Origin of the sequence: Hallella mizrahii, assembly GCF_009695775.1 — a bacterium.
Lineage (GTDB): Bacteria > Bacteroidota > Bacteroidia > Bacteroidales > Bacteroidaceae > Prevotella > Prevotella mizrahii.
The window spans coordinates 115,343-173,013 of sequence record NZ_VUNG01000003.1 but is presented as its reverse complement, the minus strand read 5'-3'; the positions used below and the strand labels follow the sequence as shown (position 1 = coordinate 173,013).

The 57,671-nt window shown below is 52.2% G+C and carries 43 protein-coding genes and 3 tRNA genes (2 of these 46 running past the window's edge); 29 read left to right on the top strand and 17 right to left on the bottom strand.

What is annotated here, in order from left to right; genetic code table 11:
• From FYJ73_RS02625 to FYJ73_RS02590, 8 genes are all read left to right on the top strand, one after another.
• Positions 1 to 872: the 3' portion of a TonB-dependent receptor gene (locus FYJ73_RS02625; protein ID WP_154533162.1), read on the top strand. The gene continues 460 nt to the left of window position 1, outside the view; 872 of the gene's 1,332 nt are visible here — the last part of the coding sequence; the start codon falls outside the window, past its left edge; the stop codon is at positions 870 to 872.
• A gap of 198 nt (positions 873 to 1,070) precedes the next feature.
• The gene (locus FYJ73_RS02620) at positions 1,071 to 2,801 is read left to right on the top strand and encodes a hypothetical protein (RefSeq protein WP_154533161.1); all 1,731 of its coding nucleotides are present in this window, start codon (positions 1,071 to 1,073) and stop codon (positions 2,799 to 2,801) included.
• Between the two features lie 33 nt (positions 2,802 to 2,834).
• Positions 2,835 to 4,235 (top strand): DUF5723 family protein, encoded by a 1,401-nt coding sequence (locus FYJ73_RS02615; protein WP_154533160.1) that lies wholly within the window; start codon positions 2,835 to 2,837, stop codon positions 4,233 to 4,235.
• Between the two features lie 92 nt (positions 4,236 to 4,327).
• Complete coding sequence (gene argS / locus FYJ73_RS02610; protein ID WP_154533159.1) at positions 4,328 to 6,145, top strand: arginine--tRNA ligase; 1,818 nt, start codon at positions 4,328 to 4,330, stop codon at positions 6,143 to 6,145.
• Between the two features lie 47 nt (positions 6,146 to 6,192).
• Positions 6,193 to 6,441 carry a DUF2442 domain-containing protein gene (locus FYJ73_RS02605; RefSeq protein ID WP_154533158.1) on the top strand — a complete coding sequence of 83 codons (249 nt, stop codon included), beginning with the start codon at positions 6,193 to 6,195 and terminating at the stop codon, positions 6,439 to 6,441.
• Positions 6,434 to 6,910 (top strand): ribonuclease H family protein, encoded by a 477-nt coding sequence (locus FYJ73_RS02600; protein WP_154533157.1) that lies wholly within the window; start codon positions 6,434 to 6,436, stop codon positions 6,908 to 6,910. Before FYJ73_RS02605 ends, FYJ73_RS02600 begins: the two co-directional genes overlap by 8 nt.
• Before the next feature lie 320 nt (positions 6,911 to 7,230).
• Complete coding sequence (locus FYJ73_RS02595) at positions 7,231 to 7,578, top strand: DUF1893 domain-containing protein (protein WP_154533156.1); 348 nt, start codon at positions 7,231 to 7,233, stop codon at positions 7,576 to 7,578.
• A gap of 299 nt (positions 7,579 to 7,877) precedes the next feature.
• Positions 7,878 to 8,753, top strand: coding sequence for a PfkB family carbohydrate kinase (locus FYJ73_RS02590; protein WP_154533155.1), 876 nt, complete (start codon positions 7,878 to 7,880; stop codon positions 8,751 to 8,753).
• 582 nt (positions 8,754 to 9,335) lie between these two features.
• On the opposite strand, the gene FYJ73_RS02585 is transcribed toward FYJ73_RS02590, so the two are convergent.
• The 4 genes from FYJ73_RS02585 to pyrE all read right to left on the bottom strand — a co-directional run bounded on the left by FYJ73_RS02585 (position 9,336) and on the right by pyrE (position 12,872).
• The gene (locus tag FYJ73_RS02585; RefSeq protein WP_235899188.1) at positions 9,336 to 9,926 is read right to left on the bottom strand and encodes a hypothetical protein; all 591 of its coding nucleotides are present in this window, start codon (positions 9,924 to 9,926) and stop codon (positions 9,336 to 9,338) included.
• Positions 9,927 to 10,296: 370 nt separating this feature from the next.
• Positions 10,297 to 11,640, bottom strand: coding sequence for an argininosuccinate lyase (argH, locus tag FYJ73_RS02580; protein ID WP_154533154.1), 1,344 nt, complete (start codon positions 11,638 to 11,640; stop codon positions 10,297 to 10,299).
• A gap of 149 nt (positions 11,641 to 11,789) precedes the next feature.
• Positions 11,790 to 12,203, bottom strand: a complete 414-nt coding sequence (locus FYJ73_RS02575) for an SRPBCC family protein (RefSeq protein WP_154533153.1) — start codon at positions 12,201 to 12,203, stop codon at positions 11,790 to 11,792.
• Between the two features lie 36 nt (positions 12,204 to 12,239).
• A complete protein-coding gene (gene pyrE / locus FYJ73_RS02570; RefSeq protein WP_154533152.1) occupies positions 12,240 to 12,872 on the bottom strand; it encodes an orotate phosphoribosyltransferase in 633 nt (210 codons plus the stop codon).
• Between the two features lie 257 nt (positions 12,873 to 13,129).
• Here pyrE and FYJ73_RS02565 point away from each other — a divergent pair, with 257 nt between their 5' ends.
• From FYJ73_RS02565 to FYJ73_RS02485, 17 genes are all read left to right on the top strand, one after another.
• Entirely contained in the window at positions 13,130 to 14,485 is a 1,356-nt protein-coding gene (locus tag FYJ73_RS02565; protein ID WP_154533151.1) for a methionine adenosyltransferase, read from the top strand.
• Between the two features lie 92 nt (positions 14,486 to 14,577).
• Positions 14,578 to 15,603, top strand: coding sequence for a DUF4271 domain-containing protein (locus tag FYJ73_RS02560; protein ID WP_154533150.1), 1,026 nt, complete (start codon positions 14,578 to 14,580; stop codon positions 15,601 to 15,603).
• A gap of 6 nt (positions 15,604 to 15,609) precedes the next feature.
• A complete protein-coding gene (locus tag FYJ73_RS02555; protein ID WP_154533149.1) occupies positions 15,610 to 16,365 on the top strand; it encodes a uroporphyrinogen-III synthase in 756 nt (251 codons plus the stop codon).
• A gap of 8 nt (positions 16,366 to 16,373) precedes the next feature.
• Positions 16,374 to 16,829 (top strand): ribonuclease P protein component, encoded by a 456-nt coding sequence (gene rnpA, locus FYJ73_RS02550; RefSeq protein WP_154533148.1) that lies wholly within the window; start codon positions 16,374 to 16,376, stop codon positions 16,827 to 16,829.
• On the top strand, positions 16,826 to 17,068 hold the full coding sequence (yidD, locus tag FYJ73_RS02545; RefSeq protein ID WP_154533147.1) for a membrane protein insertion efficiency factor YidD: 243 nt from the start codon (positions 16,826 to 16,828) through the stop codon (positions 17,066 to 17,068). The genes rnpA and yidD overlap by 4 nt, the downstream gene beginning before the upstream one ends.
• A 59-nt stretch (positions 17,069 to 17,127) precedes the next feature.
• A complete protein-coding gene (gene tyrS / locus FYJ73_RS02540; protein WP_154533146.1) occupies positions 17,128 to 18,426 on the top strand; it encodes a tyrosine--tRNA ligase in 1,299 nt (432 codons plus the stop codon).
• 172 nt (positions 18,427 to 18,598) lie between these two features.
• Positions 18,599 to 22,489: a two-component regulator propeller domain-containing protein gene (locus tag FYJ73_RS02535; protein ID WP_154533145.1), complete on the top strand. Its 3,891-nt coding sequence runs from the start codon at positions 18,599 to 18,601 to the stop codon at positions 22,487 to 22,489.
• Positions 22,490 to 22,607: 118 nt separating this feature from the next.
• Positions 22,608 to 25,769 (top strand): SusC/RagA family TonB-linked outer membrane protein, encoded by a 3,162-nt coding sequence (locus FYJ73_RS02530; RefSeq protein WP_154533144.1) that lies wholly within the window; start codon positions 22,608 to 22,610, stop codon positions 25,767 to 25,769.
• A 45-nt stretch (positions 25,770 to 25,814) separates the two neighbouring features.
• Positions 25,815 to 27,563 (top strand): RagB/SusD family nutrient uptake outer membrane protein, encoded by a 1,749-nt coding sequence (locus FYJ73_RS02525; protein WP_154533143.1) that lies wholly within the window; start codon positions 25,815 to 25,817, stop codon positions 27,561 to 27,563.
• Between the two features lie 48 nt (positions 27,564 to 27,611).
• Positions 27,612 to 29,012, top strand: coding sequence for a glycan-binding surface protein (locus tag FYJ73_RS02520; protein ID WP_154533142.1), 1,401 nt, complete (start codon positions 27,612 to 27,614; stop codon positions 29,010 to 29,012).
• 19 nt (positions 29,013 to 29,031) lie between these two features.
• On the top strand, positions 29,032 to 31,446 hold the full coding sequence (locus FYJ73_RS02515) for an endo-1,4-beta-xylanase (protein ID WP_154533141.1): 2,415 nt from the start codon (positions 29,032 to 29,034) through the stop codon (positions 31,444 to 31,446).
• 168 nt (positions 31,447 to 31,614) lie between these two features.
• Positions 31,615 to 31,685: transfer RNA gene (locus tag FYJ73_RS02510), tRNA-Gln, on the top strand.
• A gap of 1,045 nt (positions 31,686 to 32,730) precedes the next feature.
• Positions 32,731 to 32,803: transfer RNA gene (locus FYJ73_RS02505), tRNA-Gly, on the top strand.
• Between the two features lie 18 nt (positions 32,804 to 32,821).
• Positions 32,822 to 32,907, top strand: a tRNA-Leu gene (locus tag FYJ73_RS02500).
• A 24-nt stretch (positions 32,908 to 32,931) separates the two neighbouring features.
• Positions 32,932 to 34,611, top strand: a complete 1,680-nt coding sequence (locus FYJ73_RS02495) for a tetratricopeptide repeat protein (RefSeq protein ID WP_154533140.1) — start codon at positions 32,932 to 32,934, stop codon at positions 34,609 to 34,611.
• A 76-nt stretch (positions 34,612 to 34,687) separates the two neighbouring features.
• Entirely contained in the window at positions 34,688 to 35,722 is a 1,035-nt protein-coding gene (locus FYJ73_RS02490) for a DUF4369 domain-containing protein (RefSeq protein ID WP_154533139.1), read from the top strand.
• A 76-nt stretch (positions 35,723 to 35,798) separates the two neighbouring features.
• Positions 35,799 to 37,346 carry a YifB family Mg chelatase-like AAA ATPase gene (locus FYJ73_RS02485; protein WP_154533138.1) on the top strand — a complete coding sequence of 516 codons (1,548 nt, stop codon included), beginning with the start codon at positions 35,799 to 35,801 and terminating at the stop codon, positions 37,344 to 37,346.
• A gap of 10 nt (positions 37,347 to 37,356) precedes the next feature.
• On the opposite strand, the gene FYJ73_RS02480 is transcribed toward FYJ73_RS02485, so the two are convergent.
• Both FYJ73_RS02480 and FYJ73_RS02475 read right to left on the bottom strand, forming a co-directional pair.
• On the bottom strand, positions 37,357 to 38,709 hold the full coding sequence (locus tag FYJ73_RS02480; RefSeq protein WP_154533137.1) for an MATE family efflux transporter: 1,353 nt from the start codon (positions 38,707 to 38,709) through the stop codon (positions 37,357 to 37,359).
• Between the two features lie 79 nt (positions 38,710 to 38,788).
• A complete protein-coding gene (locus tag FYJ73_RS02475; protein WP_154533136.1) occupies positions 38,789 to 39,187 on the bottom strand; it encodes a hypothetical protein in 399 nt (132 codons plus the stop codon).
• A 225-nt stretch (positions 39,188 to 39,412) separates the two neighbouring features.
• Here FYJ73_RS02475 and metG point away from each other — a divergent pair, with 225 nt between their 5' ends.
• The 3 genes from metG to FYJ73_RS02460 all read left to right on the top strand — a co-directional run bounded on the left by metG (position 39,413) and on the right by FYJ73_RS02460 (position 44,774).
• Positions 39,413 to 41,488, top strand: a complete 2,076-nt coding sequence (gene metG / locus FYJ73_RS02470; protein ID WP_154533135.1) for a methionine--tRNA ligase — start codon at positions 39,413 to 39,415, stop codon at positions 41,486 to 41,488.
• Between the two features lie 301 nt (positions 41,489 to 41,789).
• Positions 41,790 to 43,688, top strand: coding sequence for a 2-oxoacid:acceptor oxidoreductase subunit alpha (locus tag FYJ73_RS02465; RefSeq protein WP_154533134.1), 1,899 nt, complete (start codon positions 41,790 to 41,792; stop codon positions 43,686 to 43,688).
• Positions 43,689 to 43,748: 60 nt separating this feature from the next.
• Positions 43,749 to 44,774, top strand: coding sequence for a 2-oxoacid:ferredoxin oxidoreductase subunit beta (locus tag FYJ73_RS02460; protein ID WP_154533133.1), 1,026 nt, complete (start codon positions 43,749 to 43,751; stop codon positions 44,772 to 44,774).
• A gap of 161 nt (positions 44,775 to 44,935) precedes the next feature.
• Here the strand turns inward: FYJ73_RS02460 and FYJ73_RS02455 are convergent, their stop codons facing one another.
• The 8 genes from FYJ73_RS02455 to FYJ73_RS02420 all read right to left on the bottom strand — a co-directional run bounded on the left by FYJ73_RS02455 (position 44,936) and on the right by FYJ73_RS02420 (position 53,953).
• Entirely contained in the window at positions 44,936 to 46,354 is a 1,419-nt protein-coding gene (locus FYJ73_RS02455) for an alanine/glycine:cation symporter family protein (protein WP_154533132.1), read from the bottom strand.
• Positions 46,355 to 46,378: 24 nt separating this feature from the next.
• A complete protein-coding gene (locus FYJ73_RS02450; RefSeq protein ID WP_206081669.1) occupies positions 46,379 to 46,978 on the bottom strand; it encodes an ATPase in 600 nt (199 codons plus the stop codon).
• A 20-nt stretch (positions 46,979 to 46,998) separates the two neighbouring features.
• Positions 46,999 to 47,187 (bottom strand): hypothetical protein, encoded by a 189-nt coding sequence (locus FYJ73_RS02445; RefSeq protein ID WP_154533130.1) that lies wholly within the window; start codon positions 47,185 to 47,187, stop codon positions 46,999 to 47,001.
• A gap of 96 nt (positions 47,188 to 47,283) precedes the next feature.
• Positions 47,284 to 48,015 (bottom strand): amino acid ABC transporter ATP-binding protein, encoded by a 732-nt coding sequence (locus FYJ73_RS02440; RefSeq protein ID WP_154533129.1) that lies wholly within the window; start codon positions 48,013 to 48,015, stop codon positions 47,284 to 47,286.
• Positions 48,005 to 49,489, bottom strand: coding sequence for an ABC transporter substrate-binding protein/permease (locus tag FYJ73_RS02435; protein WP_336509567.1), 1,485 nt, complete (start codon positions 49,487 to 49,489; stop codon positions 48,005 to 48,007). Before FYJ73_RS02435 ends, FYJ73_RS02440 begins: the two co-directional genes overlap by 11 nt.
• Positions 49,490 to 49,559: 70 nt before the next feature.
• Positions 49,560 to 51,293, bottom strand: a complete 1,734-nt coding sequence (locus FYJ73_RS02430) for an AAA family ATPase (protein ID WP_154533128.1) — start codon at positions 51,291 to 51,293, stop codon at positions 49,560 to 49,562.
• A gap of 526 nt (positions 51,294 to 51,819) precedes the next feature.
• Entirely contained in the window at positions 51,820 to 52,431 is a 612-nt protein-coding gene (locus FYJ73_RS02425; protein WP_235899191.1) for a DUF4294 domain-containing protein, read from the bottom strand.
• A gap of 385 nt (positions 52,432 to 52,816) precedes the next feature.
• A complete protein-coding gene (locus FYJ73_RS02420; protein WP_154533127.1) occupies positions 52,817 to 53,953 on the bottom strand; it encodes a glycosyltransferase family 4 protein in 1,137 nt (378 codons plus the stop codon).
• A gap of 147 nt (positions 53,954 to 54,100) precedes the next feature.
• Here FYJ73_RS02420 and FYJ73_RS02415 point away from each other — a divergent pair, with 147 nt between their 5' ends.
• On the top strand, positions 54,101 to 54,871 hold the full coding sequence (locus tag FYJ73_RS02415; RefSeq protein ID WP_206081668.1) for a glycosyltransferase family 2 protein: 771 nt from the start codon (positions 54,101 to 54,103) through the stop codon (positions 54,869 to 54,871).
• 114 nt (positions 54,872 to 54,985) lie between these two features.
• Here the strand turns inward: FYJ73_RS02415 and FYJ73_RS02410 are convergent, their stop codons facing one another.
• The 3 genes from FYJ73_RS02410 to FYJ73_RS02400 all read right to left on the bottom strand — a co-directional run.
• Positions 54,986 to 55,999 (bottom strand): glycosyltransferase family 2 protein, encoded by a 1,014-nt coding sequence (locus FYJ73_RS02410; RefSeq protein WP_154533125.1) that lies wholly within the window; start codon positions 55,997 to 55,999, stop codon positions 54,986 to 54,988.
• 239 nt (positions 56,000 to 56,238) lie between these two features.
• Complete coding sequence (locus FYJ73_RS02405) at positions 56,239 to 57,075, bottom strand: alpha-1,2-fucosyltransferase (protein ID WP_154533124.1); 837 nt, start codon at positions 57,073 to 57,075, stop codon at positions 56,239 to 56,241.
• Between the two features lie 42 nt (positions 57,076 to 57,117).
• Positions 57,118 to 57,671 carry the 3' portion of a lysophospholipid acyltransferase family protein gene (locus FYJ73_RS02400; RefSeq protein WP_154533123.1) on the bottom strand. It continues 421 nt past the right edge of the window, so 554 of the gene's 975 nt are visible here — the last part of the coding sequence; the start codon falls outside the window, past its right edge; the stop codon is at positions 57,118 to 57,120.

Genomic DNA, 57,671 nt, shown 5'->3' with positions numbered 1-57,671 from the left:
TGGCGCAAAACGGCGGACACGTCATCTACACACCCTCTGAGAAGGTCACAGCCTCAAAAGACTACTGGTCCTGGGTGGGACGCGCCGTGCTCAACTATCTCTTCGGCCACAACAACGCTTACATCAGTGCCGCACGAGGTAGACGCCCTGGCGTTCTCTACTACAACAACAGTCCCGAAAAACTCTCTACGCTCAAACCCGAGATCATCTACAGCTATGAAGTAGGACTCAAAGGCCTTGTCTTCGACGGACACCTGCGCTACGACTTGGCTGCCTACTACTACGACTGGTACCACTTCCAGACCAGTCGCTTCGACCAACAGCAAAGCATGTATATCGCCTCGGACGCAGGACGTGCACACTCTCTCGGAATGGAAGCATCACTGGCCTGGTCGCCATGCAGGGAACTGACCCTCTTCGGCAACTACAGCTATATCGACGGCAAGTTCAATGATAAGGATGAAAACGGCAACAAACAGGAATATGCCGGCAATCGCTTCCGACTCACGCCCAAGAACGGATTTACTATTGGAGCTGATGTAGAGATCGATCTGCACAAGAGCGGAAACTTCTATTTCCGGCCTACCTACACCTATAAGTCTAAGATTTATTTCGAAGATGACAACCAACCGGCGGTGACCGCCTATGGCACTTACGACCTGACACAGAAAGGCTACGGACTCTGCAACTTCAATCTCGGATGGCGCTACCAGCCCAAGACGGTGTACTACGAGATTGGCATCTTCGGCAAAAACATCTTCGACGAGAAATATATCGTCGATGCCGGAAACTCCGGCCGCAACATCGGCTTCCCCACTTTCATTGGCGGCACCCGTTCTGTCATCGGCGTACAGGCCAAGATCGGCTTCTAAGAGACTAAGACTTTAGATACTTCATACTACTTTATCAACAAGCCCATCCGCGCAGCATGCTGTGCCGGGTGGGCTTTTGAGTTTCATACACACAAAGAAAGAGAAACAAGAAAAATTAAGTAAAAAAAGACTTTATCCCCTCCGTTTAAGAAAAAATGTGTATCTTTGTGGACTATTTAACAATTCTCCTATTTAACTATGAACATACGTATACCTTTTCTTTGCTCCGCGCTGATTTTGATGCTATCTTCCGGAATGCTTCAAAGTTGTAAAGACAACGATTTCAGTTTCGACAATATCGACGCTACGATAGGATTGGGCAGTGACGAACTAGCATTGCCCGGTGGCAACAGTACAAAAGAAATTGCTCTGGACGATGTGGTGAGCCTGAACAACTCCAACTTCATCTACATTGACGACAACGGCGACTATCAAATAAAAGTGGACGGCGGAAGCCAAGAGACCTCCACCGTATCTATCGCTCCCTTCACATTCAAAACGTCATCTTCTATCAGCAGTACGATTCCAATGATTCAAGGCACATTCCAAGGTAAGTTGGCTGCACTCAATATGTCCTCCACCACTCCCTCCGAGGTAGAGGACCTGAGCAGTGTCGCGTGCGACCAAAATATCAACGTGACGATTAAAGTCCCTAATACCGTGCGGTGTGTGGACGAACTGACATTGTCACTACCCTCCTTCTTACTAATCGACCACGCCACCAACGACGGTGCTAACCTATCGATCAGCAACAACACAATCACTCTTAACAACACTGTAGCAGGTAGCCACACCATGGTTCTACATGTCAAAAGCATCGACTTTAAGACATCGAGCAATCTCGGATCCACCTCCTTCGACAAAAACAATCACCGCGCCAGTCTTACTGCCGACATATATCTGAAAGGTAGACTCAGCAAAAACAATATCATCAACATGGGCAGCCTGTCAAGCATCAGCGGTAACGCCACAGCTGACTTGACAATCACGGCTGCTACCGGCCGCTTCCACCCCGTGTTTACATACGACAACTTCGGCTCTGTACAGCTCAACAACATCCCTGACTTTCTTTCCGACAAGAGCGTGAATATGAATCTCTATGATCCACACATACACCTCAACTTCAACAACTCTCTGCCTATTGCTGCAAAAGTGAGCGGACGGCTGATCGCACGGGACGCACAAGAACACACCATCTCCTCCGTTGACATTTCCACCTTCACCGTACCCACCGGCAACAGCGTCATCGTACTCCACAAACAGAGCGAAGCAGCACCGCAAGGCCAGACCTATGTCACAGTACCCGGACTTGGCAACCTGCTCAAGACCATTCCTGACCATATCGACTTTGTTGACATCAAAGCCGAAGCCGATAACACACAGACCACTGAAGTGAAGCTCGGACACGACTACGCCATGACAGAACAATACTCGTTCTCTACACCGCTTCAACTCGATGCCGATGCCGCCATTGCCTACACAGACTCTATCGACGATCTTAACAAAACCGTCAAAAAGCTTAGCTTCAAGGAGAACACTGTTGGCGATCCGACTTCCATAAACGGTTCTCTGAAATTGGAGGCCGACATCACCAACCGTATGCCAGCCTACCTCACCCTAACTGCATGGGGAACCAATCTGCAAGGCGACTCCATACCACAGTCGCAACTGAGCGTGGTCGTGGACAAGACTGTGGAAGCGGCCTCTGACACACAAACACCTGCTACTACACACTTGACAGTCACTGTCAAACCACAGAGCAACAATGTGCTTCACAGCCTTGAGGGGCTGCAATTCCGCTTCCGGGCCGCAGCCAGCAACGGCAACAACGCCATCGTCGGCAAAACTATCAACGCCAAGAAACAAACCATCACCGTGAAGAACATCAAGCTCACGAAAACCGGAAAACTCATTGGCAACTTCAACTGATCATCATCCTATTAAGAACATAAGACAACAAACATGAAACACCATATTATATCACTTTGCCAGCTACTCCTCATTCTGGCTCTTGCACATACGTCCGCTTTTGCCCAAGGCCTTCGCTCGGCTTATTTCACCGACGGCTATCTCTATCAGCACACTCTCAACCCAGCCATGGGCAACGACCAAAACTATGTGGCCATACCCGCACTGGGCAACATCAATGCCGAGGCCCACGGCAACTTCGGCTACGAGGATATCGTGCGCGACAACCCGCTCTACCCTACCGAAAGCGGCAAGAAGAAAACGTCCTTCATGAACCCTTATCTCAGCGACCCGCTCAAGGGCTTCAACAAAAGTTGGAACCGAGTGGGAGCAGATGCCAACATCACACTGCTCTCCGGCGGCTTCAAGGCATGGGGAGGATACAATACCGTGGAAATCAACGCCAAGTCTTCCTCAAACGTGAAACTGCCCTACGAGCTGTTCCGCTTTGCCGTGGACGCAGGCAACGATACTTACAACATCGGCGACCTCTACGTCAACTCGCAGAACTACGTGGAGATAGCACTCGGTCACAGCCGGGACATCAACCGTCAATGGCGCGTAGGTGCCAAGATGAAACTGCTATTGGGTGTTGCTGACGCAGACATTCAGATGAAAGACGTGACCGCAAACCTCACCGGCGATACGTGGACACTGCACGGCGACGCGCAGGCTCACATGTCGATGAAGGGCTGGAAATACAAAACAGAGGAAAAAGAATACAAAGCACAGGCTGGCTCCTACTCCTATATTAATGATGTCAATGTGGACGGAGCCGGCATCGGTGGCGTGGGACTCGCCGCCGACCTGGGAGCCGTCTTCCGTCCCGACAAATACTGGGAGGTAAGCGCCGCACTGCTCGACCTGGGCTTTATCCACTGGAACAACGACTGCTATGCCACCAACCGCGACAAAGACTTCACCTTTGACGGTTTTCACGACACCGGCATCAAAAGCAGCCAAGGCAACACCGCCGATGACCAGTGGGATAAGTACAGCGACCAAATCGCACAATTCTACAACCTACAGGACGAAGGCGACAAGGGTGGCCGCACCACCATGCTCTCCGCGCGGATGAACATCGGCGTGCGCTATACATTGCCCAGCTATGAGAAGATACACTTCGGACTGCTCAGCGCCACACGCTTCTGCGGTAAGCACACCTGGACAGAAGGCCGCCTCAGCGCCAACTGGGAACCACTCAACTGGCTCGACGGTGGCGTGAACCTGACCGCCAATACGTTCTCCACCAACATGGGATGGATCATCAATGTCCACCCAAAAGGCTTCAACGTCTTCTTCGGTATGGACCACCTCATCGGTAAGGTCAGCAAGGAGATGATCCCGCTGAGCAGCAACGCCTCTGTAAGCATGGGCATGAACGTCACCTTCTGAAAATATCCGCCACAACCCACCTTTATCTCTTTGTTTTTTCGTAACTTTGCACATATATTATTATTTTGTCGACAAAATACCGGTATAAACGCATGAATATAGAAAAAGTTATCACTCAGGCCACCATCAAGGCCGTCAAAGAGCTCTACGGACAGGATGTGCCCGAGAAAATGGTGCAACTGCAAAAGACCAAGGAAACTTTCGAGGGCAATCTCACCCTCGTGGTCTTCCCCTTCCTGAAGATTTCACATAAGAAACCTGAGGACACCGCTCAGCAGATCGGTGAGGTGCTCCAGCGCGACTGCGAGGCTGTGGCACGCTTCAACGTGGTCAAGGGTTTCCTCAACCTCGTCGTGGCACCCCAGGCTTGGGTGAGCCTGCTCAACGATATCAATGCCGACGCTAAGTTCGGCGAGAAGCAAGCTACTGCCGACAGCCCCCTCGTGATGGTTGAGTATTCATCGCCCAACACCAACAAGCCGCTCCACCTCGGACACGTGCGCAACAACCTGCTCGGATGGAGCCTCTCTAAGATCATGGAGGCCAACGGCAACAAAGTCATCAAGACCAATATCGTCAACGACCGAGGCATACACATCATGAAGTCGATGCTCGCTTGGATCAAGTGGGGCAACGGCGTCACACCCGAAACGGCACACAAGAAGGGTGACCACCTCATTGGTGACTTCTACGTGCTCTTCGACAAACACTATAAAGAGCAGTGCAACGAACTGAAAGCGAAGTTCATCGCTGAGGGCATGGACGAGGAAAAGGCTGAGGAGAAAGCCAAGAACGAGGCACCGCTCATCGTGGAAGCCCATGAGATGCTCGTCAAATGGGAGGCCGGTGACCCCGAGATCCGCGCACTGTGGCAGAAGATGAACAGCTGGGTCTACGCTGGTTTCGATGAGACCTACAAGGCACTCGGCGTGAGCTTCGACAAGATCTACTATGAGTCAAACACCTATCTCGAGGGTAAGCGCAAGGTGGAGGAAGGCCTTAAGAAGGGACTCTTCTTCCGCAAGCCCGACAACAGCGTGTGGGCTGACCTTACCGACGAAGGCCTCGACCAGAAACTGCTGCTCCGCGCCGACGGTACCAGCGTGTATATGACACAGGACATCGGCACCGCTGAGATGCGCTTCAACGACTACCCCATCGACAAGATGATCTATGTGGTGGGCAACGAGCAGAACTATCACTTCCAAGTACTCTCCATCCTCCTCGACCGTCTCGGCTTCAAGTGGGGCAAGGATCTCGTGCACTTCTCCTATGGTATGGTGGAGCTGCCCAACGGCAAGATGAAGAGCCGCGAAGGTACTGTCGTCGATGCCGACGACCTCATCGCCGAGATGATCGGCGACGCCCGCAAGACCAGCGACGAGCTCGGCAAGTTCAAAGACATGAGTGAAGAAGAGAAAAGCGAGATTGCACGCATCGTAGGTCTCGGCGCACTGAAATACTTCATCCTAAAGGTTGACGCCCGCAAGAACATGCTTTTCAACCCTGCCGAAAGCATCGACTTCAATGGCAACACGGGTCCGTTTATCCAGTACACCTACGCCCGTATCCGCTCAGTGATGCGCAAGGCCCAGGCCGACGGCATTCAGCTGCCCGCCGCCCTGCCCGCCGACGCGCCGCTCAACGACAAGGAGATACAGCTCATCCAAAAGATGGATGCCTTCAAGGTGGCCGTCAAGGACGCTGGCGAAAACTACAACCCCGCCGGCATCGCCAACTACTGCTACGAGCTCACCAAGGACTTCAACCAGTTCTACCACGACTATAGCATTCTCAGCGCCGATACCGACGCTGAGAAGGTGACACGTCTCGTCCTCGCCGACAACGTAGCCAAAGTCATCAAGAACGGCATGGAACTCCTCGGAATAGAAGTGCCGGAAAGAATGTAATAATGAACACCAGGTCACGTCATGCAAAAGTGCCGGTCTCAGTCTTGATGATTAATTCTCAAGGCATCATGATATCGGTATTGGGTAACGACTATTTTCTTTCTTACAATCGCGTACCTTGGATGAAAGATGCTACGATACGCGACGTTCTCAATGTGAGAATGGAAGGAAGGGATGCCATCGCTTGGCCTGACCTGGATGTTGATTTGGAAATAGACAGTCTGAAACATCCCGAGCGCTATCCTTTGGTGATGAAGCGCGGACCCTTTGATTACATAGAACCGAATCATGAGTAACGAGCCAGTCTCTCCTCCCGACTACCGCCACGACACTGTGCTGCCCCTGCCTCCCGAGGTGAGAGCTGACGCGTGGGCTGTGGACGCAGCCTGTCCCGGAAACCCCGGACCGATGGAATATCAGTGCATCGACCTGGCCACAGGGGCGCGGGTCTTCCATTTCGGACCCATACGTGGCACCAACAACATCGGCGAGTTCCTTGCCATCGTACACGCCCTGGCCCTCATGGACCAACAGGGTATCCACGACAAGGCCATCTACTCCGACTCGTACAACGCCATCCTGTGGGTGCGCAACAAACACTGCAAGACCAAACTCCTACGCGACGACTCCACAGCCAAAGCCTACGAACTCGTAGCACGCGCCGAGCGATGGCTCACCACCCACCATGCCACCGTCCCTATCATCAAATGGGAAACCAAGAAATGGGGCGAGATTCCCGCCGACTTCGGCAACAAAAAGAAATAGTATTCTGTACATATAGAATTTCATATCCCTAACGTGGCTTCTTCTTTTTCATAGAAGAAGCCACGTCTTTTCTTTTTAACCCTTGAAAGTAATTACTCCCCTCTCCTTGGAGAGGGGCACGGGGGTGAGGCTACTTCACCTTTGGAGAGGGGAACGAGGGTGAGGCTACTTTGCACTCTTTGCACCTTTTGTGCAGAACGCGAGAAAAAAGATGGGCATTAGGCATACACCTTCACGAAAAAACACTTATCTTTGCCAATGAAGCCATAGAAGTGATTCTTAGGCTAAAAGATAATTCAACAACTAAAGACCCTACGACTATGATGCAAGAATTGATAGACACGCTCAACGATAAGCAGGCCTCTCTCGTCATCCTGCATGAAGGAAAGATCCACTCCTTCGGTGGTCACGGCGTGCGCCACCTATATAATCTGATGAATGAAAAACCCGAACTCTTCCTCGAAGCCAAGCTCGCTGTCAAAGCTGTGGGGCGCTCCGCTGCCAAGATGATGGTAGAAGGCGGCATCACGGAGGTGTGGGCTGAGTATATCAGCCAACAAGCCTACGACCTGCTGCACGATGCCGGCGTGGTGGTGAAATACGACCATAAAGTCGATCACGCCACCTTCCTCGACATCTGGCGCAAACTCGGCGAGGAAGCAGCATGAGGCACAAACAAATACATTCTTCTTTTACACGCTCACCACGCTTCCACAAGAAGGGAGCGTGGGCGACGTTTTATCGGAAACAGAACCTCCAAGAAATCCCCCCTCCGCACCGCTTGGCAATAATACTTTTCTTGAATTACACAAGAAATGCAACTTCTTTTTTTGTTAATATGAATTATTCAGGCTAGGTTAAAAGTTTAAAGGAAATACGTGGTATTGGAGAGGAAACGCAAAGAAAAATGTTTTTTCTTTGCTATTTCACTCGTTTGCAGTATCTTTGCAATATATAAACAACTAATATGACAGATATTTGCTGCATCGGGCATATCACCCGCGATAAGATCATCACCCCGGAGAGCACCGTCTATATGGCCGGTGGCACCTCTTTTTATATGTCTTACGGTATGAGCCGACTGCCAAAGACGGTGAGCTACAAGTTGGTGACAAAAGTGGGGAAAGGTCAGTTTCCGGAGGTAGAGAAGCTGCGTCAGGCAGGCATTGACGTACGTTGCTATGACAGTCGCCATACGGTGTATTTTGAAAACAAGTATGGTGCTAATTCCGACAACCGTACGCAGCGTGTGCTGGCCAAGGCGGATCCATTCACCCTGGAGGAGATGAAGCCGTTGGAGGCGAAGGTGTTTCATCTAGGCAGTTTGTTGGCCGATGACTTTTCGCCTGAGGTAGTGGAGTATCTCTCTACCAAGGGTCAGGTGAGCATCGATGTGCAAGGCTATCTGCGCGAAGTGTCAGGCGAGCAGGTGCGTGCTGTGGACTGGAAGGACAAGGAGCGCATCCTGGCCTGTACTGACATTCTGAAGCTCAACGAGCATGAGATGGAGGTGATCACGCATTCCAGAAATCCACGAACGGTGGCCTTACAGTTGGCAGACATGGGTGTGAAGGAGGTGATCATCACGCTGGGCAGCTATGGCTCGCTGATCTATTGTGAGGGGCGGTTCTATGAGGTGCCGGCCTACAAACCTCAGGTGCTCGTCGACGCGACAGGCTGTGGTGACACCTATTCCACGGGTTATCTGTGGATGCGCTTGCAGGGGGCGAGTTGCGAGGAGGCTGGTCGCTTCGCTGCTGCTATGTGTACGCTCAAACTGGAGCATAGCGGTCCATTTGACAAGACCCTGGCTGATATCCACCGCGTCATGCGTCGGAAGTGATGAGGGCGTAGAAGGTGACGTTAGACTATTGTTTCATGAATTGTTGATAAAACTGACAAAAAACAGCCATTTTCCAGGCGATTTTCTCGACCAAAGGGTTGTTTGCTCTCAATTTCGTGATTTTTGGAAGAATTTCTGTAACAAGCTGATATTCAGACAATTATTATCTTTAGCTATATTTTCTTCATTTTGACTCTATCGAAATCGGAAAGATTCATGGCAAAAACAATGGCTTTTTCTTGTAAAAGTACCGTTTTTGTGCTGTCATCTCAGTAGTTTGACGAAAAATTCTCTAGAGAATTTTCCATCAAAACACTGTTTTCTCATCGAGAAACAACCGAGATGACCAAGAGAAATCACTGATTTCATCCATAAAAGCCACATTTTTATCGTCGAGTAGCTACTTTTTCATTCATCCGAGAACGATACGCATTCATTTTCATCTCATGGTTCTCTCTAGAATGAAGTTTAATCCTGATGCACTTTTGTCAACAAATATACTCAAGCAAATCACAACATTCATCCAACTACCATACGATCTCTTGGCATTCGTAAGGCTTTTGTAGTCGAAGCAGAAGCCGTCTACCTTACGCTGAGTACTCCATAAGCACCAGTGGTAACGGAGGGATAAGGTTTTATCATTTTGCCGCCACTGCCGGAAGCGATAATGCCGCCATTGTTGAGGTCATAGGTTCTGTGGCAATGGGAGCAGGACGCAATACCCGCACTGTTCACCTTGAGCGGATAGCTGCGCAGTGGCAGCGCGTTGGAGTCGAAGCAGTTGGGGCACTCACGGTCGTAGGCGTAGAACGTCTGCGAGGTGGAGAAGCCATATCCCACAATGATCGCGCCGTTCAGACCAAGGATGAGTTGTCCGGCCTGCTGCCGTTGCTTGTCCTTGGCATCGAAGACAACCTGACTGCTGTGGCCCTGATTGTTGGTAAACACGAAATATTGCGCGCCACTCTTTGAAGTGGTGGTGATGGTGACAAAAATACCGGAAAGCGGCGTCATCGCCGCAGCAAGCGTGGCATCGTTGTGGGTCTGATTGTCGAAGTACAGCGCGCAGGGGGCTGTACTGAATTCACTCTCCACATCTCCACAAGCCACGAAGAGAGCAGCAGACAGCAGTCCCGTCATGGCCAGCATAATGATTCCGAATACTTTCTTCATTGCGACTATTCTATATAATATTAATGTGGGGCGGGATTTATTCCCGTCCTAACCCCATTGGCGGTAACCAATAAATGTACCGAAAGGTTAGGGCGTACACAGTGGGTCGTCCCTACACTAACACCCGTGTATATCCTTGAACTGCAATTGCAAGGTTAGGTACCATCATATTGATAGGGTGACAATGTAGGGGCGGAATTTATTCCCGCCCTAACCCTTTTGATGGTGATTAATAAATGTCCGGCCGAGTTAGGACGGCCATAAAGGCCGCCCCTACACTAAAGCCACAGCTTTCCCTAGTTTCTGCACCCAACATGAAACATGTTCCTATCAACATTCAACATTCACCATTGGGCTCACTCAACATTCATCATTCTTCATTCAGCAATCTTCTCTCTGCTTCCTCCACCCTCTCGAAGTGGAAGCCGTCGAGCGTGTTGTCCATGAGTTCCTGGATACGGTCATTGCAGAGATTGCCAATGGAACCCTCATGCGTGTGATGGATGTGGTGGTCGGCCTTGAACGTCCCAGCCTCGATCTCCAACCCCACCTTCTTATAAGCGTCGCGGAACGGCATGCCATTAGCGGCCAGCCGGTTCACCTCCTCCACGGAGAAAATAGGATCATACATCGGGTTGTCGAGGATATGCCGGTTCACCTCTATCTTATTGATGATATAGGCCGCCATGCTCAGGCAGTCCTTCAGCTCGTCGAAGGCAGGCAGGAACACCTCTTTGATGATCTGCAGATCGCGGAAATAGCCCACGGGCAGATTGTTCATGATGAGCATGATCTGCTGCGGCAGGCTTTGTATCTTGTTGCTCTTGGCACGGATGAGCTCAAAGACATCGGGGTTTTTCTTGTGCGGCATGATACTCGATCCCGTGGTACACTCCTTGGGCAGATGCACGAAACCAAAGTTCTGGCAGTTCATCAAGCAAGCGTCGAATGCCATCTTGGCCAGCGTGCCGGCCACCGTAGCAAGGGCGAAGGCCACATTGCGCTCCATCTTTCCACGTCCCATCTGCGCATAGACCACGTTATAGTCCATCGAGTCGAAGCCCAGCAACTCTGTCGTCATCGTGCGGTTCAACGGGAAGGAAGAGCCATAGCCCGCTGCCGAGCCGAGAGGATTGCGGTTGGTCATCTTATAGGCCGCCTGCAGGAAGAGCATGTCGTCGGCAAGGCTCTCAGCATAAGCGCCAAACCACAGGCCAAAGCTCGATGGCATGGCGATCTGCAGATGGGTGTAGCCGGGCATGAGCACGTCCTTGTATTCGTTGCTCTTCTGGATGAGTTCGTCAAACAGACTCTTCACCTCGTCGACGACCTCCATCAGCTCATGGCGCGTGAAAAGCTTTAGGTCGACGAGCACCTGGTCGTTGCGTGAGCGGCCCGAATGGATCTTCTTGCCCAGGTCGCCGAGCTTGCGTGTGAGCATCAGCTCCACCTGGGAGTGCACATCCTCCACGCCATCCTCGATGACAAACTCGCCTTGCTCACACGTGCGGTAGATGTTTTTCAGTTCAGCGAGCAGTTTTGTCAGCTCGTCTTTTTCCAGCAGACCGATGCTCTCAAGCATGGTGATATGTGCCATCGAGCCGAGCACGTCGTACTTGGCGAGGTACATATCCATCTCGCGGTCGCGTCCCACGGTGAACCGCTCTATTTCTTTGTTGACTTCAAATCCTTTCTCCCACAGTTTATTGGCCATAATACGAATTTAGTATGATGAATTTAGAATGATGAATATTGAGTAATGCGAATGATGAACCAGAGTGATGAATGAAGCGTAATGAATGAAGAGTGACGAATCAAAACAATGTTGAGTGATGAATATCAACATTCACCACTCAACATTCATTATTCATACTGTATCATTTGCAGCGCGTCGGCGATCTTCTCGATACCTTCCTGCAACGGTTTTTTCACCATGCCGCTGATAAAGGGGTTGAGATCCGCCTTAATGGTGAGCTTCATCTTGCACGTGGTGTCTGTCACGGGCAGCAGCTGAATCCAGAAGTTGAAGGGCAGCGGACTCTCCTGTGTCTCGAACTTTATTGTCTTCGGTGCCTCACGCTCCACGATGACGAGCTTCACAGTGCCCATCTGCGTGCTGACCGAGATGCTGTCGGTATCAAACGACAAATCCTTGATCTTGTCCTCAGGCAGGCGGTCGCGCACTCGGTCGATATTGCTCAGATCGCTCAGCATCGCATAGACCGATGCCTGTGGATAGCCGATCTGTCGGATCGTGCTTTCTATCTTTGTACTCATATTATATATGTGCGTATAGATAAGGTATGTCTCGACTTATTTCTTCCAATTGGCGGGATCCTTGCGCCACTCATGCAGCGTGGCGATGTCCTCAGCCTTGATATAACCCGTTTCCTCAGCCTTCTCCACGACGTGCTCATAGTCGGTCAGCGTGACGAGCTTCACCTTGGCATCCTCAAACGCCTTTTGGGCAATCGGGAATCCATAGGTGTAGCTGGCTACCATGCCCACCACATCGAAACCGGCCTGGCGCAGAGCGGCAACAGCCTTCAACGAACTGCCGCCCGTGGAGATGAGATCTTCCACGACAACCACTTTGGAGCCCTCGGGCAGCGTGCCTTCGATGAGGTTGCCCATGCCGTGATCCTTGGGTTTCGAACGGACGTAGCAGAAAGGAAGGTTCAGCTCATCGGCCACCAACGCCCCCTGGGCGATGGCTCCCGTAGCCACGCCGGCCACAGCGGTAGCCTCGGAGAAATGCTCCAGCACAGCATGAGCCAACTCCAATTTCACGAAACTGCGCAAGTCGGGATAGGACAGCGTCTTGCGGTTGTCGCAATAGAAAGGCGACTTCCAGCCCGATGCCCATGTAAACGGATCGTTGGGCTGAAGTTTAATGGCTTTGATCTTCAGCAGTTTCTCTGCAAATACTTTCTGTAAGTTATCCATAGTTGATTTTGTTTATGCTTGTAACAGTTGACGCTACAAAGTTAATGAAAAAAAGGCAAAAGGCATACTTGTCACCTTGTTTTTCTTTGTCATTTGGAAAAATATCCGTAACTTTGCACGCGAGTTTTATAATATGTTTCATCAATGTGGAAGAATTTGGCTGCTTGCAACCACACTAAAAAATGCTAAAACTGCAAAATCACCCTCAGATTTTACGGTTACTTGGCGTTATTCCACGCTTAAAAAGTAATGGAAAAATGAGTTATCTATTTTCTTCAGAATCCGTTTCGGAAGGACATCCCGACAAGGTGGCCGACCAGATTTCCGATGCCATCCTCGACCAGTTCCTGGCCTATGACCCTAAGGCTCACTGCGCCGTGGAGTCGTTTGTCACCACCGGACAGGTAGTGATCATGGGCGAGGTGCACTCCAACGCCTACATCGATCTGCAAGCCATGGCGCGCAAAGCCATCAAGCGCATCGGATACAGCAAAGCCGAGTATCAGTTCGACTACAACTCCTGCGGCATCCTCACGGCTATCCATGAGCAGAGCGGCGACATCAACCAGGGCGTCAGCCGCGAGAAAGAGGAAGAGCAGGGCGCCGGCGACCAGGGTATGATGTTTGGCTACGCCTCCAATGAGACCGACAACTACATGCCCGCCACCCTCGACCTGTCGCATCTGATCATGTACACCTTGGCACAGATCCGCAAGGAAGGCAAGGTGATGACCTATCTGCGCCCCGATGCCAAGAGTCAGGTGACCATGGAATACAACGAGCAGAACGAGCCCGTGCGCATCGACACCATTGTGGTCTCGACCCAGCACGACCCGTTTGTCGAGCCCAAGGACGACAGCCGCAAGGCTCAGAAAGAGGCTGACGAGCAGATGCTTGCCAAGATCCGCGAGGATGTCATCAACATCCTCATCCCTCGCGTCAAGGAAGCCGCCGGCGACAAACTGCGCCGACTCTTCGACAACAGTTTGGCCAACGCTGCCGAGACAGAGGCCAACGCCAGCGAACGTGAGCGCAAGCTGATGCACGATGGCATCAAATACTACGTCAACCCGACGGGCAAATTTGTCATCGGCGGTCCTCACGGCGACACCGGACTGACCGGACGCAAGATTATCGTCGACACCTACGGAGGACGCGGCGCACACGGCGGCGGTGCCTTCTCGGGCAAGGATCCCAGCAAGGTAGACCGCAGCGCAGCATACGCCGCCCGCTATATCGCCAAGAACATGGTGGCTGCCGGTGTGGCCGACGAGATGCTTGTGCAGTTGGCATACGCCATCGGTGTGGCTGAGCCCGTGAGCGTCTATGTCAACACCTACGGCCGCAGCCATGTCAGCCTGAGCGACAGTGAGATCGCACGCAAAGTGAAAGACCTCTTCGACCTGCGCCCCAAAGCCATCGAGGACACGCTCAACCTGCGCCAACCGATCTATTTCGAGACTGCTGCCTACGGTCACATGGGACGCCAGTGCCAGAAAGTCAAGAAAACTTTTGAAAGCCTCTATCACGAGAAAAAGACGATGGAGGTGGAACTCTTCACATGGGAAAAGCTCGACCAAGTGGAGCGCATCCGCAAGGCCTTCGGCTTATAATATCGCAGGGGCGGGGACTTCGCCTATGCTCTGCTCCTGCCACTCCACACAAGGACGGTCTCCGGGCCGTCTCTTGTATTTTTGATTAGCAAATGATACAGCAAAGCGATTCTACGGCAGTTGCCACACCCGTGCAAACCAAGCAGCACACTGCCACAAACCACAAGAGTGGCTACCGATCTCCATGGGATATCATCAAGACATTGCCCGCCACGGCAACGCCTTGGCAACAGGACTCGGCCATCAGGGCTAACTATAAGTTTCCACAAGTCGACTGGGCTCACTACCACAATCCACTGCGCACGCCGACCACCAAGCCCACAGGCTTCGGAAAGATGAACCTCAACCGGCCGCTGTACTACAGTCATTCGCTCGTACAGCCCGACTCTATCTATCGTCCGGAGTACGCTACTTACCGTCAGGGAGTGGCGGGAGATCCCGTGCCCTACTCCATCGCCAGCGACAACCTCATCTCTTCGGTGCTCATCGCCTGCTTTGTCTTTGCCCTCATCGCCATCGCCAAGTCCGGAGGTTTCATCCGCCGACAATTCAAGAACTTCTTCTATACACAACGCGAAGGTACCACCGAGATCACTGAGACCAGTAGCGAGCTGCGCTTCCAGCTATTCTTACTGTTGCAGACCTGCCTGCTCTTCTCGTTGGTATTTTTCTTCTATACCGGCAATTATGCCGGTACCTCCTTCACCGTGCCGCAATACCTTACAGTAGGCATCTACACAGGCATACTCCTTCTCTACTTCGGCGTCAAGGCTCTGCTCTACGCTTTTGTGAACTGGATCTTCTTTGATAAGAAAAAAAACGAACAATGGAACAAGAGTATGCTCTTCCTTTCTTCGGTCGAAGGTATCGCTCTTTTCCCGATGGTCATGCTGTCGGTCTACTTCAACTTATCGCTGCAAACAACCATAGTTTACACCTCTGTTGTCGTCATTTTAGTTAAATTGTTGGCCTTCTATAAGTCCTACTTGATATTTTTCCGCAAAACGAGCGTTGTTGTGCAAAGTTTTTTGTACTTTTGTGCACTTGAACTCATGCCACTGGGCTCCCTGTGGGGTGTACTGGTGTTGACGGATAATTATTTAAAAATAAACTTTTAGGACACAATGATTAAGAAGATCATGATTTCCCTGCCTAAACCGGCGGGCGAGAAATCCCCGTATTACGATATCGAGAAAGAATTCGGGGTAGAGATCGTCTTTCGCCCTTTCATCAAAGTAGAAGGGCTCACTGCTAAGGAATTTCGCCAGCAGAAAGTAAGCATTCTTTCACATACGGCCATCGTCTTCACCTCACGGCATGCCATTGACTTCTTTTTCCAATTAGCCAACGAGCTTCGGCTTACCATTCCGGAAGACATGAAATATTTCTGCGTCACCGAGACGATATCTCTCTATATACAGAAATACGTGCAGTATCGCAAGAGAAAGGTGTTCTTTGGAAACACTGGAAAGATCGATGATCTCATCCCCGTGATGATGAAGCACAAACAGGAGAAATATCTCGTGCCGCTGAGCAGCGTACACAACGACGACATCAAGAATATGCTCGATGCCAAGGGACTCAACCACACCGAATGTGTCATGTACCGAACTTTGAGCAATAACTTCACTCCGGAAGAGGTGAAGAACTTCGACTGCGACATGCTGATCTTCTCCACACCTACCGGTGTAAACTATCTTACACAGTCTTTCCCCAACGTCAAGGAAGGCACACTCAAGCTCGGTGCCTTCGGACCTGCCACAGGAAAAGCCATCGAAAAAGCTGGACTACCCGTCTCGCTCATGGCAGGCACCAAGGAATATCCTTCGATGATTGCCGCGCTCAAAGCTTTCCTGAAAAAAGAGAACGGCGAGGACTAATCACACACATGACACAGTTTAGACCGACACTTGGCAAGAGTGAGCGCATCTATCACCGAAAAGACATAGACGCACTCTTCAAGGAGGGCAACAGCCACTCGATGTCTGCCTTTCCGATCCGAGTTGTGTACATGCTGATTCCTACCACAGACAACGACGAACAGCAGGACGAAAGACCGCAACGACCGCAGGCCAAGCTCCTCATCAGCGTGCCCAAGCACTGCTTCAGAAGAGCCGTGAAACGCAACCGCATCAAGCGACTCGTCAGGGAGGCTTACCGCCACAACAAAAGCCTTGTCGCGCAGTGGCCGCTCGCCATCGCTTTCATCTGGATGGACAGAAGGATGCCTGACGCTGCTACGGTCAACAAAAGCGTGGTCAACCTTCTCGCGCGCATTCACGAGAAGATGGCCGGCACCAATAAGGAACAGCCAACTCCCAACTCTTTGAGTAGCAACGAATGAGGAAACTGTTGCATTTCGTCTCACATGGCCTGGCATGGCTGCTGGTGCAGCCAATCGTGTTCTACCAAAAGTTCATCACGCCCTACACGCCTCCTTCGTGCCGCTTCACGCCGACATGTTCGGAATATGCGCGTCAGGCTATCCTTAAGCACGGCCCCGTCAAAGGACTGCTCCTGGCCATCTGGCGCATCCTGCGCTGTAATCCATGGGGAGGCAGCGGCTACGACCCGGTGCCATAATTCCCCTTCCATCTTTTGTTGATGACATCATCGGCTCTATGAGCCCTAAACATATAAAAATGAAAAACTTCGTAGAAGAACTGAAATGGCGCGGCATGCTCGCCCAAATCATGCCGGGCACTGAAGAGTATCTCAATACTCATCTCGTTTCGGCATATCTGGGTACCGACCCTACTGCCGACTCTCTGCATATCGGACACCTTTGCGGCATCATGATGCTGCGTCACCTGCAGCGCTGCGGACACAAGCCTTATCTGCTCGTCGGCGGTGCCACAGGTATGATCGGTGATCCTTCGGGAAAGAGCCAGGAGCGCAACCTCCTCGACCAGGACACGCTCTATCACAATCAGGAAGCCATCAAGAAGCAGGTCAGCAAGTTCCTCGACTTCGACGGTACGGAGCCCAACAAAGCAGAACTGGTCAACAACTACGACTGGATGAAGGACTATAAGTTCCTCGACTTCGTGCGCGACATCGGCAAACACATTACCGTCAACTATATGATGGCTAAGGACAGCGTGCAGAAACGTCTCAACGGCGAGGCTCGCGACGGTCTGTCTTTCACCGAGTTCACCTATCAGTTGCTCCAAGGCTACGACTTCCTCTATCAGTATGAGCACTATGGTGTGCGACTGCAGCTCGGCGGCAACGACCAGTGGGGTAACATGACCACCGGCACAGAGCTCATCCGCCGCACGCTCGGCAACGATGCCGAAGCCTTCTGCCTCACCTGCCCACTCATCACCAAAGCCGACGGAAAGAAGTTCGGCAAGACCGAGAGCGGAAATGTATGGCTTGACCGCAACCGCACCACACCATATGCCTTCTATCAGTTCTGGCTCAACGTCAGCGACGAAGATGCCGAACGCTATATCAAGATCTTCACCGACCTCGATAAGGAGACCGTCGACGCGCTCATCGCCGAGCACCGTCAGGATCCAGGCCGCCGTGTGCTGCAAAAACGACTCGCCGCTGAGGTCACCACGATGGTACACTCCAAAGAGGACCTCGACATGGCCATCGCCGCCAGCAATATTCTCTTCGGTAAGGCCACCAAAGACCAACTCGCTCAGCTCGACGAGGCTACGCTCGTGGACGTCTTCAAGGATGTGCCTCACTACGAACTCGGCAAGGACCAGCTCGGACAAAAAGCCATCGACCTGTTCTGCCAGGACGGTTGGGACATCTTCCCCAGCAAGGGCGAGATGCGAAAGATGGTCAAGGGCAATGGCGTGAGCCTGAACAAGGAGAAACTTACCGCCTTCGACCAGCCCGTCACTGCCGAAGATCTCATCGACGGCAAGTACCTGCTCGTGCAGCGCGGCAAGAAGAACTATTACCTCATCACGGTGAAGTAATTCTCAGGCTGTTTCCGGAATAAGACTCCGGCAATTCCGAACAAAGATATAAACGGCAACCTTCCGTAGGAACGGTTGCCGTTTTTTTATGCTATTCGTGTCGCTTTCTCATAAAAAAGATGTACTTTTGTAGTGAAACTATCCCATCAACCCTACATAACATCTAAATCTCATGCTGAAACGCTACACCTTATTATTATATAGCCTACTGACAGTCTTCCTCGTGCTGGTTGCCGACAACGGCCTGCTCCACACTCCAGCTGAGGGATTGTCGGCCAGTACCACCAACAGCATCATACAGGACAACTACGGCTACATCTGGATCGGAACGGAATATGGCCTCAACCGCTACGACGGCTACCACTTTTCGGTGTATCATGCCGCAAAGTCAGACACGACATCCTTGCCCAGCAACGAGATCACGGCGCTCTTTCTCAGCCGCGACAAGCAGTTGTGGGTGGGATGCAGCAAAGGACTGGCCAGATACGACGCACGGCACAATCGCTTTGTCCGGTATCGTTTTCCCGACACAATACAGCCTCGTGTGGAGTCGATCGTAGAGACGGCCAATGGTCAACTGCTTCTCGGCACAGCAGGATACGGACTCTTTGCCATCGACAAGATTCAGAACAAGGCCATAAGGCTTAAAGCCTTCTCACGAGGGCAAGACGACGAGTTTGCCAGCAAACTCTTCCTTGACCACCAAGGCGTGCTTTGGCGGTGCAGCCACAACAACATGATCAGCCGCTGGACGCTCAACGGACTCCATCCGCGCCGTGTGACCGATTTTCGTAGCGACGTCGGTCCGGTGATGAGCTATATACAGCGACCGCATGGCGTGATGATGATCTGTATGTATGGCATACTCTACTACGACGAGCCCACGGCAAGCCTTTCACACGCCGGTTCTGGCGTTACGATATTCGACAAACAAGTATCTGTGCGCAAAGGCATTGCCGACAGGCAGGGCAATCTCTTTATCGGCAGTTCTGGTCATGGGCTTTTTGTCATCAGAAACGGAAGCTCCAAACTCGAGAGTGTCACCGATGACAATTCTCAGTTCAATCTCTCTGCAGCCAACGTCAATGACATTTACCAAGACCGCGACGGAAATCTATGGGTGAGTTGCTACAAGAAAGGCATCTATCTCATCAGCCACAAAGCCACACCTTTCCGTGCCGTCTCCTTTGCGGATAAGGGCGTACGCTTAGGCAGCAGCGTGTCCTCTATTGCTGCTGATGGTAAGGGTGGCGTCTGGTGTGTCGTACAGAAAGCAGGCATCTACCACTTTTCTGCTGACGGCACTGTCAGTGGCAGAGTCAGCGCACCGGAGAGTCCCAACACACTATGGAGATCTGCTGACGGTCATTACTGGCTCGGCACTGAAAACGCACTGTGGAGCTATGACCCCAATACCGGTGCCCGCTCCTGCAAACTACAGGTGCAGGGCTGGGGAATCAATGCCATCGCTGATGCCGGTCGCGGAATCTTAGCGGTGAGCAACTTCGGAAAAGGACTACTGCTTTACAATCCCACCACAGATCGCCTTCGGCAATATTCAATGGCTCAAAACGCCAAAACTCATCATTCTTTGATCAACGACTGGGTGAGAACAATGCTAAAGGACCATCAAGGTCTCTTATGGATTGGCACAGCAGACGGTCTGGCTTGCATGGATCCAGTGACTGGCTCCTTCTCTGTCTTGGGCTGGCAATGTCAGCTACGGGGAATTCAGGTCTACGCACTTTGTGAGAACCGTCGCAGAGACATCCTCGTGGGTACCACCGAGGGGCTTTTCGTCTACGATCGCCAACACCGGACGACAAGACGAATGCCCGACGACACAGCCCTGCGCAACGTCACCGTCTATGGCATCGTGGAGGATCATAGCGGTGACCTATGGCTGAGCACCACCGACGGCATCTGGCAATATGACCACCGGCGACACCGCTTCATCGGTCACATTCACGGCAATGGTCTCGCCTCGGCAGAGTATATTCCGGGCGCTGCCATACATAGTGACAACGATGACATTTGCTTTGCTACCAGCGACGGACTGACGATGTTCACACCACAGCACGTGCGCCACAACACCATCCGACTCAGAACCGTGTCCGTCACCCGCCTGACTGTCAACGGTGAAGAGCATGCTTTGCCTTTTGGGAAGCTGAAGCTCAACCACAACGAAAACAATCTCTCCTTCGACTTCAGCCTTTTCAACTACACAGACGCTGCCGACATCATCTATCAATATCGCATCAATGACCAACAGCCATGGATGTCGTTGGAAGCAGGAGTGAACCGTCTGACATTGGGCGAAATGAAGCCCGGCACCTATCACATAGAAGCCCGCGCTGTGTACAACGGTCAGATGTCTACGCCCCAAGAGATCATCACCGTGGTCATAAGCCAGCCGTGGTATGCCACGCTTTGGGCTTTTCTTGTCTATGCGCTTGTTGCCGTGGGCATCGTAGTGGCTGTTCTGTACTATGTCGAGCGCAAGCGGACCATAGACCTTGAAGATCAGAAGATGCAGTTTCTCATCAATGCCACACACGACATCCGCTCTCCGCTCACACTCATCCTTGCCCCCTTGGCCAAACTGCGACAGACGTTGAGTGGCACACCGTCGGAAAACGATGTCAACACTATCGACCGCAACGCCAAGAGACTGCTGCTACTCGTCAATCAAATCCTGGATGAGCGGAAGCTTGACAAGAACCAGATGCAACTGCAATACGCCGATACCGACATGGTGGCAGCGATACAGGGTGTCTGTGCCATGTTTCAGTACAACGCCCGTGAAAGGCATATCGCCCTCAACTTTGAGCACGCTGACAAGGAACTGTGGCTCTCCGTCGATCCGCAGAATTTCGAGAAGGTGCTCATCAACCTGCTGTCCAACGCATTTAAATACACACCCGATGGCGGAGAGATCTGCTTCCGTCTCACCCACGACGAGACTTCTGTCGTCGTCAACTTGCTTGACACCGGTTGCGGATTCAGCGGCCAGGAGGCACGTCACGTCTTCGAGCGTTTCTATCAAGGCCGCAACCATCCCGGCAAACACCTGTCCGGCACCGGCATCGGCCTCAACCTCTGCCAGGCTATCGTCAAGATGCACGGCGGCACGATCCTCGCAGCCAACCGGCAGGACGGGCGCAGCGGTGCCTGCATGACCGTCACACTGCCATATATTCAAGGCGCTGCAAAGCCTCAGCATCCGCAAGCCTCTCCACGTCAGCAGGCCAATCGCGGTTGTCGCGTGATGCTTGTCGACGATGATACAGAGCTGACGCAATACATCGCCAACGAGCTTGGCAAATGGTATCGCTTCGACGTCTTTGCCAATGGGCGCGACGCACTGCAGGCGTTGCTGACTGACAAGCATTACGACGTGGTCATCTCCGACATCATCATGCCCGTGATGGATGGAATAGAACTGCTGAAACGCATCAAGGGCAATCCTCAGATCAACGACGTGCCCGTGGTGATGCTCACCTCCAAAGGCGAGACCGTCGACCGTCTGCAAGGTATCTCTTCGGGTGCCGACGCCTATATGGAGAAGCCCTTCAGCATGGAAGAGCTCCATGCTGTCATTGACAATCTCGTCGACAACGTCAGAAGGCTCAAAGGCAAATACTCTGGAACACGTGACCAAGTCGAGAATATCAAGCGCACACCTACCACAGGCAACAATGAGCAACTCATGGACCGTGTCATGCAATCGGTCAATAACCACCTCGCTGATCCGGAATACAGTGTGGAGACACTCACCGCCGACGTAGGCATCAGCCGTGCGCAGCTCCACCGCAAAATGAAGGAGCTGACAGGCATCTCCACTGCCGAGTTTATCCGCAACATCAGAATGCAGCGGGCGGCAGAGTTGATTGAGGAGGGAAAAATCAATATCACACAGATCGCTTATGACTGCGGTTTCAACAGTCAGTCGCATTTCTCCACCGTCTTCCGCAAGCATTTTGGGATCACTCCCAGCCAATATGCCGCTCAGCACACGTCTGAAACAAACAGAAACGAGCATGAAACAAAACTGAACCCATGAAAATCTAAAAACTTTTAACTTTGCGTCCATGGCAATCCACAGCAAACAAATGAAACGCTACATAAAGCTGATCATAGCCTAATACGCTTATAACATCAACCTAAACTATAAAAGGACCATGGAACACAAAAGTTTTCAAGCCATCAAGGCACTCGTTGCCTTGGGGATCATCTCGGCGATCCCAATGGTCGCGTCGGCACAGAACCGCACAGTCCACGGCGTTGTAACAGACGCTGAAGGGCCTGTGATAGGTGCTACCGTGAAAATAAAGGGCACGGGCACGGGTACCGTGACAGACCTCGACGGCAAGTACACACTGTCTGTGCCTGCCGGAGCCACCATCGAAGTATCGTACGTGGGCTACAACACTCAGTATGTCAAGGTAGGCCGAAATGCTGTCTACGACGTCACACTCAGTCAGGATGCCAAGCAACTCAGCGAGGTTGTCGTCGTCGGATATGGCACGATGAAGCGGTCTGACCTGACCGGTGCGGTCACCTCCGTTGGCAGCAAATCGATAGAGAAGTCGATTCCCACCAGCATCGACCAAGTTCTCGCCGGCCGCGCTGCCGGTGTGCAGGTGCAGGCCAACACAGGTACGCCGGGCGGTTCCTCTACAATTCGCATCCGTGGCACCAACTCTCTCAACGCCACCTCACAGCCGATCTTTGTCATCGACGGTGTCATCATCGACGCCTCGGCAGGCGATGAGGGTAACACCAACCCGCTGGCATCCATCAACCCCAACGATATCGTGTCGATGGATATTCTCAAGGACGCTTCGGCAACGGCCATCTATGGATCCCGCGCCTCCAATGGTGTGATCATGATCACCACACGACGCGGACAAGCCGGCGAAGCCACAATCAACTACGACGGCTATGTGGGCTGGCAGACCATGCCCAAAAAGCTCGACGTGATGAATCTCCAGCAATATGCTCAACACTACAATGACATCGCGGCAGCACAAATCAAAGATCCCGTCAGTTCCTTTGTACGTCCTGAGTTGCTCGGCAGCGGCACCGATTGGCAGGACGAACTCTACCGCCATGCTTTGATGACGAGCCACAATCTCAGCATTTCTGGTGGCAACCAAGCCGTTACCTATGCCTTCAGCACAGGTTATCTCGACCAAGACGGTATCGCTATCGGTTCTTCGTTTAAGCGTCAGACCATGCGTGGAAACATCGACGCGCAAATCAAGAAATGGCTGAAAGGCGGCGTCAGTTTCTCGCTCGCCGACAGCAAGCAAAACACGCTGGCCAACAGCTACGGAATCATTCTCACGGCTCTCTCCTCGCAACCCTCTGTAGCCGTAAGGAATCCTGATGGCGGATACGACGGTCCCGACGACCAGTGGATGCCCGACAATCCCGTTGCCCTGGCTGAGATCACGACCAACTACAACAAAAAGCAAAACTTCCGCACCAACGCTTATCTCGAAGCCAAAATCATCAAGGGACTGACGCTGAGGACCGAGCTCTCGACCGACTACAACGACAATAAGTATTATTACTACATGCCCGACTATACCTTCGGCATCAAGAAGAGCGAGACACGCACGTCGAAATGGACAGCCACCAACACCAAATACTGGTCATGGCGCAATATCCTCACCTACGACAACAAATTCGGTCGTCACGCTATCAATGCGATGCTGGGTCAGGAGATGAGCCACAATCACTACGAGACGCAGGTGACGTCGGCCACCGGCTTCCCCTCGAACAGTGCCAAGGACCCGTCGGCAGGCAGCAACGACAGTTCTTCACCTGTAGGCTATCAGGACAACAGCTCGCTGTTCTCTTATTTTGGCCGTGCCTTCTACAGCTACGACGACCGCTATCTGGCTACGTTCACGCTTCGTCGCGACGGTTCCAGCAACTTTGCCGACGGTCACCGTTGGGGCTGGTTCCCCTCGGCTGCACTTGCCTGGCGCGTAAGCAATGAGAAGCTGCTAAAATCGGTCAAGGCGATCGACAACCTCAAGATCAGACTCGGATGGGGCGCCACGGGTAACCAAAACGTTGAGAACTGGGCCTATCTCGCCATGCTCACCACCTACAACACGCCTTGGGGCGTCGGCGTGCTCAATGGCAACAACGCCAATCCCGGCCTGAAATGGGAGACCACACACTCTTACAATGCCGGCTTCGACCTGAGCCTTTTCAACAACCGCGTCAGTATGGTCTTCGACTGGTACTACAAGAAGACCAACGACTTGCTCATGCGTCTCGACCTGCCCGCCTTCCTGGGCTCCGGTGCAGGCAGCAATTATGGTGTGGCCAGCAATCCCTGGGGCAATGTAGGCAGTCTGAGAAACACCGGTATAGAGTTTACCATCAACACGGTGAACGTCAACAGCAAGCACTTCCAGTGGACCAGCAACATCGTCTTCTCGCTCAACCGCAACAAAGTGCTCAGCCTTGACACAGAGACCGGCACGTTGCCACGCTCGTTCCAAACAGGTTCAGAGACCGTCACCGTGACCAATACCAAGGTCGGTGAGCCTATCGGACAGTTCTGGGGATGGAAAGTCATTGGCCGTTTCGACAAGCCCGAGGACTTCTACTACAAGGATGCGCAAGGCAACGTGAAGCCCGTCGCTCTACCCACCGGCACAAGCATCGGCAAGGCCGGCGCATGGCTTGGAGACTATATCTTTGAGGACATCAACGGTGACGGCGTCATTGACAACAACGACGAGACCTTCATTGGCAACCCAGAACCGAAGTTTACCTTTGGCTTTGGCAACACCTTCTCCTATAAGGGCTTTGATCTGACACTGCAGTTCACCGGTTCCTACGGCAACAAAGTGCTCAACTACAACCGACGCTCCCTCGAAGTCACGGGCTCTACGTCGAACCTGCTCACTACCGTGCTCAACTACGCCCGCGTGGAAAAAATAGATCCCAATGGTCCGGACGACTATCGCAATTATCACGTGGCCAACGCCTCATCGACGACAATGCCGCGACTCTACACCAGCAGCTACGCCAACGCCAACAACCGCGTCAGCGACGCGTTCATCGAGGACGGCTCCTACATCCGGCTACAGAACCTCTCGTTCAGCTACACCTTCCCACGGAAATGGATCAGCAAGATCTATCTCACCAATCTGAAGCTGTACATGAACATTCAAAATCTGTTCACCATCTCCAAATACGACGGCTACGATCCCGAGATCGGCTCGCTGTGGGGCGATGCACTGAAGAATGGCGTCGACTACAACCGCTATCCTTCTCCACGTATCTACACCTTTGGCATCAACGTCGCGTTCTGATATGATGATAAGTACGTGTATCATTCCTAATAACTTATGATCAATATGAAAACCACATTATTATATATAGGTATGTTGGCGGCCTCGACGATTGTCCTCGGCTCTTGCTCCGACGATTTTCTCTCTCAGTCCAACAGCCATCAGCTCACGCCGGAAAACTTCTTCGACTCCGACGCTGCCGTAGAGAAAGCCGTATGGCCGCTCTATAGCTATGTTTGGTACGACTTCAACGATAAGTTCTACTATGGCATGGGCGACGGGCGTGCCAATAACATCACGGCCCAGTACTCCAACTACATCTACCCCTATACCAACTTCACCGAGACCTCGCTGTCTCAGGGACTCACCGAGGCCTGGGGATCGCTCTACAGCGTGGTGGCGCAGAGCAACAATGCCATCAACAACATCCGTAACTATTCCACCGCCGCCGTGTCAGAGGCTGCCAAGCAGTCCGCCATTGCCGAGGCGCGCTTCATGCGTGGCACCGCCTACTGGTATATTGCCTCTTTGTGGGGATGCGGCATCATCTACGACAACACCTCCGACATGGTCAACAACTATGTAGTGCCCGCCAACAACCGCACCGACGTGCTGGAGTTTGCCATCCGCGACCTGGAGTATGCCGCCAAATATCTGCCTAAGACACAGACGGGAGCCGGACGCGTGACACGCTATGCCGCCTACGGCATGCTCTCGCGCCTCTACCTCTCCATGGCCGGACTCACTACCGACGGACAGTACAACGGCAGCAACATCAAAGCGGAAACCGACATGAACAGCGGCAAGCACAACGCCTACTATCTCGATCTGGCTAAGAAAGCGGCTCTGAAAGTCGTCAACGAGAGTGGAGCACAGTTGCTTGACAACTATGGCGACCTCTTCGCTGCCTCAACCATCGACAACAACAAAGAGAGCCTCTTCCAGTTGCAGTTCATTCCGGGCACGAGTGTGGGCGGTGCGGCTCAAAGCATGACACGCTTCCTGGCCTGGTCCACGATGGTGGCCGACCAGAATGCCTGGGGCGGAGCCACGTACTGTTCCTATGATCTCTTTGAGGAGTTCAGCGACTACAAGGATCCTACACTCAACACCAAAGTCGACGACAAGATCCGCCGACACTACAGTGTAGCCTCCTACGGCGAGAGCTATCCCGAACTGAGCGCCGACGCCTCCACCCCCTATGTCTATGGCAAGACCGAAAGCCCGTCGTCGCAGGGCGCAAACATCAAGAAGTATGTCATCGGCACTAAGAAGGTCAACGGATTCTCCGAGCCCAACAACAGCGGCATCAACACTTATATGCTGCGTCTGGCCGAAGTCTATCTCAACTATGTCGAAGCCGTCATGGGCGATGCCGACGCTACCAACGACGCAGTAGCACTCAAACTCTTCAACGCCATTCGCCTGCGGGCACAGGTGCCGGTGAAGAACAGCATCACATGGGAGGACCTGCGCCACGAGTTCCGCATGGAGTTTGCTTTCGAAGGACTCTATTGGTTCCAGCTCCTCCGCCGCAGCTACTCTCATCAGCAGGAAGTGGTCAACTACCTCAACAACCAGAACCGCAACGCCAGCTACTTCGAGTCCAGCACCAACACCTACAAGCTCAGCAAGGACTACGCCGCTCCCGGACCTGACGTGAAGATCGCCACAGCAGCCAACCTCGTGTTGCCGATGAGTGATACCGACCAGACCAAGAACCCCAACCTCAAGCCTGATGCCAGCGGCAAAGCCAAGACGGTGCCCTACACCTTTGGCGACAGAGAGGTGAGCGAGAGTGAACTCTTCCAATGAGAAAGCCGACAAAACGACTATAAGAATACAGAAAAAACATAGAAAGCCATGAAACATATATCATTCTTTCCTATTCAACACTTTGGCCTGCGCTGTGCCGCACTCCTCTCTGCCTGCTGTCTGCTGCTCCTTGCCGGCTGCAAGGACGACGACGGTGGCGAGGGTGCCACGATGACCATCAACAAGATCTATCTTGAGAACGCCAAAGCCACTGACTCCATCACTGACCGGGAGGTGACCTTCGCACGCCTCGGACAGCTCATACGCATCGAAGGATCGGGATTCACCGGACTGAAGCATATCTATATCAACGGCTACGACACCTATTTCAACAATGCGTTGCTCACCGACAACAACGTGTGGGTGACGCTCAATGCCAAGACACCTGTCGACAAGGCTGATGCCTCGGTGCACAACAAGATCACCCTTTACAAAGACGACGGCAATACGCTCACCTATGACTTCACCATTCGTGCATCAGCACCTGTCGTCAGCCGCGTCGACAACACACTGCCACAGCCCGGTGAGAAAGTCATTGTCTATGGTGCCAACCTCCAAGAGACTACCAAGGTCACGCTGCCCGGTGGCGTGACCGTCGCCGAAGGCATTGAGAGTGATCCCGACGGTGAGTGGTATAGCTTTGTCATGCCGGAAGGAGTGACCGCCAGTGGTTCCATCACCAGTGAGGGGGCCAACGGCACAGCCGTCACACCGGCCTATTTCAACAACAACGACTGCTTCATCCTGAACTTCGACGGCAAAGGCACACAGGGCGCATGGAGTGCTACATACAGTGCCGACGATCTTGTCGATGATCCATTGGGCACAGGACGCGGCAAGGTGGCAATGATCGTTCCGCAGAGTGTGCTCGATGAGGGTGGCATCAAGGCCGGTGCCAACGCCAAAGGCTTTTGGACAGCCGGCAACGACGACGCGCTCGACGACTGGACACGCATGACACAGTATATCCCCGCCACAACGCCCATCGACTCTGTCGCACTGCAGTTCGATGTCTACGTGCCTGAGCCTTGGAGCGGCAGCGGACAGCTGGAGATCACATTGCAGAACAATCTGTCGAACTATGGCTACGGATCGGGATGCACCAAGTACAGCAAAGACTACATCAACCAAGCCTATGCGTGGGTGCCCTGGCTCGACCGGACCACAGGAACCGTGTCGCCCTACGACACAGGCGGGCGTTGGCAGACAGTCACCATACCGCTCTCAGCGTTTGGCAACTACACCAACAGCGACATCAGCTGGACTTTCCAGAATGTCATCAACGACAAAAACAGTGGAAGTTACCGCAACTTCGGCTTTCTCTTTGTCAATCCTGATCTGAAGTACGACGAGAAGACAACCTACGAGGCCAAGGACTTCGCACAGAAGATCTATGTAGACAATTTCCGCATTGTTCCCTGCACGGCCATCGCCGTGAGTGACTTCTAACAGAAAAAAGTATAGCATTATGAAACTCAACAATATCATCATCCCGCTTGCCGCCCTGCTGCTGACGACGGCTTGCGACGACCAAATCATGAAATGGGGCACGCCCGAAGGCCACGGCACCGTGACGGCAGAGGAAATATCTCTCGCTGTGAAAGAGGTATTGGCCAACTATGCGCCTGTCAAGGAGTATGCCAAGCAATATACACCCAACATGCTTGTGGGGTTGGGCATGGGAGCCAGTCTGTATACCGAGAACTACAAGGATGTCTTCCAAGGGTTGGCCAATGAGAACTTCCAGATGTTCACTCCCGGCAATGCCATGAAGATGGATGCCGTGGTGGGCAACAGTGGCAAACTCAACTTTGCCGGCATAGACGCTCTCCTCGATGCCATGCCTTCCGAGGTGCGGCTTTATGGTCATAACTTCATCTGGTATCAGCAACAGTCTCAGGCCTATCTCAAGAGTCTCATCGCTCCGACAATGGTCGTCAAGACAGATGGCGACATCGCCAGCGTGCTGGCCAACGGCGGCTTTGACGCGGATCTCAGTTCATGGTCGGGATGGGGCAACAGCTCCACACGCGAATGGGAGAAGGCCAGTGAGGACGGTTCGGGATGCGCCCATCTGGTCAATCCCACAGATGCCAACCCGTGGTCGGCACAGATGGTGCAGAATTTCTCCATGCCGCTGGAGGCCGGTAAGACCTATACTCTGCGCTTCAAAGCCCGTTGCAACATCGACGCGGGCAGTCTCCAATTTGTCGTGCAGAACAACAAAACCTATAAGGGTGAAGGGTACATCACAGCTGCGGTCGGCACCAAATGGCAGACTTACGAGCTGACGATCACCACCAAAGCCGATGACCTCAACCAGTTCTGCGTCAACTTTGGCAAAGTCGCTGCGGAATACTGGATCGACGACATCCAGTTTGGCGAGAAGAGAGAAGATCCTATGACCAACGTGCTTGCTGGTGATGCTTCCGACTTTGAAGGCGGCACCACCGGCGGCTGGAGCTCCTGGGGCAGCAACAAGGAGAGCGGCACCGTGGAAACAGACATGGGCAAGGACGGCGGCTATGGACTGGTGCTCAAGACCAAGAAGGACGGCAACTACTGGGAAGCTCAGTGCGCCTACACGTTCGACAGCTATCTCGACGCTTCGAAGAAATACATCATCCAGTTCTGGGCCAAGAGCAACACGGCAGCAGGTAAACTGCAGTTCCAATATCAGAACGGCACGACCTACGGCTCGCAAGGTGCCTACAATGAGTTCAGCGTCGGCACGGAATGGACACTGTGCGAGGCTTCGTTCACTCCGGCATACGACGACGTCAACCGCATCATCCTGAACTTCGGCAAGGTCGACGGCACTTACCAGATCGACAACATCAAGTTTGGCGTTGCCAAGGATCAAGGCAGTGCCGCCGGTGCCAAGCAGTTTGTCAGCACACGGGCAAAGCGTCCGCGCCGGGCCACGACGATCAGCTATGTCGTCAAGACACCGGCCGAGAAGCGTACGGCTCTGCTCGGTGCCATGGAGTCATGGATCAAAGGCATGGCTGATCATCTCGCTGAGAAGAAAGTGGTGCCCTATGGTTACGACGTCATCAACGAGCCCATCACCGACGGCTCTAACCTGGTGCGCGGCGTGGACGACGGTGCCTTCGGCGGCAGCACAACCGACGACGACGGCAACACCACCTACGACAGCGCACCCACAGAGTCTGCGGCAGAAGCACTGAACCTCAACTGGGGCGATAACCGGTTCTATTGGGGATACTATGTCAAGGACTATGCTGTCAAAGCCTTCCAGATGGCCCGCAAGTATCTGCCCGCCGAGACCAAGCTCTTTGTCAACGACTATAACCTCGAAGTGAGTCCGGGCAAGCTTCAAGCCCTGGTGAAGTTTGTAGAAAACATCGACAAGGCAAACGGCAGTCCCATTGTTGACGGCATTGGCTCACAAGTACACTTCGACTTGCACGCCGCCACCGACAACACGGCGACCAACGATTCCATCATCAAGGGCCTGCGCGCTAAAGTCGACGCCATGTTTAAGGCGTTAGCCGCCACCGGCAAACTTGTACGCGTCACCGAGCTTGACGTCTCGCTGGGCACGAGCAGTCCGTCCGCCGCACAGTATAAGTGCCAAAGCGACTGCTACAAGATGATCTTCGAGTCGTATAAAGCCAACATCCCCGAGGCACAGCAGAGTGGCATCACCATTTGGAGCCTTTCCGACAACGAGGCAGAGCATGAGTACTGGCTCAAAGGCGACGTGCCCAACATCTTCGATGCCAGCTATCTTCGCAAGTGGGCTTATAAGGGCGTCTGCGACGGTATCGCCGGAGAGGATCTCGGACTGAAATATGGCGGTGAGGACTACAAGGCTTACTACGAGAAACAAAACGTGTCGAGCACGGTATCGGAATAAGCAATAAAGCGCAACAAAGCATTTGCCGGTCACTTTCTCTGTGGCCGGCATGTGCTGTTTCCATCCTCAAGAATGTACCGACAAGGGCTTGCGCGAGAAAGTATCATTAAGAAAACGGCCCGAAAATTTGGTGGGACACGAAAAAAGCTGTATCTTTGCAGTCAAGATTGTCGTATGGTGTAATGGTAGCACAACAGGTTTTGGTTCTGTTTGTCGTGGTTCGAATCCGCGTACGACAACATACCACTTTGCCAACCGTCTATGATTAATAGACGGTTGGCATTTTTTTGTTGTTTTGGATAGGTCTGATTTAGGCCTATTTGACTATCGATCACCCCCTTTTAGGACTTATGCCGGTTTGCGCCTCTACGCTCATAAGCACACAAAAAAAAGACTGCACGCCTCACGATGTACAACCTTCAAAAGATGTAATTCTACGCCAGGGTATGACGTTCAACTGCAAAGGCAATAAAAGAACTTGGTACCAGGGGCGCGTCCCTTCACGTTTCGATATACGTTTTTTTGCTTGCATCATAACCACCTTCTTATAAAGACAGATAGAACAAGTAGACGAGGCAAGGTGAAACTATACGTATCTTTATACCAAACAAAGCTTTTTCATGAGGGTTCATCCACAATCCAAAGAACATCCAGACTGGTCTCTTAAAAGAAAGATTACCATATAATAGCGCACACTTTGTTGTATATTCTGACAAAAAACAGGCCCTGAGAATCCATTTTTCTCCACGAAGACCGACTTTGGGCTGATTTTCGCGAAAAATATCAATATTCTACAATCTACTGATAATTAGATAGTTATGAAAATCATTACTTTCGATGAATATCAAACAAACCTTTTCTCAATAAATTCTCTAGAGAATTTTTGGTAAAACAACTGAGATGACCTTATCATCTCAGTTGTTTTATTGTGTCATCTCAGTTGTTTTATCGTGTCATCACACTGAGATGACCGGGACAAAGTACTTTTTTCTACTTATGACAACGCAAAAAAGATGAAAAAAGTCGGGGGAAAGCTTAGTTTTAGGGTTGAAAGACGATTTTACGGTCTCTAGATTGAACGACGAGGCGGAGGACATTTTGTAAAGAAGTATACAAAAATGCTTTATACAATTTATAGATGCAGACATCATCCAGCAATGTCACTTCAACAGTCTAGAGACGGAATAGTCGTTTCCCTGAACAGTTTCAGCCTTCATCCTATTTATTAAAATGTGTGAAACGCTTGGCAATTCAAAGAAATAGTCTTACCTTTGCACACATAACGCGGCAATAGCTCAGTTGGTAGAGCGCGACCTTGCCAAGGTCGAGGTCGCGGGTCCGAGTCCCGTTTGCCGCTCTTTTTTTTCATACCATCGCCGCAATGGTGGAATTGGTAGACACGAGGGACTTAAAATCCCTTGGCCAGAAATGGTCGTGCGGGTTCGAGTCCCGCTCGCGGCACGTTTAATCATTATATATTGTATTATGCGCAACCATTTCGTTCTAACCTTATCAGTTTGTTCTATAGTGGCTCTGTCGTCATGCTCTTCCAAATTGGGAAAGCTCTCTGCCGATAACTTTACGGTAGACCCCAATCCTTTGGAGACATTAGGCGGTCAGGTTCCAGCTACCATCAATGGCAACTTCCCCGTGAAATATATGAAGCCAAAAGCAGTGGTGACGGTCATCCCGGAGCTACGCTACGGCAATGGGCAGGTCGCACAAGGCAAGGGCGCTACCTTCCAGGGCGAGAAAGTCATGGGCAATGACCAGACCATCTCCTACAAGATGGGCGGCCGCTACACGATGAAGACCGCGTTTGACTATGTCCCAGATATGCAGAAGAGTGAGATGTATCTCACGTTTGATGCGCGTGTCGGAAAAAAGAAAGTAGAGGTACCAGCCGTGAAAGTCGCCAATGGCGTGCTGGCAACGGCAGAACTCTATAAGCAGACGCTGATGAACGCCGGCGGATGTATTGCTCCCGATTCCTTCGAGCGCGTGAAGGCTCAGAAATATGAAGCAAACATCAAATTCCTCATCAACCAGGCCAATCTCCGCAAGAGTGAGTTGAAAAACAACTCGGTCAAGGAGTTCCTTGCCATGCTGAAGAAAATCAATGCCGACCGTGAGGGCTTGAACCTGAAGAATGTTGAGGTGCAGGCCTATGCCTCTCCTGACGGTGGTTATTCCTTCAACGACAAACTGGCCAGCAAGCGCCAAAATACCACTGAAGGCTATGTCAAAAAACAGGTCAAGGCTGCCAAACTCAACACCAAGGATATTGATGCCCACTATACGGCTCAGGACTGGGACGGCTTCAAGCGTCTCGTCCAAGCCAGCAACATCCAGGACAAGGACGTGATTCTGCGTGTCTTGGAGATGTATAAGGATCCGGAGGAGCGTGAGCGCCAGATCCGCAACATGAGCGAAGGCTTCCGTGAGCTCGCCGACGGCATCCTGCCTGAGTTGCGCCGTAGCCGCATGATCATCAACTACGAGACTGTCGGAAGAAGCGACGAACAAATCAAGCAGCAGTACGCTGCCGACCCTGCACGCCTGTCTGCTGACGAGCTGCTCTATGCCGCTACATTGGAGAGTGATCCTGCAAAAAAGGAAGCCATCTATAAGAAGACAGCCGAACTGTATGACAAGGACTACCGGGCCTACAACAACTTGGCAGCTATGGCTTTCAACAAGGGCGACGAGTCCACAGCCAAGCAGTATATCGAGCAGGCAAAGGCTAAGCGCGCTGATGCCCCAGAGGCTAATGCCAACCTGGCTCTCATCGATATGAAGCATGGTAATCTCAATGATGCTACCAATCATTTGGCCGACGCCATCGACGCCAACGGATTCTATGAGGTACTGGGCAATCTGAACATTGCAAAAGGCAACTATGCTACCGCCGTTCAGAACTTCGGAAACAGCTACTCCAACAGTGCTGCCCTGGCTCAGCTGCTCAACAAAGACTATGCTGCCGCTGTCGCTACACTGAAGAACGTGAAGAACGCTGATGCCATGACGGACTATCTCATGGCTCTCGTGCTCAACCGTCAGGGCAACACAGCCACTGCCAAGGACTATCTCCAGCGTGCTTGCAAGAAAGACGCTAAACTGGCAGCTTATGCAGCCAACGACTTGGAGCTGGCCAACCTGAAGTAATCTTTAGATTTTATTCACTATCATGATAAGCCTTCGACCTCTAGTATGGGGGCGGAGGCTTTCTCTTTTCTTGTCTATGCAGTTTCATATACGATATAGCCATTATGTGGCCGGAGGCTTCTCGGGGCTTTTGCTCTTGCTGACCCTGATGTTGTCGTCCTGTGGTGTCGACGGCAACCACTTCGAAATACAGGGACATCTGTTGAATATCAATCAGAGCGACTTCTATGTCTATGCTGAGAACGGATCCATAGAGGGACTTGACACAATTCACGTCGAGGGTGGACGCTTCGCCTACGAAGTCCCCTGCAAGCATCCCACCATTCTCTATTTGGTGTTTCCCAACTATTCTGTCGTGCCGATCTTTGCCCAACCCGGAAAAAGCGTCAGCATCAAGGGCGACGCCTCGCACCTGAAAGAAATAGAGATCAAAGGCACCGACGACAATGAACTTTATACCAAGTTCAGGGAAAGGGTGGCCAAGGCTTCACCCCCCGAGGCCAAGCATGCGGCAGAAGACTTCATCGGTGACCATCCAGAGTCTGTTGTCGGACTGTGGCTCATCAGGAAGTATTTTATCTCTGACGCACTTCCCGACTATCAAACAGCCTTGCGGTTGGCACAAAAAATGCAGTCCAAGCAGACCGACCAGGCTGATCTGTCGCGTATGATCCGGCTGTTGGATTCTATGGCACACGTAGGTATAGGCTCTGCCCTGCCTGATTTTTCAGCTTACGATACCAAAGGTCGCCTCGTCTCTTCGTCAAATCTCTCTTCCGGCCTTGCCGTCATCTGCACGTGGGCATCATGGAGTTACGACAGCATGGACATGCTGCGCACATTGAAACAATTGCAGCGTCAGTCGCAAGGACGGCTCAAGGTCGTGTCGCTCTCTGTCGACGCAAGCCGCAGCGACTGCGACGGTGCCTTGAAGGTGGACAGTATCTCATGGCCCAATGTTTGCGACGGACAGATGTTTGACAGCCGCCCCTTGAAGCAATTAGGCTTGATGGGAGTCCCTGACAACATTATCGTGAAAGACAATCGTATCGTGGCTCGCAACCTGATGGGATCGCAACTCCGCGACAAAATCATGGATTTGCTGAAATAGTTACTGTGTTAGAATATTATAGGGGGATGAGCATGACTGATTTACGGAACCGAGGAATCAAAGAGGAGGCAGAACGATGCTGGTAAAAACCTACAGTGCTGCTGTCAACGGTTTGGAAGTGACGACCGTGACCATCGAGGTGAGCTTGACACGGGGCGTGATGTATCATCTCACAGGCCTTGGCGACGAGGCTGTGCGCGAGGGGCGTGACCGCATTGCGGCCGCCATGCAGAACAACGGCTACAAGTTTCCGCGCGCTGACCTGACCGTGAACCTTGCCCCTGCCGACTTGCGTAAGGAAGGAAGCAGCTTCGACCTGCCGTTGGCAATCGCCATCCTCACGGCGTCGGGACAGATGGACGCGCCAGAGCTCGACAGGTACATGATGGTCGGCGAGCTCAGTCTTGATGGGAAACTGCAACCGGTGAAAGGCGTTCTGCCTATCGCCATCAAAGCCAGGGCAGAACATTTCAAAGGACTGATCGTCCCAAAGCAAAACGTCCATGAAGCAGCAATCGTCAACAAACTCGAGGTCTATGGGCTGGAGACCATGACCGATGTCGTGGCATTCCTGACAGGCGTCAAGCAGTTTGAACCTACGGTGGTCGATACCCGAAAGATCTTCTATGAGCAGCAATATAATTTCGACCTCGATTATGCCGACGTACGCGGGCAGGAAAGCGTGAAGCGTGCCTTGGAAGTGGCCGCCGCCGGTGGGCACAACCTCATCATGATCGGGCCGCCGGGATCGGGCAAAAGCATGATGGCAAAGCGTCTGCCGTCTATCTTGCCGCCGCTGACGCTCTCGGAAAGCCTGGAGACTACACAGATCCATTCCGTCGCCGGAACGCTGGGAAAAAGCTCCTCGCTTATCTCGCAAAGGCCGTTCCGATCCCCCCACCACACCATCTCTGAAGTGGCTTTGGTTGGTGGCGGCATGAATCCGATGCCGGGCGAGATCAGCCTGGCGCACAACGGCGTGCTCTTCTGCGACGAGTTGCCGGAGTTTAACAAGCATACGCTGGAGGTGTTGCGCCAACCGCTCGAAGATCGCGTCATCACCATCTCACGGGCCAAGTACACAGTCACCTATCCGTGTAGCTTCATGTTTGTGGCGTCAATGAATCCTTGTCCGTGTGGCTACTACGGCGATCCGACGCATCATTGTGTGTGTACGCCGGGACAGATACAGAAATACCTCAACAAGATCAGCGGTCCGTTGATGGACCGTATCGACATTCAGTGCGAGATCACACCAGTGCCCTTCAAAGACATCTCCAAGGGCGAGCCCGGTGAACCCTCGGCTAAGATTCGTGAGCGCGTGATCAAAGCGCGCGCCATACAGACCGAGCGCTTCCGCGATTGTCCGGCTATCCACTGCAATGCTCAGATGACCGAGCGGCTCATCCATCGCTTTGCAGAGCCCGACACCGCCGGCATAGAGCTGTTGCGCACGGCAATGGAACGCTTATCGCTCTCGGCTCGTGCCTACTCCCGTATTCTGAAGGTAGCACGCACCATCGCCGACCTCGCAGGCAGCGACAGCGTTCTGCCCGACCACATCGCTGAAGCCATCGGCTACCGGCAACTCGACCGTGGCGACTGGGCGGAAAGAGGCATGTAAAGTGGAGACTTTATGCCGCTGTTACCGCCTTCCTCAGATGATGATAGAGCCACAGAAAGGCAGGGATGAGAAAGAGATCGGCGAAGATCCAGGCCACCGGGTCGCCAAAGCATACGCCCTTGAAGGCTAAAGCCGGCACGAGCCACAGACTCACTCCGCAGCGTGCGATCATCTCCATCACGCCCGACATCATCGAGAGATTGGAATAGCCCAAGCCTTGGATGCTATAGCGGAAGATGGTGAGCAGACCAAGAGCCGGATAAAAATAGTTGGCGATGCGCATGAGCATCGCTGCGTTGTCGATTACTTCTTGCTCACCGCTCTTGACAAAGAGCATCATCATATCGTCGGCAAAAGGATAGATAATGAGCACGGTAAGCACGAAATAGACAAGCATAATGCCGATAGCATCCTTCACGCCACGGCGTATGCGATCGAGCTTTCGCGCTCCGATGTTTTGTCCGCAGTAGGTGGCCATGGCTACGCCAATATTCTCGAAAACACAGGTGAAGAGATATTTGATGCGCATGGCAGCCGTAAACGAAGCCACGCAAACCGTTCCCAATGCATTGTTGGCACTTTGCAGCATGATAATGCCGATGCCCGTAATACTGAATTGCAGCCCCATGGGCACGCCGTTGTTGAGAAGTATCGACACGCGCTTGTTGTCGTAGCTGCGTTCCTCGCCCGTGGGGATGAGCAGTCTCATCTTGCCGCGGATGTAGAGCCAGCAGAGCACCGTGGCAAAGGCCTGCGACAAAAGTGTCGCTACACCGGCGCCAGCCACGCCCATGCCCAAGATGAGAATGAGCAAAACGTCGAGGGCAATGTTGACCAGCGAGGCCAGAATCAGGAAATAGAAAGGCTGCTTGGAGTTGCCCAAGGCACGAATGAACCCCGAGAGCAGGTTGTATCCCATGGTAAAGGGAATGGCGAGAAACTGCAGAAAAAGAAATGTCCAAGCATCGCGGAAAATGTCAGACGGCGTGTTGACCAGTCCGAGGATCTTCGTGCAGAACATGCAAGTGAGCAGAGTGATGACAGCTGCGAAAACCACGGCAATGCGCACGGCATTGGCAACATAGCTTCGCATCTTATGATAGTCCTTGCCGCCGAAAGCTTGAGCCACGGGTATGGCAAAGCCGGCGCACGATCCGTTGCAAAATCCCATCACCAGAAAGTTGATCGACGACGACGCTCCCACGGCAGCCAAAGCGTTCACGCCGATCCACCGCCCTACGATGGCCGCATCGATAACCTGATACATCTGCTGGAGTATATAGCCCAGTACCAGTGGCAAGGCAAAATGTAGAATGCCACGGGCGGGTGAGCCTGTGGTCATGTCATTGACATTTGTGTTCATGTGTTATCCTATATATATAATAAGGAGTACAGAGGAAGATCCATCCCCTGTATCCTTTTTTATCAAATGGCTACAAACACTAACGCGCTTGTGTCTGCTCTTTGATTTGACGCATCCGCTCCTTGCGTGTCAGAGAGTACTCTCCACTGTGCGTGTCGACATAGTCATAGAGTTGGAAGGCTTTTTCCAAAAGCATCGTGCGCAAGGGATCCGCCTTGTACATGCCCTCGGCATGCCACAGCCCAGCCAGCATTTCCAACTTGCCCATCCTGCGGTCTGTCTCCCATACATCGTGGGCGTAGGCGATAGCCTCTTCTGCGGTGAGGTTGCGCAGATCGTCGTAGTTGCCGATATACTGTCGGTAGAGGTCGCGCAACGCTTCGTCGCGCTTTCCCTCTTCCTCTTTCTTTTCAAGAAAACGCTGCACAGCAGCCATAAACTCTTGAAGAATACGGATGAAATAGTCTCGTTGTAACATGGTGCAAAGGTAGTGCAAACGAGTGGAATACCAAAGAAAATTGTGATTTTCTTTGTATTCCCGAGTGCAGCCTAACTTATTTAAAGGTAGTGCAAACGAGTGGAATACCAAAGAAAATCGTGATTTTTCCTCTTTACAGTCTTATGATTCATGGCTGTAACTGCCGATTTCTCAAAACCTTTTTGTAATTTTGCACCTATATATAAATAAGTATAAGCAATCAAGATGGAAGAAAAGAAATTCAAACGCACCACTGTCACCGCCGCACTGCCCTATGCCAACGGCGGTGTGCACATCGGTCACCTCGCCGGTGTATATGTTCCGGCCGACATCTATGTGCGCTATCTTCGCCTAAAGAAGCAAGACGTGGTCTTCATCGGCGGTAGCGACGAGCACGGAGTGCCCATCACCATTCGCGCCAAAAAAGAAGGGATTACACCGCAAGATGTCTGCGACCGCTATCATAAGATCATTAAGGACTCTTTTAAGGAGTTCGGCATCTCATTCGATATCTACAGCCGTACCACATCCAAGGTGCACAGCAAGCTCGCTTCTGACTTCTTCCGCAAACTCTACGACGACGGAAAGCTCATCGAGAAAGAAAGCGAACAGCTCTACGACCCCGAGGCCAAGCAGTTCCTCGCCGACCGCTACGTCATGGGCACCTGCCCTCACTGTGGCAACCCTAACGCCTACGGCGACCAATGCGAGAAATGCGGCAGTGACCTCAGCCCTATGGAACTCATCAATCCACACTCTACCATCAGCGGCGCAAAGCCGGAACTGCGTAAGACTAAAAACTGGTACTTGCCACTGAACAACTATCAGGACTGGCTGAAGCAATGGATTCTTGAGGGCCACAAAGAGTGGCGCCCGAATGTCTACGGACAGTGCAAGTCATGGCTCGACATGGATTTGCAGCCGCGCGCTATGACCCGCGACCTCGACTGGGGTATTCCCGTGCCCGTAGAGGGAGCCGAGGGGAAGGTGCTCTATGTCTGGTTTGACGCACCTATCGGATATATCTCCAACACCAAGGAACTCTGCGACGCTGAACCTGAGCGCTGGGGCTCATGGGAGAAATGGTGGAAAGATCCTGAGACACGCCTTATCCACTTTATCGGCAAGGACAACATCGTATTCCACTGCCTCATCTTCCCCGTCATGCTCAAGGCCCATGGTGGCTATATTCTCCCCGACAACGTGCCGGCCAACGAGTTCCTCAACCTTGAGAACGACAAGATCAGTACCTCACGCAACTGGGCTGTGTGGCTCGACGAATACTTGAAGGACTTCCCCGGCAAACAGGACGTGCTACGCTATGTGCTCACCGCCAACGCACCAGAGACAAAGGACAATAACTTCACGTGGAAAGACTTCCAGGAGCGAAATAACTCAGAGCTCGTCGCTATCTACGGCAACTTCGTCAATCGCGCCCTGCAGCTTACCAAGAAATACTGGAACGGCGTGGTGCCGGCATGCGGCGAACTGCTCGACGTAGACAAGCAGGCAATCCAGGAATTCAAGGACGTAAAAGAGAAGGTGGAGCAGTATCTCGACAACTTCAAGTTCCGCGAGGCGCAGAAGGAAGCCATGAACCTGGCACGCATCGGCAACAAATACATCACCGAGTGCGAGCCGTGGAAGGTGTGGAAGACTGACCCGAAACGAGTGGAGACCATTCTCTACATCTCACTCCAGTTGGTTGCCAACCTCGCCATTGCCTTTGAGCCGTTCCTGCCGTTCAGTTCTAAGAAGCTGCGCGAGATGATTAACCTCAAGACCTTCGACTGGGCTGAGCTGGGCAGCACGACATTGCTCGAGGCCGGTCATCAGCTTGCTGAGCCACAGTTGCTCTTCGAAAAGATTGAAGACGAGGCTATCCAGTATCAGCTCGACAAGCTCGCCGCCACAAAAAAAGCCAATGAGGCTGCCGAGGCCGCCAAAGACTACAAGGCAGAGCCTATCAAGGCCAACATCCCCTTTGACGAGTGGGAGAAACTTGACATTCGTGTGGGACACATCAAAGACTGCCAAAAGGTGAAGAAGTCCAACAAACTTCTGCAATTCACACTCGATGATGGCAGCGGAACAGACCGTACAATCCTCTCCGGCATTGCCAAGTTCTACAAGCCCGAGGATCTTATCGGCAAGGATGTGCTTTTCATCGCCAACCTTGCTCCGCGCAAGATGATGGGCATCGAGAGCCAGGGTATGATCCTATCTGCCCTCAACTTCGATGGATCGCTCAGCGTCACAACCACCCTCGGCGAAGTTAAGCCGGGCTCACAAGTAGGATAAGCGACAAACAAACAACTTTTATAACAAACATCCATGCTCCGCAACTGCCAGAGCATGGATGTTTTGTTTATTCCATAATAGGCGTTTTGTATATCCTGTAAAATACAAGCTATTTATTTTCTTTCCTTTCATTATCAAGATTCTACACTTAAAAGATTATCATAAACATTGCAAAAGAGATTCATAACTACACCATTTCGAACTGATTTTGGAAAAAAAACGGTATAAACATTTGGTTATGTCAACCACAAATCATAACTTTGCCATCGGAAAACACAAACCTTAAATTTAAGTTCATTCTATGGCAGAAAAAGTAGAAGTAAAAGAGTTGGAAGACGTAGTGGTCCGCTTCTCGGGCGACTCCGGCGACGGTATGCAGCTCGCCGGCAACATCTTCTCCACCGTGTCCGCCACTGTAGGCAACGGCATCTCCACATTTCCGGACTATCCCGCTGACATCCGCGCCCCGCAAGGCTCTCTCACCGGCGTGTCGGGCTATCAGGTACACATCGGCGAGGGTAAAGTCTATACACCAGGCGACAAATGCGACGTGCTCGTAGCCATGAACGCCGCTGCTCTCAAGACGCAATATCAGTATGCCAAGCCACAGGCTTGTATCATCATCGACACCGACTCCTTCGGCCCCGTCGACTTGAAGAAAGCCGACTTCCACAGCGATGACTATCTCGGCGAGATGGGCATCGACCCCGACCGCGTCGTGGCATGCCCCATCACACGCATGGTCAAGGAATGCCTGGCCGACGAAAGTATGCCGCCCAAGGCCGTGCTGAAATGCCGCAACATGTTTGCTCTCGGCCTCGTCTGCTGGCTCTTCAACCGCGACCTCACCCTCGTGGCCAACTTCCTCAAGGAGAAATTCGCCAAGAAACCCGGAGTGGCAGAGGCCAACATTAAGGTCGTCAACGCCGGATACCACTATGGTGCCAACACCCACGCTTCCGTGCCTTCTACCTATCGCATCGAGACCAAGCACAAACAGCCCGGACGCTATATGGACATCACGGGCAACAAAGCCACTGCCTATGGTCTCATCGCCGCAGCCGAGCGGGCCGGACTGAAACTCTATCTTGGTTCCTACCCCATCACTCCCGCCACCGACATTCTCCATGAGCTGGCCAAGCACAAGAGTCTCGGCGTCATCACCGTGCAGAGCGAGGATGAGATCAGTGCTTGCTCAAGTGCTGTCGGCGCATCATTCGCCGGCGCGCTGGCTGTGACTTCTACCTCCGGACCGGGCATCTGTCTGAAGAGCGAGGCTATCAACTTGGCTGTCATTGATGAGTTGCCGCTCGTCGTCATCGACGTGCAGCGTGGCGGACCCTCAACGGGCTTACCGACGAAGAGCGAGCAGACCGACCTGCTGCAAGTACTCTACGGCCGCAATGGTGAAAGCCCAATGCCCGTCATCGCCGCCACCAGTCCCACCGACTGCTTCGACGCTGCCTATATGGCCGCCAAAATAGCACTGGAACATCTCACGCCGGTGGTGCTCCTCACCGATGCCTTCATCGCCAACGGCTCGTCGGCATGGCGCCTGCCCGACATCAAAAAGATGCCGCCGATCCATCCCCACTACGTCACACCGGAACAGAAATACAAGTATACACCCTACCAACGCGACCCGAAAAACCAAGTGCGCTACTGGGCCATCCCCGGACAGGAAGGCTACACCCATATCCTTGGCGGACTGGAGAAGGACGGCGAGACCGGTGCCATCTCAACAGAACCTGAGAACCACAACAAGATGGACCACCTGCGCTTCCAAAAAGTCGCCGACATCGAGGTGCCAGACTTGGAAGTTGAGGGCGACAAGGACGACGCTGACCTGCTCATCGTGGGCTTCGGTTCAACCTATGGCCATCTCTACTCTGCCATGACCGAGCTGCGCAAGAAAGGATACAAGGTAGCCTTGGCACAGTTTAAATATGTCAATCCGCTTCCGAAAAACACTGCCGAAGTGCTGCTCAAATACCGCAAGGTCGTCGTCGCCGAGCAAAACCTTGGTCAGTTGGCAGCCCTACTTCGCATCCGCATCAACGACTTCGTTCCCTTCCAGTACAATCAGGTCAAAGGCCAGCCCTTTGTGGTCAGCGAGCTCGTCAAGGGTTTTGAGAAGATCATCGTCACACCGGAAGAACAGATGACCGGCCCAACCTTTGAGACCCGCGTACTGCAATAACAGCCTCAGCAAGGTTTTATCGGCATCATAGGCTCATTGCCTAAACAAAAATCAAATATTATGGAAGCAAAACAAAGCACATCACCCTATACCGCCGCCGACTATAAGAAGGGCCAGCCACGCTGGTGCCCGGGTTGCGGCGACCATTCATTCTTGGCCAGCCTACAGAAAGCAATGGCCGAAATCGGCGTTCCGCCCTACGAGACCGCCGTCATCTCAGGCATCGGCTGCTCAAGCCGTCTGCCTTACTACGTCAACACCTACGCCATGCAGACCATCCACGGACGTGCTGCCGCCGTGGCTACGGGTGCCAAAATTGTCAACCCAAAGCTCACCATCTGGCAGATCAGTGGCGACGGTGACGGGCTGGCCATCGGTGGCAACCACTTCATCCATGCCATGCGACGCAATATTGACCTGAACATGATCCTGCTCAACAACCGTATCTACGGTTTGACCAAGGGCCAATACTCGCCAACGTCGCCACGTGGCTTCGTCTCGAAGTCAAGTCCCTACGGCACAGTAGAGGATCCTTTCCGTCCCGCAGAACTTTGCTTCGGTGCCCGCGGCCGCTTCTTTGCCCGTGCCGTGGCATCCGACTCAGCCCACACCGTGGAGATTCTCAAGGCTGCCTACCATCACAAAGGTGCCGCCGTCTGCGAGATTCTGCAAAACTGTATGATATTCAACAACGGAGCCTACGACCCTATCTACACACGTGAGGGACGCTCCAAAAACGCTATCTATGTCGAGGACGGCAAACCGCTCGTCTTCGGACCCAACAATGAATACGGCCTCGTACAGGAGGGCTTCGGACTGAAAGTCGTGGAACTCGGCAAAGACGGCTACACCATCGACGACGTACTCGTCCACGACAGCCACAATCCCGACAACACTCTACAGCTCAAACTCGCCATGATGGACAACGAGCACGGCTTCCCCGTGGCACTCGGCGTCATCCGTGACGTGGAGGCACCTACCTACGACGATGCCGTCAACCAGCAGATCGAGGACGTGAAGAAGCAAAAGCCTTATCACAACTTCACCGAACTGCTCGAGACCAACGACATTTGGGAGGTGAAGTAACTGTCTCAACCTTCGTTTAGGATTCAACTCAAATCGACATAAAAAGCCTTCTGCAATGGCGCAGAAGGTTTTTTTTATTATCTGAACGAAAATATAGTCAGAATCAGAACGATGATATAGTATACTTACACCAGATATAGTATACTTACCCCGCAACGCTTCTACCATGCACTGAGTTCATCGGCAATCTCGGGCATTTGGCTTTTATGAAACACGGGGCTCTTGATTCCTGCCCGCTTCTGCCGGATATAATCCTTCAGCAGGAAGACGGCATGGGGATGCAGCTTGACGATGGCAAAGAGGTTGCACAGCGTGATGCAACCCATAAAGAAGTCGCCAAGGTTCCATACCAAATCGAGACTGGCCAGAGCACCGAAGATCACCATGACAATACCGTTCATCACACGCACGAAAATCAGCCAACGCCTATCGTGAGTGAGAAATTTTACGTTCATCTCGCCATAGGTATAGTTGCCGATGATCGACGAAAAGGCAAACATGAAGATGGCTATGGCGACAAACGTGGGGCCAGCCGTGCCGATCTCATACTGCAGAGCTGTCTGTGTGAGTTGAATGCCATTGAGACTATTGTCGGTATACACGCCACTGAGCAGGATGATAAAGGCGGTGCAACTGCAAATGAGCAGTGTGTCGGTAAAGACGCTGAGTGCCTGCACCAACCCTTGTTTGACAGGATGGCTGACATCGGCGATGCTGGCCGCGCAGGCTGCCGATCCTTCACCGGCCTCGTTGGAGAACAGTCCACGCTTGATACCCGTCATCATCATAGCGCCGAAGGTACCACCGGTAAACTGCCGGAAGCCGAAAGCATTCTCGATGATGAGCGCAAACATGCGAGGCACAAGCTGAATGTTGACGGCAAGGATGACCAGAGCCAAAAGAATATAGAGCACGGCCATCACAGGCACGAAGATGCTGCTGACCTTGGCGATGCGATTGATGCCACCAAAGACGCAGGCCGTAGCAAGCACCACCAAGATGAGTCCCATCAGCCACGGCTGTACGCCGAAGGCTCCCTGCATGGCACCACAGATGGTGTTGCTCTGTATGGAGATGTAGGCCATGCAAAAGGTGATAGTGATCAGCACAGCATAGAGACGCGCCATCCAGCGTTTGTGCAACCCAAACATCATGTAATAGGCGGGACCACCGATATAACTCCCCTCTGTCTTGCGCTTATAGAGTTGGGCCAACGTAGACTCCACAAAGGCGGTAGCCGAACCAAGCAGGGCAATGACCCACATCCAAAAAATGGCACCCGGACCGCCTACAGCAATGGCTGTGGCCACACCAGCGAGGTTGCCGGTACCCACACGTGAGGCAATGGACACGGCGAAGGCTTCGAACGACGAGACGTGTTTCTCATGGGTTTTCTTCGTCGAGTCGCCCAACAGGCGTATCATCTCGCCAATCATACGGAACTGCACGCCATGCGTCTTGATGGTGAACAGCACAGCACAGACGATAAGGGCAGCTACAAGGATGTAGGTCCACAACACATTATTTATATGAGTGATCGCGGTGTTGAGCCAACCATCGGCTGAAAATATCTCTGTCATCTCTCTTTTGTTAGTTACGAATTATTATCTTGCATCATATATCATTGTAGCCCATTCCGGCATATCATCAACGTACGTTTTATAGATTTGCCCGTCAACCATTCGAAATAGCAATCGCGCTTCGTGATTATCAATGGAATTATCATATATGTAAGTACGATCCACAAACGCAGAGGCCATACGACAATTTACTATTGAACGATGATAACGAGATATAATTTTGGGAATAGGGACATCATGTCCTCCTTCCATTACACGCTTTGCAATTCTTGCAGCGTTGATGGCCGGACTATTTGTAGAAACAAAAAATAAACGAACAAAAAAGCCAGCTTCTTTTGCTCTTCGAATATAATCTAATTTTTGCGGAACAGATAAAACCGTTTCAAAGATAAGACTTCGTTTACTCAACAAACAATTCTCACGCAATTCTTCGCAATAAAGCACAGACTTCATGATCGCGTCTTTATCATTCCAATCACCAAATCTTTCTTGAGCTATGATGTCCGGATTGATATAGACCGCATCTTCCAACCATTCATGATGCAATATTTTAGAAGTGATGGTTGTTTTTCCAGAGCCATTAGGGCCGGCTATAACTATAAGAACCGGCTTGTGTTCCCTCATTATCATCTTGGAAGTAAAGACTATAGGTTATTCTTCTGACCAAATTGACTTTGAGCAATAATGTCTTTACGTATGAGATCGAAATAGCGTTTATGCGCTGCATCTCCTTTACGTCTGGCGTCTTCTGCTGCCTCACTCATTATTTGGTGCAGCATGTCATCTGTTGGCTCCTCTAAACTGGTAAGTCTATAACTATTAATTGTCTCCATAAGCAACCTTGTTATAATATAATTATGTGACAAAGATACGAAATAATTTTGTTGATTGACTCAAAATGAAAAGAAAATAACGGCAATAGCCGAAATCTATCTTTTGAGGAAGCTCTTGAGCCTTTCCGACCGTGGATGGCAGAAGATGTCCTCGGGCTTTCCCTCTTCCTCGATGACACCACCATTGAAGAAGAGCACGCGCGAAGCCACATCGCGGGCAAAACTCATCTCATGGGTGACCACCACCATGGTCATGCCACTATGAGCCAAGTCGCGCATGATCTGGAGCACCTCGCCCACCATCTCGGGGTCAAGGGCGGACGTGGGTTCATCAAACAGCATCACGTCGGGGTTCATCGCCAATGCACGCGCGATAGCCACACGCTGCCGCTGACCGCCCGACAGGCTGTCGGGCCATGCATCGGCCTTGTCGGCAAGCCCCACACGCTGGAGCAGGTGGTCGGCGGTGGCAGCGGCTTCCTGCCGAGACAGCTTTCCCAACGTCACGGGAGCCAGCATGATGTTGCGACGAATGGTCATATTGGGAAATAGATTGAACTGCTGAAACACCATGCCAATGCGTTCCCGCATCTTGTTGATGTTGATTTCGGGCGACGTGATGTCGGTGCCTTCAAAGAGAATATGTCCTGAGGTTGGTCGCTCCAGCAAGTTGAGACTGCGGAGAAAGGTAGACTTGCCACAGCCCGAAGGCCCGATGATGGCGACGACCTCGCCTTCGCGTATGGTGGTGCTGATGTCGCGCAGCACTACATGGTCGCCGAAGGCCTTGCAGAGATGGTCGATGGTGATGAGCGTTTTATCTTTCATTTTTGCGTAGTTTCTTTTCCAGTGCCCCCACAGCAGAGGACAGGCTGAGCACGATGGCAAGGTAGATGACAGCTACTACACCCAAGGGCAGGATGGCGTCGTAGGTGATGCTGCGGATGATATCGCTGCCCTTGGTGAGGTCTACCAGTCCGATATAGCCGCTGATGGAGGTTTCCTTGAGCAGGGTGATGAGCTCGTTGCCGATAGCGGGCAGCACGTTTTTGAAAGCCTGCGGCAGGATGATCAGCCGCAAGGTCTGTCCATAGCTCAGTCCCAGCGAGCGCCCGGCCTCGCTCTGTCCTCGGTCGATGGACATGATGCCACTGCGCACGACCTCAGCCAGATATGCCGAGGAGTTGATACCAAAGGCAACGATGGCCACGAGCACCTTGCTCACGTCGGCAGCGGCAAAGATGACATAATATATAATAAGGAGTTGCACCATCGTCGGCGTGCCGCGGATGACGACGAGATAGAGCTTGCAAAGGGCGTTGAGCACGGTGTAGCGGCCGGTACGGTCGTGGGTGGTGCGCACGATGGCAATCAGCGAGCCGAGGCAGAGCGAGATGAGTATGGCGAAGAGCGTGATGACGAGTGTGTTGCCAAGACCTTGCAGCAGATAGAGATAGCGGCCCTCTACGAGGAAGTCCTGTCGGAATTTTTGCGCAAGGCTCTGCGAGCGCGCCTCGTGATGTGACGCTTTCACGATGATGACCTGACGACTACGGGCATAAGCGTCGGTGAAGCTGACATTGCGCAGGCGGTCGGGTGTGACGGTAAGCGCGGCGGCTCCCACATCGGCTTTCCCGGTCTGCACCGAGGTGACCACCGCGTCGAAGTTCATATCCTCCACTTGCAGCGTCATGCCGAGCACGTCGGCCACAGCCTGCATGATGTCGATGTCGATACCCACGACACGCCCGTTGTCGTAATACTCATAGGGTTGGAACGTAGCGTTGGTGGCCACGACGAGCCGTCCATTGGGTCGTCCGATAGCCCTGGGCTGGTAGGCGATGCTCATCTTCTGACGGAGATGGCGGCTGACGATGGTGTCGAGCGTACCATCGTTGCGCAACAAGCGCAGGGCATGGTTGATGTTTCGCACAAGGTCACGCCGTCCATGCGCCACACAGAAAGCATAAGGCTCCGTGCTGTAGGCGTGGGGCAGGATAGCCAGTCCGTCGTTTTGCGCCACGAAAGCCTTGGCGGGCTGTTCGTCCTCCACCACACAGTTGACCTTGCCCTGCAAGAGTGCTTGTATGGCATCGGCGGTCTTGGTGAACCGCTCCACCTGTGTACCCGCCTTGTCGTGTTCCATCTTCGACACCTTCGTGTCGGAGGTGGTACCCAGTTGTACACCGATTCTGCTGCCCGGCAAGTCCCGTGCAGAACGAATCGACTTGGGCTTGCCTGCGCAACCCACAAGTGTCATCAGCACCAACAGCACGACACCTATGTTTATTCTCTTCTTCACTGTTTCTCTTTATGATTACTCTTAGTCCCTGTCTTCTCTTTTCGCTTTTACCTCTTTACTTTTTTTACCTTTATCTTATTTCCTCCATCTTCACCACATCATAGCCTTTGATCTGTACGACAATAAGGTGGAGCTGGCTGCCGTGGAGCATTGTTTGCAGCTTGCGGTCGGCGGCATAGGTCTTGATCTGCGTGACGGCCTCGGTCCATTGCTGGGCGGCCTCAGCGTCAGTGGCGTCGGTCTTGAGATATTTCAACTCCAGGATATAGCTGTGGGCAACCATCGGGTAGACCGTATAGTTGGGCAGCAGGAAGAAGTCACAATAGCCGTGGGAGAATTCCATCTCGGGGGCGACAAGGTAATAGTTGGTCAGTGTGAGATAGGCATTCATGAAGCCTTGCAGGTTGCGCTCGCCCTCGATGAGCTGGCGCACGGCCGTGGTGTCGTGATAAGCCTTGCTGATAAACGAGAGGAGCGGTCGCCAGTTGCCGTCGAGAGCTGCCTGATCAAAGTAATCATCCAATCCAGAAATATCGATGGAATGGATGGTACTGTATTCATCCAAGAGATACTGATAGTATTGCAGGCGTACATTGTTGTTGGGGATGATCAGCTTGAGCCGCTCGCCAACGACTCCACCAATAGTAAGCATACCATAATAATAGAGTAAACTAATGAAATTGCCAAACTCCATCATCCGCTCGGCTGGAAAATGCGAGACCAGACGGGCTTTGATAAAACCTTTCTCCGCTATGTCATGAATGATTTCTACACGCTTACCTTCTGTCTTGTCTATTCTGATGAGACGCTTCAGCTTGCCGTAGTCTGTCATCGTGTTCGGGTCGATCATCTCTTTAGGCCTCTTCCCCTTGTCTATAAGTGTACTCAAATAATAGCAGACCATATCACTGTTGAACATACTGGGCTCAGTACCGAAACTGTCCTCGGCAAAGCAATAGTTGTCGTACCACGGTTTGATATCTGCGATGATGCTGTCCTCTGTGACTTCCGGCTTGATAGCTCCTACCTCTTTGTAATAGCGGATCATCTGTCGCACGTCTTCCTCTGAGAAGCCGAGCATCTGGTTGAAGCGCGAGTCGATGGTCATGTTCAGCGCGATGTTGTAGCCGCTCGTCAAGTCGTCGAGGGTAATCGGTGAAACACCGAGCATGATGATGCGGTCAAACATCGGCTTGAACTTTTTGAAGAGTTCACGATAGACACCTGTGCCATGTGTCAGCTCGTGATAAGCCTGCTGTCCTTTGATATTGAGAACATCATTGGTGAAATTGTCATACTCGTCAACGATCAAATAGAGTCTCAATCCCACCATTCTACCCATGTCGCCAAGAAGATTGAGTTTGTTACCTCCCGTTTTGCATTCTTGCATCAATTGCATGAGTTCTTCGGGATAAAGCCCTTTGTATTTAATGGCAAAGAGTTTGCACTGTATAGCTATATAGTCGTCCAGACAGTCGCCTATGTGTTCAAGGTCACCTCGCACTTTCGAGAAGTCAAGGTGCATCACAAGGTATTTATTGTGGTTTTCCGTCGGATGCTCAGCGGCGTACATTCCCTTGAACAACTCTTGGAAGTTGTCCTTCTCATTGATATCGTAGTAGGCTTCGAGCATGTTCAGGAACAGACTCTTGCCAAAGCGGCGCGGGCGGACGAGGAAGAGAAAATTGCCTGCCCGTTCCATCCGCTCAAAGTACATGGTCTTATCTACCAGGTATTTGTTTTCCTGCCGCACCTGCTTGAAGTCGGAGATGCCGTAGGGTATGCGCTTGAAATCGTTGCTCATTGTCTTGCTGCTTATCGTTGATGCAAATTTAACCTTTTCCTTTCAGATAAGCAAGACTTAGGAAAAAAAATCAGAACAAGTCCCGACGACTTTCTCACAATAACATTGTCAGCCTGACAGCATTACAGCCCGCCACGCTCTAATTTGTCTTGCTTTCTGACAATTTTCCGCCTCTGAGAATGCGATTTTTTTGAGCAGACACTACTCTGATTGGAAAATCGCGATTCTGGAGATTTTTTATAAAACACTAAAAGACAAGCACTTGTAATTTATTGACATTTGATTTCATCGCCAAATGTCTTTTTTACGCTGTCAAAACACTGAGATGACCTTGTCATCTCAGTGTTTTGACCTCATCATCTCAGTGTTTTGACAAGGTCATCTCAGTGTTTTGACAAGGTCATTCCACTGTTTTGTCGAAATTTCCATGTTTTTGTGGGGATTACACAAGCCTTTTCCAATTAAAAGCCTTCATTGCTCTCTCTAGAATGAAAGCGAAACATGACAGACTTTTGTAAAGCCAATTCTACAACTGTCCAGCCTCCACGAGGAGCACGACGCGCTCTGTGAGTCTGTCGACGCCCTTGGGCTCATAGTCTTTTTTCAGGCTGGCACCAAACACCCATGCGAAAGCTTGCCAGAAGCCGGCACGCACAGGACCGAGAAAGGCCTTGATGAGGTCATAGCTGGAACTGTTGCATTCACGGTAGACAAGCTTGATGAGCAACTTGCCCTGACTGTAGGTGAGCTTCTTCATGCGTGGCGTGTATTCCTTCCTGATGGCCGCCTCTACACGCTTCATGTGCTCGTCCTTGGCCTTCTTGTTGGGCAGTGTCTCGAGGTAATCGCCGGTCTCGATGATGATGCGATTGACTTCCTTGGCAATGGGCAACACTTTCTTCACATTGTAGACCAGGCGGTTGAAGGCAGCACGCTCCTGAGCGTTCTTGAAAACGGGCTGAGTGAACACCCACACATTGTTGAGTTCCACATACTGGATGGAGTCGCGCCCCATGAGCACCTTGCCCACCTTCACCATCGGCACGAAGGTGGGGTTGTCCATATCCACCTGCATGTCCTCGGGATTGACATGGCCCGGATGGTCGATGTCACCCTGTGCATGGGCGGCAACCACCATGCAGAGACACACGGCAACCAGCGCGACATGCTTCCACATTCTGATGATGTAATTTGCAACCTTCATAACAGCCGCAAAATTACACAGTTTTGGGCTGATACGGAAATAAATTAAGTTATATTTTGATGACTTCCCCGCTGTCAGCGCAAAATCATCTGACACAGCTAAGTTTTTTTCTGCACCTACGCCAATAAGAAAGAGATCGAAAACAAACTCAAAGAAGAGAGAATGACAGAATTGAGAGTTTTAAGAGAGAATGAATTGAAAACTTTCAAGAAACCTTAATTCCAACAACCAAGCGCGTAACTTATTATTAAGTCAAGCACACAGCACGACAGGCCGTCGCGGCATGGAAAAGAAATCACATAACGCACCGCCCTCACTCTCAGCGCTCCATCACCCGCCTGTATTCTTCCAACATCTGTTCTGCCACTCGGTTGCCCTCGAAGCGACGCACATATTCGCTGCCAAGCTGCGCCACGCGCCGGCGCTCGTCGTCATCGGCGAGCAGACGGTTAAGAGCGTCCGCCATGGCATCGCTGTCGTCGGGATCTACATAGCTGTTGTCAGGTCCGCCGGCCTCTTCCAGGCACGATCCCGTGGCAGCCACCACAGGCAGTCCACTCTGAGCGGCCTCGATGACGGGCACGCCAAAACCCTCGTAGCGCGAAGGATACACAAACACGTCGGCCATCTGATAGAGAGCTGGCAGATCAGCGTTGGGCACACCGTGGAGCCAAACGATGCGGTCGTCGACACCATGGTGGGCTGCATACTCCATCACCTCGTTGGTGTAGGCGGTCTTGCGCCCGACGATGACCAGATGTTCCCGGCGGGGCAGCTGGGGCAAGGCTTTCACGGCGAGCATCACATTCTTGCGCTCTTCGATGGTGCCGACATTGAGGATATAGTGGTCGGGAAGCGCATAGCGGCGACGCACGGCCGCCCGCTCACCGTCGCCGGCGGTGCGCCGGAAGTCGCCGCTGCAATTCTGATAGATGACATCAATGCGGTCGGCGGGATAATCGGAGTAGTAGAGAATGTCGCGCTTGGTGCATTCGCTGATGGCAATAATGCGGTCAGCCTCGCGCAGCGTGCGGTAGAACTTGCGGCGATAGAGCATCACGTCGAGCCGATGATAGTATTCGGGATGGCGCAGAAAGATGAGATCGTGGATGGTCACCACAGTCTTGATGCCCGAGCGACGTATGCCCTGAGGCAGTTCGCCGGTGAGTCCGTGATACAGGTCGATGCCGTCGCGCTGCAGATCCGCCACAATGCCCTTGCCACGCCACAGGTCCTGAGCCAGTCGCCAGTGCTTGCCCGAATAGGCAAACCGCAACCGCCCTGAGGCGTGAACCTGACTGCGCAGGTCGGCCTGCCCTTCGTCGGGAGCATAGAGCACGATTTCGGGACAGTCACTGCTGCCGGTCAGCGCATTGACCAGATTGCGACCATAGCTTCCTAAGCCCGACGCATTGCGCACGATGCGCTTCGCGTCCATTCCTATTTTGATGTTCATGCTACAAAGGTAATGATTCTTTCCCAATAATATAGGTGGAAGAAAGGAAAAAATAGGGAAGTGCTTTGCTGTTACAAGATAATTGCTTATTTTTGCAAGTAACCAAAGAAAACACATGGAAGAAAGATAAACAACCAAATGCACGCGATGAACAACAAGATATCAGTGGTGATCAACACCTACAACGCCGAGCGACATTTAGCGGAAGTACTCGACAGCGTGAAAGACTTCGACGAGATCGTGGTGTGCGACATGGAGAGCACTGACCACACCCGTGACATCGCGCTCGCCCGGGGATGCCGCGTGGTGACGTTTCCCAAAGGGCAATATGCCATCTGTGAGCCAGCGCGCGATTTTGCCATCCATCAAGCTACCTACAGTTGGGTGCTGGTGGTGGATGCCGACGAACTGGTGACACCCGAGCTGCACGACTATCTCTATCAGCGCATTGGCACCGACGATTGTCCGCAAGGACTGTTTATTTCGCGTCGCAACCGCTTTATGAATCAGTTGAAAAAAGGTACACCCGGCGACGACCAACTGCGGTTCTTCATCAAAGAAAGGACGACGTGGCCTCCTTATGTACATTCCATTCCGCAAGTCAAAGGCCGCGTGGAGCATATCCGTTGGCAACCGGGGCTGAATCTCGTGCACCTGGCGGAGAATTATGTCAGAGACGTGGCTGAAAAAAACAACCGCTATTCCGACAACGAAGTGGAGAAGCGCGCCAACAAGCACTATGGGGTGGCCGCCCTGCTGTTGCGTCCATTGTGGCATTCCTTCCGCGACTATGTTCTCTCCGGCGGATTCCGCAATGGCGTTGCCGGACTGATCCACAGCACACTGATAGGCGAATACCAATTCCTGTTAGTTGCCAAGATCATAGAACGTGACCTGCTCAACAAAAAGAAACAGTAGAAAGGACTGCCTGCCGGCAGCCCTTTCTACTGTTTATATCTATTTGCCGCATCTCTTCCCGTTGTACACAACCGTGCCTAAACAAGGTTTCAAACCGGAACCGTGGCCCATCTGTCAGCGTTGTCCCCTCAGTTTCCTTTTCAATCGGGGAATAGGATGAGAGAATAGCGAGGTCGCACCGGTCACACGAATAAACGCTTTAGGACTCACGCGCATGATGCATTGACGAAGATAGTATTTGGTGCCAAGACTGACTGGAGAGTACCAGGGAAAAGCCTTGATGGCTCTGCGGATGTCGTGAACGACTTTCATCTTCTCATGAAAGCTGACATTGCTGCGCGAGATGTCCTTGCACAACTTCAGAAAGACATGAATGGTATAGGCGTCTACTTTTTTCTGATGCTCTTCCAACAAGTGATTACGACGTAGAAAATCATAGCGGTCCAAAACCACCCGGAACAGTGTCGCATTGATCTTCAGACTTCCTGTGCTATGGAGAATACTGCCGGGACGCTGCCGGTAATGATAGAGTGGCTCATGCAGCAAAGTGATCCTCTTGGCGTGCGACATCCATTTCAGGATGGTGGAGTGATCCTCAAAGATGTCGCAATAGATGCGCTCCTGAGGTATATTGCGTTTCATCATATAAGTCCACATGTAGCACGAAATGCGATCACAATAGATGCGAAGCAATGCCTCGGCGGTGCTGAGGTTTTCTATATGCTTTTCATGCGTATGACAATAGGTCTGCTTGTCTCCCGTATTGCGATAGTAATCGATGATGACCACGTCGCTTTGCTGCTGTTCCATGGTCTCCATCATGCGTTGCAGCAGATTGGGCTCGAGCCAGTCATCGCTGTCGGCAAAATAGATATATTCTCCCGTGCAGACATCCAAAGCATGCTGCCGGGCCAAAGCAAGGCCCTGATTTTTTTGATGAATGACCTGTATACGCCGGTCACGCTGTGCATAGTCATCACAGACAGCAGAACCACCGTCGGTGCTGCCGTCATCGACCAAATAGAGTTTCCAGTCCTGAAAAGACTGGGCAAGAATAGAATCAAGAAACTCAGGTAAATAAGGCTTTACCTGATACACGGCGGAGATAATACTCACCTTTTCTTTCATGTCTATATTAAAAGTTTTGAATGATGAACTGATTAATTTCGAATGATGAAAACAGATGATCTTTGAGTTATAAACCGGTGTCACATAAGTTATGAGCCGGTGTTATATATGAATTGCAAGTTGTTTCTGACGAGTCATTACTTTATGCAACGCAAGTCGCAAGTCTGTTTTTGATTATTTTCTACCGTCTTCCACGAGCGGCCGTCTGGCGGTATGCAAAGGATGAAACTCCGCCTCTCTCAATGTATCTTTCTGAACAGCTCGTCGAAATGCCGGAAACATTGTGGGGTGAGAGGCTGTTCCGGATTCTCTATCCAATAGAGTGGCACATTATGATACATCGAGGCGACAAGGGTAAACGTGCTGGGAGCGCCGATGAGGGCATCGCAGTGCGAGAGCAGACAGAGGTCCTCACCGGGATTGCCGTCGGGAAAGCAAACGTGTTCCGCTCCTAATGTGTCGATATACAGCTGTCTGTTGAGCTGAGGATCATTGCCGCAGATGTAGACCATCACCCGTCGGTCAGTGTACAAGGCCATCGTCTGCCGGATGATGTTCAGGTATTGCTCGTCGGTGTAGAGGTAACGTCCGCCTTGCCAAGTGGCATAATCTCCACGACGGATGTGCACGCCCAAACGTATCACGCCACCCGTGCCAGGCTTTGCAGTGCCCTCTGCCTCACGCATACGCCGGGCCGCCACGGCCTCGACATCATCGTGGAAAGCAAAGAGGCGGATGATCTCCTGCTTGTATTTCATAAAGAGATCGTAGAAGCGCACGCCCCAGCCCTCTGCCACACAATGGCGATGGCGGAGCAACGCTTGTTCCTGCTGTGTCGTGTCGCCTTCGTGAAAGGGAAAGGTGACGACGGGCAACAGATGGAGCTTCGCGCCGTATTTGCCCATCAGATACCAGGCCATACTGTGATGGGGCGTGTCGCAGATATGGAAATAGCGGTATTTATAGGCGAAGCGCATGGACAACGTGGCACGGTGGTGCTCGCGTCCCCATGCATAGAGATGAGCATATTGCAGGATGTTGTTACACATCCGTCCTTTATCCCTGACAAATATCATAGGCTGTTGATGACTGTCTTATTGTTTGAAAGCGGCGATGTATCAGTTGATTCCTTTCTCGCGCTTGATGACATCAAGGTCGCGCAGATCCACCTTGCCCGTGGCGGCATTGTATCGGATGTTGAACTCGGCGCGGGTGCGCTTCCATCGGTTGTGGCTCCAAAGATACAGGCTGGGCTGCTCACGAATGTTTTCCTCCAAAAGCCGGAAGTAAGCGTCAGTGATCTCAAAGTCCTTGCTCTTCTTGGGCTCCAGCGTGATGAGCTTCATCTCGCAGGTGTAATAGCCGCGCCGCGTCCGCCGCATGTAAGCGTAGAAGCAGGCTTCGTTGGTATGCTTGGCGATACGCTCAGCTCCTGTGAGCACCGGCGTGTCGTGATGGAGAAAGTCTACCCAGTGATGGATATTGTTCCAGAAAGGCACTTGGTCAGCAATGTAGCCCACGACGATAGCTCGGTGGGTCTTGCCGAAACTGATGATGCGACGCAACGACTCCATCATCGGGATGCACAGCGCATGGTGGCGCTCACGGGCACGAAGGAAAAGACTGTCGAAATAAGCGTTCTCCAAGGGATGGTAGATCTCGCAGCACTGCA

Excerpts from the sequence above, each read along its gene's own strand:
- FYJ73_RS02460 (WP_154533133.1), top strand. The coding sequence starts at position 43,749 with ATGGAAGCAAAACAAAGCACATCACCCTATACCGCCGCCGACTATAAG.
- FYJ73_RS02490 (WP_154533139.1), top strand. The coding sequence starts at position 34,688 with ATGCAGTTTCATATACGATATAGCCATTATGTGGCCGGAGGCTTCTCG.
- FYJ73_RS02450 (WP_206081669.1), bottom strand. The coding sequence starts at position 46,978 with ATGAGGGAACACAAGCCGGTTCTTATAGTTATAGCCGGCCCTAATGGC.
- FYJ73_RS02455 (WP_154533132.1), bottom strand. The coding sequence starts at position 46,354 with ATGACAGAGATATTTTCAGCCGATGGTTGGCTCAACACCGCGATCACT.
- FYJ73_RS02530 (WP_154533144.1), top strand. The coding sequence starts at position 22,608 with ATGGAACACAAAAGTTTTCAAGCCATCAAGGCACTCGTTGCCTTGGGG.
- FYJ73_RS02475 (WP_154533136.1), bottom strand. The coding sequence starts at position 39,187 with ATGTTACAACGAGACTATTTCATCCGTATTCTTCAAGAGTTTATGGCT.
- rnpA (WP_154533148.1), top strand. The coding sequence starts at position 16,374 with ATGACACAGTTTAGACCGACACTTGGCAAGAGTGAGCGCATCTATCAC.
- FYJ73_RS02615 (WP_154533160.1), top strand. The coding sequence starts at position 2,835 with ATGAAACACCATATTATATCACTTTGCCAGCTACTCCTCATTCTGGCT.
- FYJ73_RS02495 (WP_154533140.1), top strand. The coding sequence starts at position 32,932 with ATGCGCAACCATTTCGTTCTAACCTTATCAGTTTGTTCTATAGTGGCT.
- FYJ73_RS02575 (WP_154533153.1), bottom strand. The coding sequence starts at position 12,203 with ATGAGTACAAAGATAGAAAGCACGATCCGACAGATCGGCTATCCACAG.
- FYJ73_RS02535 (WP_154533145.1), top strand. The coding sequence starts at position 18,599 with ATGCTGAAACGCTACACCTTATTATTATATAGCCTACTGACAGTCTTC.
- FYJ73_RS02415 (WP_206081668.1), top strand. The coding sequence starts at position 54,101 with ATGAACAACAAGATATCAGTGGTGATCAACACCTACAACGCCGAGCGA.
- FYJ73_RS02485 (WP_154533138.1), top strand. The coding sequence starts at position 35,799 with ATGCTGGTAAAAACCTACAGTGCTGCTGTCAACGGTTTGGAAGTGACG.
- FYJ73_RS02425 (WP_235899191.1), bottom strand. The coding sequence starts at position 52,431 with ATGGTGGTTGCCGCCCATGCACAGGGTGACATCGACCATCCGGGCCAT.
- yidD (WP_154533147.1), top strand. The coding sequence starts at position 16,826 with ATGAGGAAACTGTTGCATTTCGTCTCACATGGCCTGGCATGGCTGCTG.
- FYJ73_RS02600 (WP_154533157.1), top strand. The coding sequence starts at position 6,434 with ATGAGTAACGAGCCAGTCTCTCCTCCCGACTACCGCCACGACACTGTG.
- FYJ73_RS02440 (WP_154533129.1), bottom strand. The coding sequence starts at position 48,015 with ATGAAAGATAAAACGCTCATCACCATCGACCATCTCTGCAAGGCCTTC.
- FYJ73_RS02515 (WP_154533141.1), top strand. The coding sequence starts at position 29,032 with ATGAAACTCAACAATATCATCATCCCGCTTGCCGCCCTGCTGCTGACG.
- FYJ73_RS02465 (WP_154533134.1), top strand. The coding sequence starts at position 41,790 with ATGGCAGAAAAAGTAGAAGTAAAAGAGTTGGAAGACGTAGTGGTCCGC.
- FYJ73_RS02405 (WP_154533124.1), bottom strand. The coding sequence starts at position 57,075 with ATGATATTTGTCAGGGATAAAGGACGGATGTGTAACAACATCCTGCAA.
- metG (WP_154533135.1), top strand. The coding sequence starts at position 39,413 with ATGGAAGAAAAGAAATTCAAACGCACCACTGTCACCGCCGCACTGCCC.
- FYJ73_RS02585 (WP_235899188.1), bottom strand. The coding sequence starts at position 9,926 with ATGAAGAAAGTATTCGGAATCATTATGCTGGCCATGACGGGACTGCTG.
- FYJ73_RS02520 (WP_154533142.1), top strand. The coding sequence starts at position 27,612 with ATGAAACATATATCATTCTTTCCTATTCAACACTTTGGCCTGCGCTGT.
- FYJ73_RS02420 (WP_154533127.1), bottom strand. The coding sequence starts at position 53,953 with ATGAACATCAAAATAGGAATGGACGCGAAGCGCATCGTGCGCAATGCG.
- pyrE (WP_154533152.1), bottom strand. The coding sequence starts at position 12,872 with ATGGATAACTTACAGAAAGTATTTGCAGAGAAACTGCTGAAGATCAAA.
- argH (WP_154533154.1), bottom strand. The coding sequence starts at position 11,640 with ATGGCCAATAAACTGTGGGAGAAAGGATTTGAAGTCAACAAAGAAATA.
- FYJ73_RS02480 (WP_154533137.1), bottom strand. The coding sequence starts at position 38,709 with ATGAACACAAATGTCAATGACATGACCACAGGCTCACCCGCCCGTGGC.
- FYJ73_RS02595 (WP_154533156.1), top strand. The coding sequence starts at position 7,231 with ATGATGCAAGAATTGATAGACACGCTCAACGATAAGCAGGCCTCTCTC.
- FYJ73_RS02565 (WP_154533151.1), top strand. The coding sequence starts at position 13,130 with ATGAGTTATCTATTTTCTTCAGAATCCGTTTCGGAAGGACATCCCGAC.
- FYJ73_RS02620 (WP_154533161.1), top strand. The coding sequence starts at position 1,071 with ATGAACATACGTATACCTTTTCTTTGCTCCGCGCTGATTTTGATGCTA.
- FYJ73_RS02605 (WP_154533158.1), top strand. The coding sequence starts at position 6,193 with ATGATTAATTCTCAAGGCATCATGATATCGGTATTGGGTAACGACTAT.
- FYJ73_RS02560 (WP_154533150.1), top strand. The coding sequence starts at position 14,578 with ATGATACAGCAAAGCGATTCTACGGCAGTTGCCACACCCGTGCAAACC.
- FYJ73_RS02430 (WP_154533128.1), bottom strand. The coding sequence starts at position 51,293 with ATGAGCAACGATTTCAAGCGCATACCCTACGGCATCTCCGACTTCAAG.
- FYJ73_RS02555 (WP_154533149.1), top strand. The coding sequence starts at position 15,610 with ATGATTAAGAAGATCATGATTTCCCTGCCTAAACCGGCGGGCGAGAAA.
- FYJ73_RS02410 (WP_154533125.1), bottom strand. The coding sequence starts at position 55,999 with ATGAAAGAAAAGGTGAGTATTATCTCCGCCGTGTATCAGGTAAAGCCT.
- FYJ73_RS02445 (WP_154533130.1), bottom strand. The coding sequence starts at position 47,187 with ATGGAGACAATTAATAGTTATAGACTTACCAGTTTAGAGGAGCCAACA.
- argS (WP_154533159.1), top strand. The coding sequence starts at position 4,328 with ATGAATATAGAAAAAGTTATCACTCAGGCCACCATCAAGGCCGTCAAA.
- FYJ73_RS02590 (WP_154533155.1), top strand. The coding sequence starts at position 7,878 with ATGACAGATATTTGCTGCATCGGGCATATCACCCGCGATAAGATCATC.
- tyrS (WP_154533146.1), top strand. The coding sequence starts at position 17,128 with ATGAAAAACTTCGTAGAAGAACTGAAATGGCGCGGCATGCTCGCCCAA.
- FYJ73_RS02525 (WP_154533143.1), top strand. The coding sequence starts at position 25,815 with ATGAAAACCACATTATTATATATAGGTATGTTGGCGGCCTCGACGATT.